The 57671-nt window shown below is 45.4% G+C and carries 45 protein-coding genes (1 of these 45 running past the window's edge); 38 read left to right on the forward strand and 7 right to left on the reverse strand.

Going from position 1 to position 57671, the window contains the following annotated elements:
• Window positions 1-412 precede the first annotated feature (412 nt).
• Genes EV211_RS04040 through gltA form a run of 4 tightly spaced genes read left to right on the forward strand, consistent with a single transcriptional unit; the run spans window position 413 to window position 7495 of the window.
• The gene (locus EV211_RS04040; protein WP_133528154.1) at window positions 413-1711 is read left to right on the forward strand and encodes a 4Fe-4S dicluster domain-containing protein; all 1299 of its coding nucleotides are present in this window, start codon (window positions 413-415) and stop codon (window positions 1709-1711) included.
• 23 nt (window positions 1712-1734) lie between these two features.
• Complete coding sequence (gene nifJ / locus EV211_RS04045; protein ID WP_133528192.1) at window positions 1735-5241, forward strand: pyruvate:ferredoxin (flavodoxin) oxidoreductase; 3507 nt, start codon at window positions 1735-1737, stop codon at window positions 5239-5241.
• Between the two features lie 18 nt (window positions 5242-5259).
• Window positions 5260-6114, forward strand: coding sequence for a sulfide/dihydroorotate dehydrogenase-like FAD/NAD-binding protein (locus EV211_RS04050; RefSeq protein ID WP_133528155.1), 855 nt, complete (start codon window positions 5260-5262; stop codon window positions 6112-6114).
• Window positions 6107-7495, forward strand: coding sequence for an NADPH-dependent glutamate synthase (gene gltA, locus EV211_RS04055; protein WP_133528156.1), 1389 nt, complete (start codon window positions 6107-6109; stop codon window positions 7493-7495). The genes EV211_RS04050 and gltA overlap by 8 nt, the downstream gene beginning before the upstream one ends.
• Window positions 7496-7587: 92 nt before the next feature.
• Here gltA and EV211_RS04060 read toward each other — a convergent pair whose 3' ends face one another.
• The gene (locus EV211_RS04060) at window positions 7588-8358 is read right to left on the reverse strand and encodes an EFR1 family ferrodoxin (protein ID WP_166635367.1); all 771 of its coding nucleotides are present in this window, start codon (window positions 8356-8358) and stop codon (window positions 7588-7590) included.
• 164 nt (window positions 8359-8522) lie between these two features.
• On the opposite strand from EV211_RS04060, the gene EV211_RS04065 reads away from it, so the two are divergent.
• From EV211_RS04065 to phoU, 5 genes are read left to right on the forward strand one after another with little or no spacing between them, the layout of a single operon-like run.
• Complete coding sequence (locus EV211_RS04065) at window positions 8523-9431, forward strand: substrate-binding domain-containing protein (protein ID WP_133528158.1); 909 nt, start codon at window positions 8523-8525, stop codon at window positions 9429-9431.
• Window positions 9432-9433: 2 nt separating this feature from the next.
• Window positions 9434-10294, forward strand: coding sequence for a phosphate ABC transporter permease subunit PstC (gene pstC / locus EV211_RS04070; protein WP_133528159.1), 861 nt, complete (start codon window positions 9434-9436; stop codon window positions 10292-10294).
• A complete protein-coding gene (gene pstA / locus EV211_RS04075) occupies window positions 10287-11132 on the forward strand; it encodes a phosphate ABC transporter permease PstA (RefSeq protein ID WP_133528160.1) in 846 nt (281 codons plus the stop codon). The genes pstC and pstA overlap by 8 nt, the downstream gene beginning before the upstream one ends.
• A gap of 14 nt (window positions 11133-11146) precedes the next feature.
• Window positions 11147-11899 (forward strand): phosphate ABC transporter ATP-binding protein PstB, encoded by a 753-nt coding sequence (pstB, locus tag EV211_RS04080; RefSeq protein WP_133528193.1) that lies wholly within the window; start codon window positions 11147-11149, stop codon window positions 11897-11899.
• Window positions 11899-12561 carry a phosphate signaling complex protein PhoU gene (gene phoU, locus EV211_RS04085; RefSeq protein WP_133528161.1) on the forward strand — a complete coding sequence of 221 codons (663 nt, stop codon included), beginning with the start codon at window positions 11899-11901 and terminating at the stop codon, window positions 12559-12561. The genes pstB and phoU overlap by 1 nt, the downstream gene beginning before the upstream one ends.
• A gap of 760 nt (window positions 12562-13321) precedes the next feature.
• Here phoU and EV211_RS04090 read toward each other — a convergent pair.
• Window positions 13322-14866 (reverse strand): Na+/H+ antiporter NhaC family protein, encoded by a 1545-nt coding sequence (locus tag EV211_RS04090; RefSeq protein WP_133528162.1) that lies wholly within the window; start codon window positions 14864-14866, stop codon window positions 13322-13324.
• A 275-nt stretch (window positions 14867-15141) separates the two neighbouring features.
• Here EV211_RS04090 and EV211_RS10875 point away from each other — a divergent pair, with 275 nt between their 5' ends.
• The gene (locus EV211_RS10875; protein ID WP_133528163.1) at window positions 15142-17223 is read left to right on the forward strand and encodes a sigma-54 interaction domain-containing protein; all 2082 of its coding nucleotides are present in this window, start codon (window positions 15142-15144) and stop codon (window positions 17221-17223) included.
• 902 nt (window positions 17224-18125) lie between these two features.
• On the opposite strand, the gene EV211_RS04100 is transcribed toward EV211_RS10875, so the two are convergent.
• The gene (locus EV211_RS04100; protein ID WP_133528164.1) at window positions 18126-19631 is read right to left on the reverse strand and encodes an amino acid permease; all 1506 of its coding nucleotides are present in this window, start codon (window positions 19629-19631) and stop codon (window positions 18126-18128) included.
• A 356-nt stretch (window positions 19632-19987) separates the two neighbouring features.
• On the opposite strand from EV211_RS04100, the gene EV211_RS04105 reads away from it, so the two are divergent.
• The 5 genes from EV211_RS04105 to EV211_RS04125 all read left to right on the forward strand — a co-directional run bounded on the left by EV211_RS04105 (window position 19988) and on the right by EV211_RS04125 (window position 30340).
• Complete coding sequence (locus EV211_RS04105; protein WP_133528165.1) at window positions 19988-22069, forward strand: sigma-54 interaction domain-containing protein; 2082 nt, start codon at window positions 19988-19990, stop codon at window positions 22067-22069.
• Between the two features lie 15 nt (window positions 22070-22084).
• The gene (locus tag EV211_RS04110) at window positions 22085-26899 is read left to right on the forward strand and encodes a nucleotidyl transferase family protein (protein WP_207667984.1); all 4815 of its coding nucleotides are present in this window, start codon (window positions 22085-22087) and stop codon (window positions 26897-26899) included.
• Complete coding sequence (locus tag EV211_RS04115; RefSeq protein WP_133528166.1) at window positions 26881-27861, forward strand: lactate/malate family dehydrogenase; 981 nt, start codon at window positions 26881-26883, stop codon at window positions 27859-27861. Before EV211_RS04110 ends, EV211_RS04115 begins: the two co-directional genes overlap by 19 nt.
• A 13-nt stretch (window positions 27862-27874) precedes the next feature.
• A complete protein-coding gene (locus tag EV211_RS04120; protein WP_133528167.1) occupies window positions 27875-28933 on the forward strand; it encodes a flavodoxin family protein in 1059 nt (352 codons plus the stop codon).
• Between the two features lie 102 nt (window positions 28934-29035).
• Window positions 29036-30340 carry a D-serine ammonia-lyase gene (locus tag EV211_RS04125; RefSeq protein WP_133528168.1) on the forward strand — a complete coding sequence of 435 codons (1305 nt, stop codon included), beginning with the start codon at window positions 29036-29038 and terminating at the stop codon, window positions 30338-30340.
• Here the strand turns inward: EV211_RS04125 and EV211_RS04130 are convergent, their stop codons facing one another.
• Both EV211_RS04130 and EV211_RS04135 read right to left on the reverse strand, forming a co-directional pair.
• Window positions 30341-30913 (reverse strand): metallophosphoesterase family protein, encoded by a 573-nt coding sequence (locus tag EV211_RS04130; protein WP_133528169.1) that lies wholly within the window; start codon window positions 30911-30913, stop codon window positions 30341-30343.
• A gap of 470 nt (window positions 30914-31383) precedes the next feature.
• Window positions 31384-31617 carry a hypothetical protein gene (locus EV211_RS04135; protein WP_133528170.1) on the reverse strand — a complete coding sequence of 78 codons (234 nt, stop codon included), beginning with the start codon at window positions 31615-31617 and terminating at the stop codon, window positions 31384-31386.
• Window positions 31618-31869: 252 nt separating this feature from the next.
• On the opposite strand from EV211_RS04135, the gene EV211_RS04140 reads away from it, so the two are divergent.
• The 23 genes from EV211_RS04140 (at window position 31870) to EV211_RS04245 (ending at window position 56436) form a co-directional block, all read left to right on the forward strand.
• Window positions 31870-33108: an AI-2E family transporter gene (locus tag EV211_RS04140; RefSeq protein ID WP_133528171.1), complete on the forward strand. Its 1239-nt coding sequence runs from the start codon at window positions 31870-31872 to the stop codon at window positions 33106-33108.
• Window positions 33105-33971 carry a UDP-N-acetylmuramate dehydrogenase gene (murB, locus tag EV211_RS04145; RefSeq protein ID WP_133528172.1) on the forward strand — a complete coding sequence of 289 codons (867 nt, stop codon included), beginning with the start codon at window positions 33105-33107 and terminating at the stop codon, window positions 33969-33971. Before EV211_RS04140 ends, murB begins: the two co-directional genes overlap by 4 nt.
• The gene (locus EV211_RS04150) at window positions 33961-34725 is read left to right on the forward strand and encodes a PHP domain-containing protein (RefSeq protein ID WP_133528173.1); all 765 of its coding nucleotides are present in this window, start codon (window positions 33961-33963) and stop codon (window positions 34723-34725) included. The genes murB and EV211_RS04150 overlap by 11 nt, the downstream gene beginning before the upstream one ends.
• Before the next feature lie 17 nt (window positions 34726-34742).
• A complete protein-coding gene (gene rapZ, locus EV211_RS04155; protein WP_133528174.1) occupies window positions 34743-35597 on the forward strand; it encodes an RNase adapter RapZ in 855 nt (284 codons plus the stop codon).
• A 102-nt stretch (window positions 35598-35699) separates the two neighbouring features.
• A complete protein-coding gene (gene kce, locus EV211_RS04160) occupies window positions 35700-36530 on the forward strand; it encodes a 3-keto-5-aminohexanoate cleavage enzyme (protein ID WP_133528175.1) in 831 nt (276 codons plus the stop codon).
• Window positions 36531-36594: 64 nt separating this feature from the next.
• Window positions 36595-37536: a DNA-binding protein WhiA gene (gene whiA, locus EV211_RS04165; RefSeq protein WP_133528176.1), complete on the forward strand. Its 942-nt coding sequence runs from the start codon at window positions 36595-36597 to the stop codon at window positions 37534-37536.
• Window positions 37537-37699: 163 nt separating this feature from the next.
• Window positions 37700-39805, forward strand: a complete 2106-nt coding sequence (locus EV211_RS04170; protein WP_133528177.1) for an efflux RND transporter permease subunit — start codon at window positions 37700-37702, stop codon at window positions 39803-39805.
• Window positions 39802-41652: a hypothetical protein gene (locus tag EV211_RS04175; protein ID WP_133528178.1), complete on the forward strand. Its 1851-nt coding sequence runs from the start codon at window positions 39802-39804 to the stop codon at window positions 41650-41652. Before EV211_RS04170 ends, EV211_RS04175 begins: the two co-directional genes overlap by 4 nt.
• A 310-nt stretch (window positions 41653-41962) precedes the next feature.
• Window positions 41963-43477, forward strand: coding sequence for a D-alanine--poly(phosphoribitol) ligase subunit DltA (gene dltA / locus EV211_RS04180; protein ID WP_133528179.1), 1515 nt, complete (start codon window positions 41963-41965; stop codon window positions 43475-43477).
• The gene (gene dltB, locus EV211_RS04185) at window positions 43477-44643 is read left to right on the forward strand and encodes a D-alanyl-lipoteichoic acid biosynthesis protein DltB (protein ID WP_133528180.1); all 1167 of its coding nucleotides are present in this window, start codon (window positions 43477-43479) and stop codon (window positions 44641-44643) included. Before dltA ends, dltB begins: the two co-directional genes overlap by 1 nt.
• Before the next feature lie 20 nt (window positions 44644-44663).
• Complete coding sequence (gene dltC, locus EV211_RS04190; protein WP_133528181.1) at window positions 44664-44894, forward strand: D-alanine--poly(phosphoribitol) ligase subunit 2; 231 nt, start codon at window positions 44664-44666, stop codon at window positions 44892-44894.
• 12 nt (window positions 44895-44906) lie between these two features.
• The gene (dltD, locus tag EV211_RS04195; protein ID WP_133528182.1) at window positions 44907-46082 is read left to right on the forward strand and encodes a D-alanyl-lipoteichoic acid biosynthesis protein DltD; all 1176 of its coding nucleotides are present in this window, start codon (window positions 44907-44909) and stop codon (window positions 46080-46082) included.
• A complete protein-coding gene (locus EV211_RS10800; RefSeq protein ID WP_207667985.1) occupies window positions 46048-46209 on the forward strand; it encodes a hypothetical protein in 162 nt (53 codons plus the stop codon). The genes dltD and EV211_RS10800 overlap by 35 nt, the downstream gene beginning before the upstream one ends.
• 205 nt (window positions 46210-46414) lie before the next feature.
• Window positions 46415-48049, forward strand: coding sequence for a DEAD/DEAH box helicase (locus EV211_RS04200; protein ID WP_133528183.1), 1635 nt, complete (start codon window positions 46415-46417; stop codon window positions 48047-48049).
• Window positions 47982-49502, forward strand: coding sequence for a 23S rRNA (uracil(1939)-C(5))-methyltransferase RlmD (gene rlmD / locus EV211_RS04205; protein ID WP_166635368.1), 1521 nt, complete (start codon window positions 47982-47984; stop codon window positions 49500-49502). The genes EV211_RS04200 and rlmD overlap by 68 nt, the downstream gene beginning before the upstream one ends.
• Before the next feature lie 262 nt (window positions 49503-49764).
• A complete protein-coding gene (locus EV211_RS04210; RefSeq protein ID WP_128705602.1) occupies window positions 49765-49980 on the forward strand; it encodes a helix-turn-helix domain-containing protein in 216 nt (71 codons plus the stop codon).
• Window positions 49981-51132 (forward strand): helicase-related protein, encoded by a 1152-nt coding sequence (locus EV211_RS04215; protein WP_133528185.1) that lies wholly within the window; start codon window positions 49981-49983, stop codon window positions 51130-51132.
• Between the two features lie 349 nt (window positions 51133-51481).
• A complete protein-coding gene (gene istA, locus EV211_RS04220) occupies window positions 51482-52954 on the forward strand; it encodes an IS21 family transposase (RefSeq protein WP_133528186.1) in 1473 nt (490 codons plus the stop codon).
• Window positions 52947-53633, forward strand: a complete 687-nt coding sequence (locus EV211_RS04225) for an ATP-binding protein (RefSeq protein ID WP_133528187.1) — start codon at window positions 52947-52949, stop codon at window positions 53631-53633. The genes istA and EV211_RS04225 overlap by 8 nt, the downstream gene beginning before the upstream one ends.
• A 199-nt stretch (window positions 53634-53832) precedes the next feature.
• Window positions 53833-54411, forward strand: a complete 579-nt coding sequence (locus EV211_RS04230; RefSeq protein ID WP_330564552.1) for a zinc ribbon domain-containing protein — start codon at window positions 53833-53835, stop codon at window positions 54409-54411.
• 140 nt (window positions 54412-54551) lie between these two features.
• Window positions 54552-54791 carry a single-stranded DNA-binding protein gene (locus EV211_RS04235; protein ID WP_056975877.1) on the forward strand — a complete coding sequence of 80 codons (240 nt, stop codon included), beginning with the start codon at window positions 54552-54554 and terminating at the stop codon, window positions 54789-54791.
• 29 nt (window positions 54792-54820) lie between these two features.
• Window positions 54821-55579 (forward strand): hypothetical protein, encoded by a 759-nt coding sequence (locus EV211_RS04240; RefSeq protein ID WP_044036489.1) that lies wholly within the window; start codon window positions 54821-54823, stop codon window positions 55577-55579.
• A complete protein-coding gene (locus EV211_RS04245; RefSeq protein ID WP_133528188.1) occupies window positions 55576-56436 on the forward strand; it encodes a hypothetical protein in 861 nt (286 codons plus the stop codon). The genes EV211_RS04240 and EV211_RS04245 overlap by 4 nt, the downstream gene beginning before the upstream one ends.
• An 83-nt stretch (window positions 56437-56519) precedes the next feature.
• Here EV211_RS04245 and EV211_RS04250 read toward each other — a convergent pair whose 3' ends face one another.
• Both EV211_RS04250 and EV211_RS04255 read right to left on the reverse strand, forming a co-directional pair.
• Window positions 56520-57545, reverse strand: coding sequence for a sensor histidine kinase (locus EV211_RS04250; RefSeq protein WP_133528189.1), 1026 nt, complete (start codon window positions 57543-57545; stop codon window positions 56520-56522).
• A protein-coding gene (locus EV211_RS04255; RefSeq protein ID WP_133528190.1) for a response regulator transcription factor crosses the window boundary here: on the reverse strand, window positions 57542-57671 show its end. It continues 542 nt past the right edge of the window; 130 of the gene's 672 nt are visible here — the last part of the coding sequence; its start codon lies off the right edge, out of view; it ends in the stop codon at window positions 57542-57544. The genes EV211_RS04250 and EV211_RS04255 overlap by 4 nt, the downstream gene beginning before the upstream one ends.

Consider the following 57671-nt stretch of genomic DNA (forward strand, 5'->3'; position numbering starts at 1 on the left):
TCAATTAACAATGAAAGAGTACATAGACCCGTTCACCGGTAAGAAAAACAGATAACCCTTTAGGGTTTGTAGAGAAAGTGGTGCGGTTGGTGGACCTTTCAATACATCTTAAGATGTGGCAGGTAACAGGCCCTTCTAGGGCCAAAACAAACCACCGGCTGAGCCGGTGGTCATGATTGTTGAAATAAGAGGGATGAGAGTATCACGAAGGATTTGTTCATCAAAAAATACATTGAAATATCAACAAAAACTGCCCACATTTTATTGACTTTGACCAAGTGAAAGAGTACACTAAAAGTAACTTTGTATACATAATATTAGTCAGATAATTTGTGTTTACTTATGTTAAACATAATGCTTAACTAGCATAGTTTGATAGATATTCTATCGGGAAAAGGAGGAGTTAGTAGTTATGAGTACTAATCATGGTACGCCTGCCGATGTTATCAAGAAGATCCTTGATAAATTGCCGGGTGGAGACTGCAAAGGCTTCGGTGGCTGCGGAAAAGCAACTTGTAAAGAGTGTGCTGAGGCTATCGCTGCCGGCGAAAGTGTTGCTCTATGTCCTGCAGCTAAGCAGAGCAAGGTCAATGCTATCGCTAAGATCATGGGAGTTCCTGCTGTAGAGGTGACTGAGAAGATTGCCTTTGTTGCATGTAGCGGAGACGCCGCAGGCAAAGAGAGATTCGCCGGATGCAAATCCTGCGCGGACGCAGTAGACATGGGATTCCAGAGGGGCGAGTGCAAGAGCGGTTGTGTAGGAGTTGGATCCTGCATGGATGCTTGCGAATTCGGTGCAATGAAGCTGGTTGATGGCAATATAGTCATCGATCCGAAGAAATGTAACGGATGCGGAGCTTGTGCCAACGCACAGGTCTGCCCACAGCACGTAGTTCTGATGATACCGGCCGATGCAACCAACTTTATCCCATGTTCTTCCAAGGAAGAAGACGAGGACAAGGTTAGAGAAATCTGCGGATACGGATGTATCGGATGCGGCGATTGCGAGAGGGCATGTCCTGAAGGAGCAATCGAGATCATCGACAATCACGCTGTCATTGATTATGACAAATGCGTAGGCTGTGTAGCATGCACAGTTAAGTGCAAGAAGAAGATCATCGTAGATTCACTGCATGATCTGACTGTACTTAAAGAGAAGGTTGCATTTGTAAGATGCAGCGGTGGATTCAAGCCTAACCAGAAATATGCAGAATTAGGTTATGACGACTGTCAGGCTATAGTAGATAACGTAAATCCTAAGGATTACGATCTCTGCACGACAGGTTGCACAGGAATGGGCAACTGCACCAAGGTGTGCCGTTACGACGCTATTCATGTTGAAGACGGAACAGCAATCGTAGATCCTGAGAAGTGCGTAGGATGCAGAGACTGCACATACGCATGTCCTAAGAATCTGATAACCATCGTTCCTTATAAGGGAATGAAAGTGGTTCCATGTTCATCAACAGATGATTATGAAGAAAAGGCCAAAGTATGTGATTCAGGATGTATCGCTTGCGAAGACTGCAAGAGCAACTGCCCTAACGGAGCAATCTATATGGACGGAAAGCATGCAGTTGTAGATCCTGAGATCTGTGAAGACTGTGAAGTCTGCCAGTACATGTGTCCTAGACACCTCATTCAGAAGCAGGAAGTTCCAGAAGCGAACTATCTGCAGAGGGCAGCACTTGGCTTAACGGAAGGAGAGTGATTAAGGTGAGAAAATTAAAAACAATGGACGGAAACACAGCGGCCGCTCACGTAGCTTATGCATTCTCTGAAGTTGCAGCGATCTACCCGATCACACCATCTTCACCGATGGCAGAGAGCATGGACGAATGGGTTTCCCAGGACAGAGATAATATCTTTGGAGAAAAAGTTAAAATCGTAGAGATGGAATCAGAAGCCGGAGCAGCAGGTGCTGTTCATGGAGCTGTTACAGCTGGATCATATACATCCACATTCACAGCTTCACAGGGATTGCTTCTTATGGTTCCAAATATGTTTAAGATCGCAGCAGAGCAGACTCCTACAGTATTTCATGTAGCAGCCAGAGCCGTATCGACTCACGCTTTGTCAATATTCGGCGATCATTCAGACGTTATGGCATGTCGTCAGACAGGTTTCGCTATGCTGGCATCCAACAGTGTACAGCAGGTAATGGACCTGGCAGCAGTTGCACATCTTGCAACTATCGACGGACATCTGCCTATGCTTCATTTCTTCGATGGTTTCAGAACATCACATGAAAACCAGAAAATCGAGATATGGGACTATGACGAGCTGAAGGATATGGTAAACTGGGATGCAGTCAAGGCATTCAGAGATCACGCTTTGAATCCTAACCATCCTCATTCATTAGGTTCTGCTGAGCAGCCGGAAGCTTTCTTCCAGCACAGAGAATCATGTAATACCGCTTATAACGAGACTCCTGACATCGTTAACGAATACATGCAGAAGATCAACGCTAAGATCGGTACCGACTACAAACCGTTCAACTATTATGGAGATCCTAAGGCAACAGATATCATCGTAGCTATGGGTTCCGTATGCGACGCAGCTGAAGAGCTGATCGACGCAATGATGAAGAAGGGCAAGAAAGTCGGAATCCTGGAAGTACATCTTTACAGACCGTTCTCAGTTAAATACATGCTGGACGTTATGCCTGATACAGTTAAGAACATCGCAGTTCTTGACAGGACTAAAGAGCCGGGCAGCTTGGGCGAGCCACTTTATCTGGACGTAGTTGCAGCTCTCAAGGGCACCAAGTTCGAGACAGCAAATGTTATGAGAGGCCGTTATGGTCTTGGTTCCAAGGACGTACAGCCGGGAGATATCCTTGCAGTATACGAGAATATGGAAAGCAAATCACCTAAGAGCGAATTTACTCTTTCCATCAACGATGATGTTACGCATCTGTCGATCGCTCCTAGCGAGTATCCGGACACAGCACCTGAAGGAACAGTTGCATGTAAGTTCTGGGGACTTGGCGCAGACGGTACAGTCGGAGCTAATAAGAACAGTGTAAAGATCATCGGTGACCACACTGATAAGAAAGTACAGGCTTACTTCCAGTACGACTCCAAGAAATCAGGCGGAGTTACCATTTCCCACCTGCGTTTCGGAGATAAGCCTATCAAATCAACGTATTATGTAATGCAGGCTGACTTCGTAGCATGCCACAACTCTGCATATCTGCAGAAGTACGACATGGTACAGGATGTTAAACCGGGTGGATACTTCCTGCTGAACTGCGTATGGAGCGATGATGAACTTGATGAGCATCTGCCATCAGCTGTTAAACAGTACATCGCTAAGAACGATGTAAAGTTCTACACATGCGACGCAGTATCAATAGCTAAGGACATAGGACTTGGCGCCAGAAGAACTAACTCAGTACTGCAGGCAGCTTTCTTCAAATTAGCTAACATCATTCCTATCGATGAAGCTGAAGGCTACATGAAGGACGCTATCAAGAAGACATACGGCAAGAAGGGCAAGAAGATCGTAGACATGAACATTGCAGCTGTCGACGCCGGTATCAATAACGTACATAAGGTAGACGTTCCTAAGGAATGGGCTAAATGTGCCGATGATGCTGAAGGAGAGAAGCTGGTTGGTCGTGACGATCAGATGACTAAGTTCCTGAACGACGTACTGGTACCTATGGGAACAATGAGAGGCGACAGCATTCCGGTTTCCGCTTATATGGATACTCAGGACGGAGCAGTTCCGGCAGGTACAGCTCAGTTCGAGAAGAGAGGCATCGCTACAGACGTTCCTAAGTGGAATAAGGCTAACTGCATGCAGTGCAACTGGTGCTCATATGTCTGCCCACACGGCGTAATCAGACCTTTCGTTATGACAGAAGACGAGACTGCTCCTGTTAACGGCGATTATCTGAAGATGAAGGGCACTAAGGACAAGTTCTTTACTATGGGAATTTCCGCTCTTGACTGTTCAGGATGCGGATCCTGCGTAGAGGTTTGCCCTGCTAGAAATAAAGCTCTGGAGATGGAGCCTGCTGAGGACGAGATCGTTCAGGCAAATCAGGCTAAGTATGATTATCTCTTCAATAACGTTGAGGAGAAGGAAGTTCCGTTCAAGCCGGATACAGTTAAGGGCTCACAGTTCTTACGTCCGTTGCTTGAGTTCTCAGGCGCTTGCCCGGGATGCGGAGAGTCACCATACGCTAAGCTGATCACACAGCTCTTCGGAGACAGGATGTTCATTGCTAATGCAACAGGTTGTACATCGATCTGGGGCAACAGCGCACCGAGCACACCTTACACAGTAAACAAAGAGGGCAAAGGACCTGCTTGGGCAAATTCTTTGTTCGAGGATAATGCAGAGTTCGGACTTGGTATGACAATGTCAGTACTGTCACGTCGTAACGAGTTGAAGTCAGCAGCAGAAAGACTTGTAGATAAAGTCGGCGTTCCTGCTAAGGCATGGTTAGCAAGCATGGAGGATGCTGAGGCATCCAAGGAAACAGGAGAGATCCTGGCTGAAGCATGTGAGAAACTTGCAGGCAAGAACAAAGATGCTAAGTGGATCGTAGACAATAAGGATCTGCTGAATAAGCCATCAATGTGGATATTCGGTGGTGACGGATGGGCTTACGATATCGGCTACGGCGGATTAGACCACGTTATCGCTTCCGGTTACAATGTAAACGTAATGGTATTCGATACTGAGGTTTACTCAAACACTGGCGGACAGTCATCCAAGTCAACTCCTATGGGAGCTGTTGCCAAGTTTGCAGCATCCGGAAAAGATGTTAAGAAAAAGGATATGGCTCAGATAGCTATGGCTTACGGATATGTATACGTAGCTAAGATCGCTATGGGAGCTAACCCTGAACAGACATTGAAGGCTATCCGCGAGGCAGAGGCATATGATGGACCATCACTGATCATCGCATATGCACCATGCATCAACCACGGAGTTAAGGCTGGAATGAATAAGTCAATGCTTGAGATGAAGAACGCAGTTCGCAGCGGATACTGGAACCTGATGAGATACAATCCGGATCTGGCAGAAGCAGGCGAGAATCCACTGTTCATCGATAGCGCTAAGCCAACTGAGAGTTACAGAGACTTCATCATGGGCGAAGTTCGTTACAACTCACTGAAACTGAAATTCCCTGAGAGAGCAGAAAAACTGTTCAACAAGGCAGAAGAGCAGTCTAAGGAGAGATACGATCACCTCGTTAATGAGAAGAAAAGTCTGGACAACTAGGAAAGGAGGGTTTTGAAAATGAAAAGGTTTGAAATTTTAAGTAAGAGAATGTTGAATGACAACATCACGTGGCTGGTTATCAGCGCACCGTTAGTAGCACGTAAAGCTAAACCAGGTCAGTTCATAATCCTTCGTACTGACGAGTATGGTGAGAGAATTCCTCTTACCATGGCCGGACATGATTCGAAGAAGGGTACTATAGACCTGATATACGCAGCAGTAGGCAGAACTACTATGCTTATGGATCAGCTGGAAGTAGGAGACTGCTTCGCTGATATCGTTGGACCTCTGGGAAAACCGACCGAAATGGAAGGTCTGAAGAAGGTTTGCGTAGTTGGAGGCGGAACAGGAAACGCTCTGGCATATCCTCTTGCAAAAGGTATGCATGACGCAGGAATCGAAGTTGACATGATCACAGGATTCAAAAACAAGGATCTGGTTATCCTTCAGGATGAGTTCAAGGCAGGAACAGACAACCTTTATCTGGTAACAGATGACGGAACTGCCGGTGAGAAGATGTTCACTACGGTTAAACTGGAAGAACTGATCGCAGCAGGAAATGATTATGACGAGATCGTAGCAGTAGGACCTCCGATCATGATGAAGTTTACCTGTGAGATCGCTCAGAAGCATGGAATCAAATCCATCGCTTCCCTGACAGCTTACATGATCGACGGAACAGGAATGTGCGGCGGCTGCCGTTGCAACATCGGCGGAGAAGACAAATTCGTCTGCGTTGATGGACCTGATTTCGACGGTTCACTGGTTGATTGGGATGAGCTTATCCAGAGAAGTGCATATTACTCAGATCAGGAAAAGTATGACAGAGAGCATGTATGCCGCCTGACAGGAGGTGTTCGTTACAATGATTAATTTACAGAGAGAAAAGAATCCAATGCCTGAACAGGCACCTGACGTTCGTAATAAGAACTTTCTGGAAGTAACCCTTGGATATACAGAGGAACAGGCAATCAATGAAGCGCTGAGATGCGTTAAATGCCGCAAAAAGCCTTGTATGGATGGTTGCCCGGTAATGGTAAAGATTCCTGAGTTCGTAGCTAAGGTAGCAGAGGGAGAATTTGAAGAGGCTTATCAGATCATAAGCGAGACAAGTTCACTTCCTGCAATCTGTGGACGTGTATGCCCGCAGGAAAACCAGTGCGAGGGCGTTTGCGCTCGCGGCGTCAAAGGTATGCCTGTAGCAATCGGCCGTTTGGAGAGATTTGTTGCTGACTGGCACGCTGCCAACTATGGTGACGAAGAAATCAAGCCTGCAAAAGGCAACGGTCATAAGGTAGCTATCGTAGGAGCAGGCCCTGCAGGACTTGCTTGTGCCGGCGACCTGATCAATAAAGGTTATGAAGTTACAGTCTTCGAAAGTCTGCATAAGACCGGCGGAGTACTGGTATACGGCATCCCGCAGTTCCGTCTTCCTAAGGAGATCGTAGCTGCTGAGGTTGCTAAGCTTGAAGCAAAGGGCGTTAAGTTTGAAACTGATGCCATTGTCGGAAGAGCTATTACAGTTGATGAGCTGATCAAAGAAGAAAAGTTCGAGTCCGTATTTATCGGAACCGGAGCTGGACTTCCATCGTTCATGAACATCCCGGGAGAGAACCTTCTGGGCGTTGTATCGGCCAATGAGTACCTGACCAGGATCAACCTGATGAAGGCTTATAAGGACGAATATGACACACCAATCATGCATCCTAAGAGGATCGCAGTAGTTGGAGGCGGAAACGTTGCTATGGATGCTGCCAGATGCGCTAAGCGTATGGGAGCTGAAGCAGTATATGTTATCTATCGTCGTTCAGCTGAAGAGATCCCTGCAAGAGCAGAAGAACTTCATCATGCAATAGAGGAAGGCATCATCTTCCATTATCTGACCAACCCTGTACAGGTTCTTGGCGATGATAAGGGAAATGTTACCGGAATCGAATGTGTAAAGATGGAACTTGGTGCTCCTGATGCATCAGGAAGAAGAAGGCCAATAGAGATCGAAGGATCAAACTTTGTTGAGGACGTTGACTATGTGATTATGTCCATAGGAACCAAACTTAACAAGCTGATTCTGGATACTACTGACAATCTGAAAGCTAATGAAAGAGGCGGAATCGGCACAGACGATAAGGCTGAGACCAACCGTCCTGAGATCTTTGCAGGCGGCGACGCTGTAACAGGCGCAGCTACTGTAATCAAGGCTATGGGAGCAGGCAAAACTGCTGCCGCAGGAATCGATGAATTCCTGAGCAAATAAGGCCAATTAATATCATTAGTATAAATCACCAAAGAGAGCGCGGAGCCAATGGCTCCGCGCTCTTGCTAATATATAGTATGTGATCCTGTCCACTATATAAACACTTCCGGATCTCTGCGATCCGCTGCCAGTTTTCCTATCTTCTTGGCGACGCTGCCGTATATCAGGCCTGAGAATCCTCGGGCGCCTGTCGGGCAGTGGGCCACACAGGCACAGCAGCCGATACATTTGGTCTCGTCGACCTTCTTAGGCTTTTCTCTGGATATGGCGTGGACAGGGCAAATTTCAACGCAGGTCCTGCATTTGGTGCATTTGTTCGATGCGGCCGGCACCAGAGTGCGCTTGCTGTACTCCGGGAAAGGTCTTTCACCCGGGACTTCCAGCAGCTGGTACGCATTATGATCATACTTGGCCAGCTTTTTGTTACACTTGGAAGCAAAATCCTTGGCTGCATGCAGATCCTTTTCATCAGGGCGATCTTTTGCGATTTCCGGGAAAAGTGAATGCCTGGCAATGAAAGCGCCGGCAGCGACTACGTCCAGGCCCTGAGATGAAAGCAGGTCTTCCATTTCCAGCAAAGCGCTGCCGTAATCGCGGTTGCCATAGACGGCCACTATGATCGCAGGCCTGCCGTTGCCGTGGATGTGCTTGACTGAGTTCACACAGTATTCCGGTATCCTGTTGGAATAAACCGGCATCACAAGCAGGAGCGCCTCGTCTGGGGCTATAGTCAGCTTTTTCTCCAGGCGCCTGTCCATGAGACTGTGATATTCTTTGACTCCATCTAAACCGCCGGCAATGCTGGTGGTTATTCTTTTGGTCCCACCTGCAGGGCTAAAATACACGACTTTGATAGTTTTCATTTCCATACCTCCGAGTAAGTTGAATTTAATTACATTATAGCACAATATATTAATTTACATAGATTTTACTTAAATGAGATTACACTTTTTACATTCCTTGAGTATTATAGCATTGTAAACAGAAAGACAGAAATTATATGAATGATTCAAGGAGGATCACAAGAATGGAAAAGAACAGGTTATTAAAGAATTTAAAGAAGACTCTGGCGGTGGGAGCTATCATCGTAATGGCAGCATCGCTGTTCACAGCCTGCGGGAACAAATCGGACAGCAGCAGCGACAGCAGCGGCATGACCGGCGAGATCAGCGTAGTATCCAGAGAAGACGGATCGGGCACCAGAGGAGCTTTCATCGAACTATTCGGCATAGAGGTCAAGAAAGATAACGGCGATAAGGTAGACAAGACAATCAAGTCGGCGGAAGTCACCAACAGTACGGCAGTAATGCTGCAGACGATAAAGGGCAACGAGAAAGCCATCGGATATGTTTCCCTGGGATCAATGAGCGATTCAGTCAAGGCTCTGAAGGTCGACGGAGAAACCGCTTCGGTAGAAAACGTCAAGAGCGGTGACTATAAGGTGTCCAGGCCATTCAATATAGTAACAGGCAAGAAGACAAACGCAGCAGCCAAAGACTTCATAAGTTACATTAACAGCAAAGAAGGACAGGCTATAGTAGATAAGGAAGGCTATGTCAGCGAAGACGCTACCGATTCCTACGCCAAAAGCGATGCGTCAGGAAAAATCGTCGTAGCAGGTTCATCATCGGTAACGCCGCTGATGGAGAAACTGGCTGAAGCATATAAGAAAGTCAACTCAGATGTAAAAGTCGAGGTACAGCAGTCAGATTCGACTACGGGAGTTACCTCAACTATCCAGGGAGTATGCAACATAGGAATGGCTTCAAGAGAACTGGAAGACTCTGAGAAAGCCAAGGGAGTCAAATCCCAGGAAATCGCCAGAGACGGCATCGCAGTCATAGTCAACAGAAGTAACGGACTGTCAGATATCACATCTGATCAGGTAAAACAAATCTACACAGGTAAAATAACTGATTGGTCGGAGATCAAATAATCATGAACAATAGTTTTAAAGAAAAAGCCATGCAGCTGGTATTCTTACTGGCCGCATGTGCTTCCATAATCGCAGTTATACTCATCTGCGTCTTCATGTTCGGTAACGGAATACCGGCCATGTCGAAAATAGGAATAGTGAACTTCCTGACGGGGACCCTCTGGGAACCTTTTGCGGATGTTTACGGCATCCTGCCAATGATCGTAGGCAGCATATATGTAACAGTCGGCGCCATTATCATAGGCGTACCTGTGGGCATATTCTGCGCGGCCTACATGGCCAGGTTCTGCGGCCCGCTCCAGTACAAAGTACTCAAACCGGCTATTGACCTGCTGGCAGGCATACCGTCCATAGTCTACGGATTTTTCGGTCTGGTTGTCATAGTGCCGATCATGAAGGACATTTTCGGAACCAGCGGCAAAGGAATACTTACAGCATCGATAATGCTGGGCATAATGATCCTGCCGACTATAATAACTGTCTCGGAATCGGCTATAAGGGCCGTGCCGGAAAGCTATTATGAAGGCTCTCTGGCTCTGGGCGCGACACACGAACGCAGCGTATTCGCCACACTGATACCGGCGGCAAAGTCAGGCATCACGGCGGCTGTGATCCTGGGCGTAGGCAGAGCCATAGGAGAGACCCTGGCTGTGTCTATGATCATAGGAAACCAGGCCATAATGCCGGATAGCATCCTAAGCGGCGCCAGGACCATGACCACAAACATCGTCTTGGAAATGGGATACGCCACAGGCATACACAGGCAGGCCCTCATCGCCACCGGCGTGGTACTCTTCGCATTCATACTCATAATCAACCTTTTGTTCACACTGATCAAGGAAAGGAGCGCTCGAAATGAATAAACTGTCAGCATACAAAGGCAGACCAGGCTCCCTTGCCCTGAGGATCATGGTTGACCTGTCGGCTGCCCTGACCGTGCTGGTACTGGTAGCCCTGGTAGGTTACATTTTGTACAAAGGTATACCTAACCTGCATCTCGATCTTTTCCAGTGGACATACACGACGGATAACGTGTCCATGATGCCGGCCATAATAAACACATTGACCATTACATTTTGTTCGCTGCTGGTGGCAGTACCTTTCGGGGTGTTTTCGGCGGTTTACCTGGTGGAATACGCCGGCAGGGGGAACAAGCTGGTCAAGGTGATCAGGCTGACGACGGAGACTCTGTCGGGGATACCGTCAATCATATACGGCCTTTTCGGATTTCTGTTCTTCGTAGTAGCTCTGGGATGGAGCTATTCGATACTGGCAGGAATTATGACCCTGGCCATAATGATACTTCCTCTGATAATGAGAACCACGGAGGAAGCCCTGAAGGCCGTGCCGGACACATACCGCGAGGGCAGCTTCGGCCTTGGAGCAGGAAAGCTCAGAACCGTTTTCAAAGTGGTGCTCCCATCTGCAGTACCGGGCATTCTGGCGGGTGTCATACTGGGAGTGGGCAGGATCGTCGGCGAGACGGCGGCTTTAATATACACGGCAGGAACCGTGACCGGTGTCGCATCAAGTCTCCTTTCATCGGGAAGGACCCTTTCAGTGCACATGTACGCACTCCTCTCCGAGGGACTCTACATGGATCAGGCTTATGCGACGGCCGTGGTACTGCTGATAATGGTAATAATAATCAACGCCATCTCAAGTCTGGTGGCGAAAAAGGTGGCCGGTAAGGCTGCATGATAGAAAGGAATGTAATGGATAAATTTACGATAAATGATCTGAATCTGTACTACGGCGATTTCCATGCCCTGAAGTCGGTGAATCTGCATCTTCCGGCCAAGGAAATCACGGCTTTCATAGGTCCCAGCGGCTGTGGCAAGTCTACTCTGCTGAAGACACTGAACCGTATGAACGATCTGGTAGAGGGCTGTAAGATCACGGGACAGGTAATGCTGGACGGAGGGGATATCTACGCGCCGAAAACCGACGTTAACCTGCTTCGCCGTAATGTGGGCATGGTTTTCCAGAAACCTAATCCCTTTCCTATGAGTATTTTCGATAATGTGGCTTACGGGCCGCGGACTCATGGAATAAGGTCCAAGCTGGAACTTGAGGAGATAGTTGAAAAATCTCTGAGGGATGCGGCTATCTGGGATGAGCTTAAGGACAGATTGAAGAAAAGTGCCCTGGGGCTTTCAGGTGGTCAGCAGCAAAGGCTATGCATAGCCAGGGCTCTGGCTGTGGATCCTGAGGTGCTACTCATGGACGAGGCTACAAGTGCTCTGGATCCGATTTCTACAAGTAAGATAGAAGATCTGGTCCTGGAGCTGAAGGAAAAGTACACTATAATAATGGTGACTCATAATATGCAGCAGGCTCTTAGGATTTCTGATAATACGGCCTTCTTCCTGCTGGGTGAGGTCATCGAATACGATAAAACTGATAAACTCTTCTCTGTTCCTTCTAACAAGAAGACAGAGGATTATATTACAGGGAGGTTTGGCTGATGAGAAACAGATTCGACGCAGAACTGGCTCAATTGAATGTAGAACTGATAAAAATGGGGAGCCTGTGCGAGCTGGCTATAACGGACGCTATGAGCGGGCTTCTGGAGGATAAGGATGAGCTCCTGAAGTTGGTTAAGGAAACGGATAATGAAATCGATGAGAAGGAAAGAGAAATAGAGAATATGTGCTTCAAACTCATGCTTCAGCAGCAGCCTGTGGCACGTGATATGAGGACGATTTCCGCGGCTCTTAAGATGATAACGGATATGGAGCGAATAGGAGATCAGGCTTCTGATATTGCCGAGATAGCCGAGTACATTGAGGGCGATGATTCCAAGCATCATACGCACCTGAAGTCTATGGCTGAGTCTTCGGCGGCTATGGTGAGGGCGGCTATCAAGTCTTTCGTGGACAAGGATCTTGACCTGGCATATAAGGTGATGAAGGATGACGACATAGTCGATGGACATTTCGAGGAAATGCGTAAGGATCTTATCGAACTGATCAGGGGCGAGGAGACGAGTCCTGAGTTGTGTGTGGATCTGCTTATGATCGCCAAGTACTGCGAGCGTATCGGAGATCACGCTGTGAATATCGCTGAGTGGGTGGAGTTCTCTATTACGGGGGTGCACCTGAGCGAGGAACTGCGCGATCCCATCTGATCCGCCCGCTGGGAGACCTAACCCGACGAAGTATGAGTCGTTGGTAGGTCCCCTGTCAGGACCGCAGTGCTTTAGCACGTGGCGGTCTACGGCTCTCTTCGTGCGCATGCCACCATTTGTTTCGCCGTCAAACAGCGTAACGTGTTTAGCTGCCTTTCCCGCTCGTCTGCGGCTATGGCTGCTATTGCTCCTGCGGAATCGCGGGCGGATCAGATGGCTCGCGCACCTTATATTATTGATTTGGTCGTATACGTGCGTGCCCGCACGTATAGCCCTGTATTTAGGGATGGAGGTGCGTTCTAGAGATTCTTAAATTGATTTACGCACTTATCAGTGATTCTCAGAGGATGGAGGTGCGCGTATTGGAATTCCAATGATTTGCCGCGCACGTATAGGCTGTTTTAGAGACCTGGAAGTGCGTTTTCTGTCTGATATGGTTCCATATAATCCCAATCAAGGAAGTTATAACCAGTAACGCGCACCTCGACCCCTTTGAATGGGTCAATAAGTGCGATTTTGGTTTACAATAACAAAAAATCCGCACTATCGTTCTGGGTATCAGCCTAATACGTGCGCGGTACAATCACATAGTCTTTTCAGACTGATTCTTGCGGGGCTGGAAACATCAACGACCATCTTCAATCTCTTGCAATCGCAAGGTATCAATAAAAGAGGAGCAGATATGATATAATATCATATCTGCTCCAAGGGAATTTGGGTTTGTAATTTTTATTGTCGATTAGTAAACTAATTTTCAAGCTTATGCGTCTTTTTCGTCTTCTGCATTCTGAGCAGTTTCCTTAACTTTTTCAGCATTTACCTGCTTCTTAAGTCTTACATTTGGCTCTGATGGAAGTCTGAACAGAGGTATGAACCTGTCAAGACCGGTCAGGGTCAGTATAAGCAGTGAAGCTACGGCAATCATAGCCATGAAGTTGAACTTGATAAAGTCCGTATTTACAAAGTGATATAGCGGATATACGTTGGCTGCTATACCTACATAGAAACCAAGATATACGTGCCATGGAATAAGCTGTGATCCGAATACGCCCATAGCGTCTCCGAAGGTAGCATTCCTGAGTTTGAGCTTGTACATATCCTCTTCGCTTGCTTCAACGTTCTTGTCGGTGATGTCCTTGATGATAGGTCCGATAGTTACGATCTGAGCCATTTCATCAGACAGAACGGCATTTCCGCCGATACAGAGAAGACCGTTGCAGAACATCAGCTGTCTTACATTCTTGGAGATGTACACTATACCCCTGGCGAGAGGCTCGAAGGCATTCATTTTGCCCATGATTCCGCCGAAGGCAGCAACCCACATCATCATTACGACAACCCATGAACCTGCGCTTGCGAATCCGTCCATGCACTGGTCGAGATAGCTCTGAAGTCCACCCTTGAAGAAGGTCGTAGTTCCTGCAGGAAGTCCCAGCAGATATGCGGACAGGATGCCTGAACCGATGCAGGCAAATGTATTTACTCCGGCAACGGCAAGGCCGATAACCAGAAGTAGAGGAACGATCATGTAATAAGGAACGCTTCCGCCTACCTGACCGAGAAGGTCAAGAGCTTCAGGTCTCTTAGTTGAGAGATAATCGAGAGCACTCTGTGGAATGCTGTCCATAACTCCGCTCGGATCTACATCAGTGGTTGGAAGTCCCATTACTGTACCTGCTACGAAGAAGCAGATAACTGCCAGTATCAGACAGATAATGGACCATACTCCCTGAGTTCTGATTCTGTCAACTACCTCAACGCCCTGGATTCCGGAAGATACGATAGTCGTATCGGAGATCAGGCCGATGTTGTCGCCGAAGCATGCTCCGCCGGCAATAGCACATGTTGTCAGAAGCAGACAGCCGTCATTGATGCAGTTAGGGTCTACTATATGGCACAGCCACAGGAAGATCGGAGCGCACGCTGCGAATGTTCCCCATGAAGTACCTGTTGCAACAGACAGGATAGCTGTAACGGCGATTCCGACTACGGCTACTGTTCTTGCTGTGATTCCCATTGAAAGGGCAATGTTGATTACTGTGGCTCCAACGCCCGTTGACATGAAGGCACTTGCCATAGCATAGGCAAACATCAGGATGAAGAGGGCAACGATGATATTGCCTACACTCTTGATGGATGCGTCGATGCAGTCCTTGAATGTCAGTTTTTCTGTGATCCTTGCAACTATTACCGCTACGATGGTGGCAATAGGGGCAGCGATGAGGGCGTCCTCACCGACAACGGCCATCAGATAGGCCAACACTATGACCGGCAGAAATTTTGCGATTCCTTTTACTACTTTCATTTAAAATAACTCCTTTAATAATAATTAACAACGTCTTTACATGTAAAGCAAGCACTGTGCCAAGATTGAAAAAGATTTAACAAAGGGGTACATGTGTTTGATTTGCAGGGATGCAAGGGATAGGCGAAGGTTGTATATAACAAAGGGCAGCCTGGGGTTTGTCTCAAATGTGAGACAAAAGGCTTATTTTTTGTATCAAAATTGGGCCAAAAGTATTGACTTCAACTATGATATATGGTGAAATGTAAGGACTTGCTATTTACAGGAGATTTACAATGAAAAAAGAGTGCGGACTCGGACGAGTCCTGGAACCTAAGGAAACAGTGCCGGCCAGTGCATGGAAGGTAGACAACAGCAGAGACTTGCGAAAGGGTGAAGCCCGGATCGCCATTAAACTCATAAATATAGAATGGGACAGCTTTCAGCAGATATGCAGTAGCTGCGGTTACGATGACGAGAAAATCAAGGCGAAAATTTTATATATAATCGAACGCCGCGGCAAGCTCCACAACCCCTTCACCAGCACCGGCGGAGTTTTGCTCGGCGTGGCCGAGGAGGCTTACGACGGACAATTCCCGGGGAAAGATGTTGCCGGCGGTGATATGGTGTACTGCACGTCATCAATGACAGGCATACCTTTGTACATAGATGAAATCACAGGCATAGATTATAACTACGGGCAGATCAGCTGCGCAGGCTACGCCATTGTCTTCGAGACATCGCGCCTGGTAAAAGCCAGGAAAGACCTTCGCAATAATTATACCCTGGCGGCTCTTGACGAGGCGGGGAATCTTTACGGCGCCCATCAGATGGCCGTAGACGACGGAGCCAGATACATAGCCATAATAGGAAAAAACACATTCACTACGGCTGTATTCGGAGCAGCTCTGCGGAAAGCCATGGGACCGGAATGCAGGATCGTAGCAATCATGGACAAGTATTTAAGGGGAAGCCTCAGCGAGGCAGAGGTCAATCAGACCCTGAGGCCCTTGATACGTGAGACATATTTCCTGGATCTGACTGAGCCGATTGCGGCGTACAGGGAGATGAAGAAGAAGGAAACTATCGCAGGGTCATTTGATCTGGTTATAATAACTGAAGATATTTTCGGGGCCGAGGCTCTGGCTGTCATGCTGGCGAAAACAAAGGGAGGCCTGTATTTCACGTCTATTGCCAATCATTACGGTTCGGCGCAGCTGGCAGCGGAGAATCTTGGCAAGGTGGTGAATATGTACGCCTTCGACCAGTTCGTGGAAAACTATCATAAATTCACTCTGGACCTGATAGAGTTCACGCAGTTTAAACTGGAAGAAATCAATAATTTATATGAAAAGAAGAAAAAGATAAGCCGGCTTACGAAGAGCCGCAGCAAGGAAATCAGTATCAATAAGGCTGGCCGGGATGATGACTTCATTTACAGCAGCGAGGTCACCAGAAATCTTATGGATGAGGTGCTGAATATAGCCAGATTTGACTGCAACGTCATAATACAGGGAGAGACCGGAGTCGGTAAAGAGAAGGTCCTTTCTCTGATACATCAGAACAGTGAGCGCAGGAACAATCCTTGTATCAAAATCAACTGCGCGACTATACAGGAAAGTCTCGGTGAGTCGGACTTCTTCGGCTATGAAGAGGGCGCATTTACGGGAGCCAGATCATCGGGCAAAGCGGGATATTTCCAGTTGGCCAACAACGGCATCCTGTTTCTGGATGAGATAGGGACACTGTCTCTTAACCTTCAGACTAAGCTTCTGCGTGTGCTCCAAGAGAATCAGTTCTATAAGGTCGGAGGCACTGTTCAGCAGGATGTCAATGTCCGCGTGATCTGCGCTAACAATATTCCTTTGAAGGGCCTTGTGGACGAGGGACGGTTCAGGGAGGACCTTTACTACAGATTGAATATATGCACTATCGATGTGCCGCCGCTACGGGAGCGCCGGGCTGACATACTGGTTCTGGCCGAGGGCTTCGTTAAAAAATGGAACAAAAAGTATGGCGTGGACAGGGTCTTGTCGCCGGAGGCGTTGAATGGTCTATACAATTATTACTGGCCGGGCAATGTCAGGGAGTTGGAGAATGTGGTGCACAGGCTTATAATCGGGAGTACGGGTGTTGTGATAAACGGAAATGCTGTTGATGATATTCTCAATGAGGATGCTTACGGGGATATGATGATGAATGTGAAGCAGCGTGTGGAACGGACTTCTGAGTTGAATTTCGATGAGCTGATGGCGCAGCAGGAGAGGCGGATAATAGAGTATGCTCTCCGCAAGGAGGGGACGACCAGGGGCGCGGCGAAGTTGCTGGGTATGTCGCATTCGACGTTCTCCCGCAAGAAGATCAAGTGCGGATTATAGGGCCGGCCGCCACTTCCGCTTCACTAGTCCTCGTGCGTGAACAGCCCCTAGCGACTTATAAAACCAAGAATAGAGCACTATGCAAACTCGTTGAATCGAGAGAGCCTTTTCAAGGCTCCAAAGGGTGACCCTTGAGGAGATCATACGAGTACGACCTCCTCTTCGTATTCACCCTTTGCTTCAACTTCAAACAGTGCATAGTGCTTACTATTCTTGTCGTTTTATTTCGTCGGGGGCTGTATCTACTCCTGCGGGATCGTTCAGCGGAAGGACGGCCGGCTGGTTGAAAGTGACTTGGATTTTAGCTTTAATTGTAATTTGCTTCCGCATTCTAATTTTGCGTGTCATTTTCGCTTCGCTTTGAGACCTAATTCGACGGAAGACCCAAGGAGTTGCCTATTGACAACTCCTTTAAATTGCAATTACTCAGGTGAAATCATGCAAGTATGTTTCACCATCGCATTGCAATTTGTTCCGTCTTCAGACAGCGCGGCACATTAGGCTGCTCTTCTTGCTCGTCTGCGACTATGGCTGTATCTACTCCTGCGGGATCGTTCAGCGGAAGGGCGGCCGGCTGGTTGAAAGTGACTTGGATTTTAGCTTTAATTGTAATTTGCTTTTGCATTCTAATTTTGCGTGTCATTTTCTTTCCACTTTGAGACCTAACCCGACGGAATACCCAAGGAGTTGCCTATTGACAACTCCGGGTGAAACTGCTCCAGACCCGCAAGAATCACTAATTCTTGCGTGCGGTGTATATGGTAATTTAAAACATATTGCGCGTAGTGGGCACCGCCAAATAATGTTGTTGATGAGAGTGATCGCTGGCGCGGAAGGGCATGAAAAGGGCCGCTGCTTGGCATGGCAACGGCCCTTTCCTTGGGGTAGACAATTATATCGGATTACTTTCTTTCTTTGTCTATCTCTGAAACTATGTCATCCATTCCTGTGATATTATCTGTTGAGAAATCACAGTCTTTAAGAGGGACGATCTTTGTTTTCTTTATTACCTTATACGGAATAAAGAATGCTAGGAATACGAAGATTCCAAGGTACATACCAAATGCGGACATCCAGTTCCCTGCCAGTATATCCTGGTAATCCTGGAAGAGGATAACTATAGCGCACAGTAGAAATGCGAAGATAGGGCCAAATGGATACAGCGCTGCATGATACTTGAATTCGTGAGGGCTGTGACCCTGAGCTACCCAGGCTTTTCTGAATCTGTAATGACTTATAGCGATTCCCAGCCAAGCAATGAAGCCGGCCATTCCGGAACCATTTACCAGCCATAGATATACGCCGTTTTCTCCGCCTGTCAGATAAAGTACGAAGCAGAGAAGAGCAAAACCAGCTGTAAAGTACAGGCAGTTTATAGGAACGCCTCTGCTGCTCAGCTTGCTGAGGAAGGAAGGCGCCTTGCCCTCTTTAGACAGAGCGTATAACATTCTGGATGATGTGTATAATCCTGAGTTACCACAGGACAATACGGATGTAAGTATTACTGCGTTCATTACTGAAGCAGCTGCTGCAAATCCTGTTCTTCTGAGAACCAGTACGAATGGACTCATTGCGATGTTGTCAGTAGCGCCTGACAGCAGGTTAGGATCTGTGTAGGGCAGGATAAATCCGATTACTGTAAGAGCTCCTATATAGAAGATCAGAATACGCCAGAATACAGTTTTAATAGCTTTAGGTACGGCTACGCCAGGATTTTCGGTTTCGCCTGCTGCAACGCCGACGATCTCGGTTCCCTGGAAGGAGTAGCCTGCTGCCATGGTGATTCCGAATATTGCAAGGAATCCGCCGTGGAATGGAGCGTCTCCGTTGACCCAGTTATCAAATAGATGACCGCCTTCAGGACCGCCCTTCATGATACCTAGTATCATCAGTACGCCTATGATCAGGAATACTACTATGGTGACTACTTTGATGCCGGCAAACCAGAACTCTGCTTCGCCGTAACCGCGGGCACCGAGGATATTCAGTCCGAACAGCAGAGCCAGGAACAGTATGCTCCAAATGGCACCGTGGATGTTCGGGAACCAGTATCCCATTACGATAGCTCCTGCTACCATTTCACTGGCAACTGTGATCGCCCAGTTATACCAGTAGTTCCAGCCAAGGGCAAAGCCCAGGGTAGGATCGACGAATCTCGTCGCGTAAGTTTCAAATGAACCTGAGACCGGCATATATGTGGCCATTTCTCCAAGACTTGTCATCAGGAAAAATACCATAGTGCCGATAACAGCGTACGCAAGAAGCGCACCGCCTGGGCCAGCTCCGGAAATAGAACTGCCTGAGGCTACGAACAGGCCGGTGCCTATAGCACCGCCTATGGCGATCATGTTAAGATGTCTTGGCTTCAAGGCACGGTTAAGATGTTCACCGTCGTTTCCTTTACTCATAAATAATTCCCCCATTCTTTTCAGAATTTTATTTAGTAAAATAAAAAATGCATGTCTGTCAGATAACGCACATTATTTGACTTCACAAGTATAGACCTTAACGCATAAACTTACAATAATATTTCGGTCATTCTATTTATAGCAGTATTTTATAAAATGAGGCGTAACAATAGCAATTACATAGATATATAAGCAAATTGGTATTTGACATCATGTAATTACTTGATTTTGTATATAAGTAAATGATGAATAAATATACACTATTACTAAGGGAAAACATAAGAAACCTTAAGGTGTAACACGTGACCCATTTGTGGTATAATGAATCTATAATAACTTAGATATAAGGAGAGCCCATGGATAAAGTATTCGGACTTGAGAGAGTCCTGGAGCCGACAGGAGTATTTCCTCCTGTGGCCTGGAAAATAGATAACGGCAGAGAACTCAGAGAGGGTGAAGCACGGGTAGCCCTGGAACAGGTCCATCTGGAGTGGGATAATTTTCAGCAGATATGCAACAGCTGCGGTTTTGAGGAAGATAAGATCAAGGCCAAGATCATGGACATAGTGGATAAACGAGGCAAACTGCAGAATCCATTCACTGGATCCGGCGGGGTTTTCATGGGGAGAATTGAGGAAATATCAGACGACTTCGGACCTGATGCCGATCTAACCGTAGGAGAGCGCATATGCTGCATTACATCTCTTGGAGGCATCCCCATAAATATTGAAGAGATATTTGACATCGACTACGACTACGGTCAGTTCAAATGCAGGGGATACGCCATAATTTTCGAGGCTTCGCCTGTATTTAAAGTTGATCCGACACTGGAAGCCAACTACACTCTGGCGGCTATTGATGAAGCCGGCAGTATAGCCGGGTCATTTGATATAGCCACAGATCATCAATGTAAGAATGTAGCTATCATAGGCAGAAATGTACATACCTGTCTTCTATACGCGGCAACTCTTCGCGAGGCTATTGGACCGGAATACAATGTAATTGCCGTTATGGACAAGTATTATACTCAGGACATTCCAAAGGAAGAATTGGAACAGGTCATGAGACCACTCATTAAGGAGACGTTTTTCGTAGATCTCAGCGAACCGGTCAGGTCTTATGAGGAAATTGTCAGCAAGATCAGCAATTTCAAGCAGCTGGATCTGGTAATAATCACAGAAGATATTTCCGGATCAGAGAGCATTGGTATGCTCCTTGTCAAACCTTTCGGCTGTGCATATTTCACATCCTTCGCTAACAACTATAGTAAGGCTGTGCTTTGCGCGGAGTCTATGGGGAAAGTGGTGCTTACCTATGCCTTCGACCAGTTCGTTCAGGATTATCCGAAGTTTACCATGCAGATAGTCCACGCCCTGAAGCCTAAACTTGAAGAAATCAACAGAATGTACAGGTCATATAAGGGCATCAACAGGATCACCAAGAGCCGTGCCAGGAGCCAGGAAATCAAGAACGCCGGCAAGGAAGATGACTTTGTTTACCAGGACATAGTAACCAGCAGCATGATCAAGGAAGTAATGAATATTGCCAAGTATGACTGCAATGTCATCATTCAAGGTGAGACCGGCGTCGGCAAAGAAAAGGTTTTGTCACTAATCCATCAGAACAGTTCCAGACGGTCCAAGCCCTGCATTAAAATAAACTGTGCTACAGTTCAGGAAACTCTGGCTGAGTCAGAGTTCTTCGGCTATGAGGCAGGCGCATTTACGGGAGCTCAGGCCAAGGGCAAGGAAGGATATTTCGAGCTGGCCAATGAAGGAATACTGTTCCTGGATGAAATCGGGACACTGTCTATGAATATGCAGTCAAAGCTTCTGCGAGTCCTGCAGGAAAGCCAGTTCTACAGAGTCGGAGGTACCAAGCAGATCTCTGTCAACGTGCGGGTCGTCTGCGCTAACAACGTGCCCCTGCGCAAACTGGTAGACGAGGGGAAATTCCGTGAGGACCTCTATTACAGGCTGAATATCTGCACGATAGACGTGCCGCCCCTGAGAGAAAGGCGGGCTGATATTTTGATCCTGGCGGAGACTTTCGTAAAAGGCTGGAACAAAAAGTACGGTATGGAAAAGGAACTGTCGCCGGACGCTCTCAACAGTCTGTACAATTACTACTGGCCGGGGAATGTCAGAGAACTGGAGAATATTATCCACAGGCTGGTCATCAGCAGTGAAAACATAGTTATAACCGAAGAAGAAGTGGATGCTATCTTAAACGAGAATGCCTACGGTGATCTGGTGAACAGTGTGAAGAAGAGTTACAATATGGATGAACACCTGAACTTCCATCAGATGATGGATCAGCAGGAGAAGCAGATAATAGAATATGCCCTCAGGAAAGAGGGAACTACGCGGAAGGCAGCGAAAATGCTGGGATTGCCACAGACCACCTTCGCGCGGAAGAAACTCAAGTATGACCTGTGAGAAAAGAGTTAAACTATGATGAGAGAAGAAGCAATTTATATCATTCTGCGGAAGACATTGACGGACAGAGGCTTTCTTAAGGAAGTAGGATATAACAAAAAGCAGATGGAGAGTTATCTGGCTAAGGTGGATCTGAAGTCCATGGCTGAAGACATGTCCAGCATGGTCGATGAAAAGGGCAGATATCACATAGAAGATGTGTGCTCTATAGCCACCGCCTACTTTGAATGCCTGGAGAATATACCAGAAGAGGGTTGGCCGCAGCACTGCTACAGTTACGTTTTGTCTCAGCTGTTCCCGGAAAAGGGTGAGCCGGAAAATGCGGAAACTCATGGTCAAGGCAGGCTGTTCCTCATGCAGACTCTGCGGGGAATGTATGAATGCGAAGATGAAAGTCTGGCCTTCGATCCGACGAAGACCATGAGCCTCCTCAGTGATTCTGAGATAGAGGAGGGCGGATTCACCAGGGAATATATCAAACTACACAGGCTTATCAAGAGCAAGTATATATATGAATTTATGAGGATAGGCGTGGATATTACGCCGTTCAATACTTTGGGGCACATAGGCGGAGTCCATTATGTGGCCATGTTCGTTGCGCGTCAGCTTTATGAGGCAGGTGTGCCTATAGATCTGGGCCTCATCTCCGGAGCAGCGGCTGGACACGACATAGGAAAGTACGGATGTAGAAAGAGCGAGGAAAAGCGCATACCTTACCTGCATTATTACTATACTGACCTTTGTTACGAGCGGTTTGCCATGCCTACTATCGGCCATATAGCGGCTAATCATTCTACCTGGGATCTGGAACTGGAGAATCTGTCTGTAGAATCTCTGGTTTTGATATACGCAGATTTCAGAGTCAAGAGCAGCAGGGACAGTGAAGGCAACGAAGTTGTCAACTTCTATTCACTGGCAGACGTTTTCGATGTGATACTGAATAAACTGGACAACGTGGACGCGGCCAAGGAGCAACGCTATCGGAAGGTCTACGCCAAACTCTCTGACTTCGAGGAATATATGAAGGAGCACGGGGTTCGAACTGAGATCCCTGAAGATTTCAAAGTGTGCCCGGATGGAAGACCTAAGCCGGTCAAGAGGGAAATGGTGCTTCTGGAAGGTGAAGACGTAGTAAACCAGCTGAAATTCAAGGCAATAGATCACAACATCAGACTTATGAGTACTTTTCATGTTGACAGCGAATTCGGCAATCTCATAGAGGCGGCCAGGAGCGAGAGGAACTGGAAGGATATAAGAACATATATCAGCATTTTCGGTGAGTATTGTACATATATGACAGAGAAGCAGAAACTCATGACTATAAAATTCCTGTATGAGCAGCTGGCTCATAAGGAAGGGGACATCAGGACCCAGTCAGCTACCCTTATGGGCAGGATAATCGGGACCTTCAACGAAGAGTATAAGAAGGAACTGCCCGAGGGCGTCTCCCTGCCGGACAAGAGCGTGACAAATATTACTTTGTTCAGGCAATACCTGGCCATGATAATAGAGCCTGACTATAAACTGACTGAGCAGCATAAGAAATGGATAGAAAACAGCCTTAACAGCTTCGTCAGCGCTGCCTTGGAAAACTGCCGGGAAAGCAGCAGGCTTGAGTATATGGAGGAGCTGATAAGATATTTCGCCAGGACAGATTACCATGAGGATATCTATATTATTCTGTTGAAAGTAATTATGGATATCAAGGCGGAGTACTGTACAGAGGATTTCATGGAGAAGCTCCATGAATTTACGGCGGCTGCACGCGAGCAGGATTCACTGAGTATGAAAATAGCCGCGATCCATGCGGGACGGCATCTGTTTGCGGAATATGAAGACGAGAATTACACCAGAGATCTCCGAGAGGTCATGGACATACCGACGGATCCGGACAAGTATGCAGACAGGCTGGCTAACATGTTTCTGGACGATCTTAAGGTTGGCACGCCCTGGGTGGTCAAGGTAGCCAACATAGAGGTCATGATACACACTATCGAGGCCAAGGGAGACAAAGGAAACATCCTCCATGTGGGCACCCATCTGGCCAATCTGGTCAAGGTCAGCGAAACGGTCACCGTAAGGAAGGCTGCCGGCGAGGGCCTGCTGTCTATAGTGGACAAAATGCCCCTGGAGCAGCGGAACGAGCTGGCGGTGGAGTTGTTCAACGGTCTGGAGATCGGCGATTATCAATATTCCAAGTATATCCCCGATTATCTCGGCGTCATTATGCTGAGGCTTCCGCCTAAGGAGCTGGACGAGTCCATAGATATGATCAGAAGGATAATCGAGTCGGGCAATAACAAGGCGGCATCATCTGCTATCGACACTATCGGAGTCATGGTGGAAAACTACTACGATTACCGGGGGCGTTTCATGGAGTCCACCGATCAGTATGAAAAGAGAAAAAACAGGCTTTTGTATATGATAATCAAAGGTTATGCTTACTATGATAAACAGCTGAGCAAGGAGTCTTTCTGGGTCATGGCCCAGAGAGTATTCGGCAGTCAGGCCATGAGTCTGGCCCAAAAGGACGACATCTTCGGCCATTGTTATAAAAAGCTCCTGGCCCTGCTTCACGACAAGACTGAGGACACGCTGGAATTCTACAATAACGCCGCGGTGCTGAATCATCTTTACAGATATATATGCCAGCATCAGGCCGATGTAGGAGATTTCGATTTTCCTGAACCGCGTAAGGTGGCATTTTATCCGGGGACTTTCGATCCGTTCAGTCTGGGCCATAAGGCTGTAGCCAAGACTATCAGGGACAAAGGTTTCGACGTGTATCTTGCTCTGGACGAGTTCTCCTGGTCCAAGCATACTCAGCCTCGGCTGCAGCGCCGGAAGATAATGAATATGTCCGTGGCTGATGAAGAGGGCATATACGCCTTCCCGGACGATATGTCTGTGAACATAGCAAACAACAGCGATGTGAAGAGGCTGAAGGACGCTTTCAAAGGCAGAGATCTGTATATTGCCGTAGGCAGCGACGTGATCAAGAATGCTTCCTGCTATAGAAATCCGCCGACTGAGGATTCCATCCATACGGTGAACCATGTGGTTTTCGCCCGTGAATCCAATGATCCTTCCGACAAGGGAGATAAGAAGAAACAGAGTTATCCGGTAACGGGCAAAGTAGTTAACCTTACTCTGAAGAAATACTATGAGGACATAAGTTCAACCAGGATCAGAGAAAATATAGACTTGAACAGAGATATTTCCAACCTTATCGATCCGGCTGTGCAGAATTATATATATGAAAAAAATCTGTACCTGCGCGAGCCCGCTTACAAGCATGTGCTCCAGGCCAAGGAAATAGGCATAAGTACCTATGAACACAGGAACGGCGACAGCCTGGCCCCGATGGAAAAGGAACTGCTGGTTGCAGGATACGATATGGATAAAGTAAAAGCCCGCATAGAAAACCCCCAGGCCCGCACTTTGTACATTGAGAGTGCCGGCAGCAGAAAGAAGATGCTTGCATACGGATCTGCCTGCCGCATGGAGACCAATCAGCTTCTGGAGGAACTGGGAGACCCGGCAACGGCAGCTCACGTGAGAGAGGCCGCCGCAGGAGGCATCGCATCCATCGGTTTCCTGTATTTCGGCAAGTCCAGAGCCATATCCAATGTGGGACAGATAGTCATCACCGAGATACTGACGGAACTAATTGCAAGAGATTTCGCTTACGCCATATATAATCCCGTGGATGATGAAGGGTTGAACCCGAGAATAGTCGATGCGCTGAGAAAGCAGGGATTCGTGAACATAGCCGAGGGAAGAGGTGCGAGACCTGTCTATGCTGTGGATATGAAATCTCCAATAATAATATTCAGAGATGTGGAGACTGTCATCAAGAGTCCCCTGAACAAGAACAGCGAAGTTCTCAAGGCTATAGACAATGCTCACGGAAATCTGCTGAAGGTAATGACGGACATATATCCGGGGCAGCTGGTCCTGTCTTTCAATACCAGTGCCGTTCATAATAAGATAATCAGCAAGGTCGCTGAGATCAACGGGGTTTCGCCGGTCAACGACAAGAGCGGCGTCAGGGGGCCTTATATGTCAGTGCCTTTTGGCAAGGCTTTGGCTGATGTGCTGGTGCCGAACACCGTGACCAAGTCCCTCCACACGGAGAAATACTTCGACCGTGATCTGAAGGGCTTCACCATCGGCGAGTCCAGACATTATTCGACTCTGGATAATCAGGCTCGGACTATCAGATCCTTTGACAGGCCGGTGATACTTATAGACGACCTTTTGCATAAAGGTTACCGAATGAGCATAATAGATCCGATCCTGAAGAAGAACAAGGTGGATGTCAAGGAAATAGTCGTAGGAGTAATGACTGGCAATGCCAAGGATTCCATGACTGCGCGCCACAGGAAGGCCGAGTGCGCATACTTCATACCGACACTGAAGATATGGCTCAACGAGCGGGATTGCTATCCTTTCGTAGGCGGCGACAGCATCAAGACATCAGGCAGTGGAAACGACACTAAGAACGCTTCTGTTAACCTGATCATGCCCTACACGACGCCGGCATTTATTTCCGGAGGCGATTCCGATGAGATCTACAGATATTCCATGACCTGTCTGGAAAATGCCAGGAACATCTGGCAGACTCTGGAGAAAGAGTACCAGGCAGCTTTCGAACGGAAACTGACACTTAAGAGAATAGGTGAAGTCATTACCTATCCGAGGATACCTGATATTGGCACCGGAGTTGAATTCGATGAGAATCTGGCCCCATCGGTGTTTATAGATAACGCTATCGAACGACTTGTAAGAATGAAATGGGGGCACGCCAAATGGCCGAAAAAGTTATAAGAGATCTTTACGATGAAGTGGGCATAGTGAAGCCGAAACTGCTGGAACACTGCCCGTTAAAGCTTAGGGAAAAGAGCAGAGTGAACATATTTGCTTTAGGCGATGTGGGGACTACAGTGCTTATAGGCCTGCGCCTTATGGGCGGCGATGTCATATCATCCATAGGCATATATGACATAAACAATGCCAATCTTCAGCGACTTGAAATGGAAATGAACCAGATCAGAGTGCCCTTCGAGGGCGATGAGAACTCCATGCCTCAGGTCAGCGTTATTGCTGAGGAGGAACTCTTCGACTGCGATGTCCTGGTATTTTGCGCCAGCAAAGGCGTGCCGGGCATCGGTGTTGAAGGCGACGTGCGCATGGCTCAGCTGGAAGCTAACAAAGAAATCATTTCTAACTGCGGCGATCTGGCAAAAGCCGCGGGCTTCCAAGGCATGGTCTGCGTAGTGTCAGACCCGGTGGACCCTTTGTGCAAAGCGCTGCTCCAGTCTTCTGGGCTGGATCCGGCCCAGATACAGGGTTACGGTCTGGGAGTCATGAACGCGCGGGCCCTCTATTACGCCGGACATGACAACAGGTTCGTAGCCTATGCAACAAAGGGCAGGGCCTTCGGCCCTCATGGCCATGATCTGGTTATCGCAGATAATGTAGAGAATTACGATGACAGCCTGTCCCGGGAACTTACGGCTCTGGCTATAGACGCCAATATGAAGGTCAGGGACTTGGGATACAAGCCGTACATAGCGCCGGCTCTGTCGTCAGCAGCCATATCCATACTCATGACCATGAGAGGTCAGTGGCATTACAGTTCCCTGTATTTCGGCGACGGCACCAGCGGTGCCTTTCTGGGGATGAAGAATATCATGACTCAGACGGGGCCGGAATACGAGAATATTAAACTGGATGAGAAGCTTTTCAAACGTATAAGGAAAGCCTACATAAATCTATGCGTACTTTAAGGGAGATGATACAGTGTTAACGCTGGTAAAATTAGGTTGGAACAACAGGACCGACACGGAGAGAATCGACAGGATACTTGCAAAGGCCCTGGTGGATACGAAATATAAGGTGATCAAAGGGGCTTCGGGCTTCAGTTATGCTATGGAGTCAGGGGAGATGTCAGACCGGATCGTTTTCGTCATGGCAATGCCTGAAAACGGATTCTGTCCGGAAAGCCAGGAACTTATGGGATTCCTAATGGATCATCCTAACTGCCTAGAGGGAGTCATCGGCGGCGTCATAATCGACGGCCACAGCGAGCTATTCACCAAGAGCATCGCGCGGAAATTGATTTTTTCCGCAAACGGCGCCGGTTGCACTTTCCCGGGAAGACCTCTGGTGGAAGCCACGGGATCCCTGTATAATTTCAATGTCATAAGCAAAGTCCGCGGCATAAGCAATCTGGAAGCCTATGAGAGCGGCGTAGGGGATCTCATCAGTAAGGTCATGGAATTCAGCCCTGTTGCAGTGACTGATCCGGACATACTGGTTCTTCATGCAAGCAGCAGGAGCGCATCTAACAGTCTGCTCCTCTGGGAAATGATTAATAAAACCATAGGAGATAGAGCCAGGGTCACGGAAATATCTCTGAGGAACGGCACCGTGGTCGACTGCAGAGGCTGCAGTTACGAGACCTGCAGCTACTTTGGCGAGAAGGGCGACTGCATCTACGGCGGCGTCATGGTGGACAAAGTTTATCCGGCCATTATCAAATGCAATGTGCTGGTGCTGGTATGCCCTAATTATAACGATGCGGTCAGCGCCAACATAACGGCATTCTTCAACAGGCTGACAGCGCTGTTCCGGACTAACGATTTTTCTGCGAAGAAGGTCTACGCCTTGGTAGTGTCCGGGTACAGCGGATGCGACATTGTGGCAGAGCAGATAATCGGAGCCATGAACTGCAACAAAAATTTCATCTTGCCGCCGCGGTTCGCGTTGTTGGAAACGGCCAACGATCCAGAGAGTATACTGCAGTGCGAGAACATAGGAAGGCGAGCAGAAGGAATGGCGGAAAGAATATTGAAGTGAAAGATAGTGTAAAATAGCTGCTTTATTTTTCACGGTGAATATAGTATAATTACATGACTGCATTGAGAATGAGTTAGGTCTTAATTGAGGAGGGAGAACAAGATGGATATAGATAAACTAGTAGTTGAACATCCTATAATAAAGAATATGATGGAGGATAAGGAGGTCTTCTGGCTCAACGACAGAGCCGGGGAGAAGGCAGCCATGCCCTTTGGAATGAAGGATATAGACGATGCGGAGCTGCGCTTGTTACGTTTTGCTCCTTACATCAAGACGGCTTTTCCGGAGACGGAAGCCAGAGGCGGCATAATAGAGTCGCCTTTGACAGAAATCAGTAAAATGAAAACTGTATTGGAAGAAGACTGCGGCCACGAAATACCTGGCCGTCTGTTTCTGAAGTGTGACAGTCACCTGGCCATATCAGGATCCGTAAAAGCCAGAGGCGGCATATATGAAGTCCTGAAGTTCGCCGAGAAAGTTGCCATGGATCACGGAATGCTTAAGGAGACCGATGATTATTCGATCCTTGCTGATGACAAGTTCCGCGAGCTTTTCAGTCAGTACAGCGTAGCCGTTGGTTCTACCGGAAACCTAGGACTTTCCATAGGCATCATGAGCGCCAGACTGGGATTCAAGGTAACTGTACATATGTCTGCCGATGCAAGGCAGTGGAAGAAAGACATGCTCAGGTCCAAAGGCGTCACAGTAGTTGAATATCCTGACGATTATCAGAAGGCAGTAGCAGAAGGAAGAAAAGAAGCAGAGAACGATCCGACCTGTCATTTCGTTGATGACGAGGGTTCTGCAGATCTGTTCCTGGGTTATGCTGTTGCGGCCAAAAGGCTGGTGGAGCAGTTTAAGAGACTTCAGATCAAAGTAGATAAAAACCACCCTGCATTTGTTTACATTCCCTGCGGCGTAGGCGGAGCTCCCGGGGGAGTCACTTTCGGACTCAAGCAGATGTTCGGAAATAATGTACATTGTTTCTTCGCAGAACCTACTCATGCTCCGTGCATGACACTGGGCCTGCTGACAGGACTTAATGACGGAATTTCTGTCGGAGACATAGGAATAGACGGAAAAACAGCAGCCGACGGCCTGGCTGTCGGCAGACCATCGAGACTGGTAGGCTCCATAATGGAGACTCTGCTGGATGGCTGTTATACAATTAAAGATGAAAAACTGTATCCGTTCCTGGCTCAACTTGCCGACAATGAGGATATCTTCATCGAACCGTCGGCCTGCGCATCCTTCGAAGGACCTGCTATGGTATCCTCGGCAGAAGCGTATCTGATCAAGAACAACCTGAAGGATAAAATGGAAAATGCCACGCACATCCTCTGGGCTACCGGTGGAAACATGGTGCCGAAAGAAGAAATGCAGGCATATTACAATATGGGCAAATAATTAAAAACGATCGCTGTAATTTATCATCCCGCGGAGAAATCCTCCGTGGGACTTTTTCTTTTCATCTTTGTCGAAGAAATTTGAATAGTAGTATATGGCTACCTGCAGTTGATCTTCTGTAGCGGTGATCAGGGCGCAGGATCCGGATGTTCCGTCTCTTGGGGATGTAAGGCTGCCCGGGTTGATCAGTGTCAGTCCATGGTAATCTTCATATACTGGAATGTGGGTATGACCGAAGCATACTGCCTTGCACTGGTTTTCTTCGGCAAGGTAGGACAGTCTGTCGTAGTCAAGGTCTACTATTTCTACATGACCGTGGGTAACGAGTATGTTTCCCCAAGGTGTCTCTACTACTTTAAAGTCTCTGTCGCGCTGGCCGTCGCAGTTGCCTTTGACTGAGATGACTGGCGTGGCCAGGTATCCTTCTATGGATCCGGCGTCGCGCTGGTAGTCTCCGCAGTGGATTATGGTGTCTATTTTCTCACCGTCGGCTGTGAGCTGGCTGACTTTCTCGAACATGTCGTAGGTCTTTTCCAGGTGGCCGTGGGTGTCGCTTGTTACAAATATATTCATGTTTACCTCCGAGGGTATTATACAGCAAGAAGGTCAGTCTGTCCATTCTGCGCCTGCTGGTCCTCGTGTGCAGGCAGCCCGCACGGCTCACTCGCCAAGAGCAGAACACCATGCAAACTCGTTGAAGCCTCGGAACCTTTGCAAGGTTCTAAAGGACGCCTCTTACGGTAAAATGTGTAAACGCATTTTACCTATTCCTCGTCCTTTGCTTCAACTTCAGACAGTGCATGGTGTTTAGCTGCTCTTGTTGCTCCTTTCGCCTCGGGCTGCTCTTGCTCCTGCGGAATCGCTGGCGCGGAATGGCAGACTAGATGTGTTGAAAGTGACCTTGGTTTTGGTGAAGTGGCTTTAAGTTTTGATTTCTTCGCCGTCAGGCAGGGTAACGTGCAGTCTTTGCAGGCACGAAAAAAACTGTTGTCATGGCAACAGTTTTTTTCGATTAATGCTAAATTGTGATATGCAGATCGGTGCTAAATAGCGGTTACAGCGCCATTGAACAGTTTCAATGTGATGGAACCATTGATCTGCTGGAGATTATGTACTTTATTTATTACATCTGTTTTGGTTACATTCTCGCCTTCGCAGACATATTCTATCATTTTCTCTACGCCAGTCTTGTTGAATTCCTTACCATTTACTGATGATACCTGTCCGTCTTTCAGTCCCAGCTCCAAATATGCTGGATAATCTACTGTGTTTTTCATTTTCTGCTCCTCCGATTAATATAAATGCTTCAATTATTAGTGCGAATAAAAATTTATCTATTAATATAATTATACAAATCTTGCATACAAAGTCAAGAGGAAACTAATAAAAATCAAAAAGTATTTATTTTTATACACTTTTTGAATCACCACGTAAATGATACTTATTTGTAGTCAAATTCTGAACTTTGTGGTAGTATATAGATGAAATGTTAAAGGTTGATTTGATTTGATTAATGAGAGGTCAAAAGAGTGAGAGAACATTTTGAGGAGAAATATTTCAAGCTGGGCTTGTGTATTTTTGCCGCTGGTGCAGGTATTATCCTGTTCTTCTTTATTGTGAAGGATATTGATGTTATAGGCAAGGCGATAGCTGACTTTAACAGCATATTGACGCCGTTTATCATAGGATTGGTAATGGCTTACCTTTTGTGCCCGCTGTACAATTGGGTAACGCGTAACGTGTACCATCTTACATGCGAACAGGTGAAACCGCGGCACGCATTTATCTTTGCCAAGGTCATTGCAAGCATAGTGTCAATGATATTTTTGCTGGCAATAATGGCCGGAATTTGCGCACTGCTTTTACCGCAGATAATCAAGAGCATAATTGCCATCATAGAGATCCTGCCGGGCAGGATGAACGACCTGACGGCCTGGCTGACAGATACTCTGGGCAATTCCAGATACCCAAAGCTGGCCGATAATGTGGACAGCGCTATACAGAGCATATACGATTACCTGATGAAGTGGATAAATGCTCACATTCTTCCGGGAGTGGGCTCATATATTGCCAAGATATCAGAAGGCGTCATACTGACGCTGAAGACTTTCCTCAACATAATCATCGGTATAGTTGTCTGTGTTTACTTCCTTAACAGTAAAGAGAAGTTCAAGGCAGAAACCAAGAAGACGGTAATTGCCACTTTCAGAAAGGACAAGGCAGATGCCATATTTGATTTCGGCAATTTTATTAATCGTACATTTGGCGGATTCATCAACGGTAAGATCATAGATTCCATAATAATAGGGTTCATTTGCTACTTCTTCATGATGCTGTTCAACTGGCCGTATCCGGCACTGATATCAACGATCATAGGCGTGACCAATATCATACCTTTCTTCGGACCTTTTATCGGAGCCATACCTACGTCCATAATAATCTGCGTCATCAATCCGATCACTGCCGGCGAGTTCATAATATTCGTATTCTGCCTGCAGCAGTTCGATGGAAATATACTGGGGCCTAAGATCCTTGGCGGAACTACAGGCCTTGCAAGCTTTTGGGTAATGTTCGCCATCATTCTGGGAGGCGGCATGTTCGGCTTCATCGGTATGATACTTGGAGTGCCGGTCTTCGCCATTATCTACCACTATTTCAAACTGCTTGTGGAGAAAAGGCTGGAGAAGAAAGGATGCCCTTACGAGACGGCGGATTATGAAGAATTCAATAAATACGATATAAACAGGAAGGATATCCGTAAGAAATGAAAATAATGAAAAATGTAGACATGAGCAGGTATACTACTTTCAGGGCCGGAGGCAAGGCTGATGAAATGGTCATTCCGGAAACCGCGGAAGAACTCGTGGAAGCACTCAATGAAATAGAAGAAAAGAAAGTACCGTATATCATGCTGGGAAACGGCTCAAACACGCTGGTCAGGGATGGCGGATTTCACGGCACGGTGATAAAGCTGGGCGAGAGATTTAACAAAATTCAGATTGACGGATCTGCTGTCTTATGCGGCAGCGGGGCTCTTATGTCCTCTGTTGCAAAAGCAGCCCTGGCGGCTGATCTTGCGGGATTTGAGTTTGCCAGCGGCATACCGGGCAGCATAGGCGGCGCAGTATTTATGAATGCCGGTGCTTACGGTGGAGAAATGAAAGATATCATAGTAAGCGCTACGGTAATAGACGGACAGGGCGGCGGAATCAAAGAGATATCTGCGGCGGACATGGATCTGTCGTACAGGCACAGCGCCTTCCAGGGCTCAGGCGACATAATCACACAGGTCAACCTTTGTTTAGCCAAGGGCGACCACGCTGATATAGCTGAGCGCATGAGAGAGCTGGCAGAAAAACGCAACACCAAACAGCCCGTTCAGTATCCCAGTGCAGGCAGTTTTTTCAAACGGCCGGAGGGCTACTTCGCCGGGAAACTTGTTCAGGATGCAGGCCTTAAGGGACTGACAGTAGGCGGCGCACAGGTCTCAGAACTCCACAGCGGGTTCATTATCAACAGAGGCGGTGCCACAGCTACGGACATAATCCAGTTGATGCATCTGGTGCAGAATGCAGTTTACGATAAGTTCGGGGTGAAACTCGAACCGGAGGTACGAATAATTGGAGATTGATTGCAGCAAATACAGAATGAAATATGATCTGCATACTCATACGACCTATTCCCACGGATTCATCAAGCCACACGGAAAAGGCACAATGGAGGAAAATGTACGGGCGGCCATAGCAGCCGGCCTCGACGGCATAGCCATATCGGATCATGGGCCGGGGCATATTTTCTACGGGCTGAAAAGGCAGCTTTTGCCTGAAATGCATGAGGAAATAAAGAGGCTGAGACGGGCTTATCCGCAGATCGATATATATTTCAGCGTTGAAGCCAATCTTATGGAAAGCGAAAATAATCTGGATGTCAGCCACGAGGAGATTGGTGATTACGATTTCATTCTTGCAGGCTACCATTACGGAGTCTTTCATGGCCACTGTATGGCCAATTTCATGAATAATAAGAAACTATCGGGAAAATCAGTGAGGGACAAACTCCTTGAGCTGAATACGGAAATGGCCGTGGGAGCCATCCGCAAGAACCAAATCAAAGTCCTGACCCACCCGGGCGACAAGGGACCTTTTGATATACATGAAATAGCTAAAGCCTGCGCAGACACAGGAACACTGATGGAAATCAGCACCTGGCACAGTCACCTGACCGTAGAAGAAATAAAGATAGCAATGAAGGAAGATGTAGGATTTATAATAGACAGCGATGCCCACACGCCGGACAGAGTGGGCAGCTTCGCCGGCGGACTATCCCGTGCGGCAGAGGCGGGACTTGATCTGGACAGGATAGTAAATGTAGAGGAGATCAGATAATGGGCGGTGCCGAGAAAATGAAGATAGTGCTTATAACGGGACTTTCCGGAGCAGGGAAGACTCATGCGGCCGACTGGTTCGAGGACCAGGGGTATTACTGCATCGACAATATGCCTCAGTCACTTATCAAGAACTTCCTGGAACTTTCAGCAATGACGACTAAGGAAATCGACAAGGCTGCCTTTGTTGTAGACATCAGGAGCGACGAATTCTTCAAGGGCATGAAAGACACCTTGGACTACCTTGACAGTCTGGAAAAGGTGGACTTCAAGGTTTTGTTCATAGAAGCCTCAGACAGCACTTTGCTCAAACGCTTCAACGAGACACGGCGTAACCACCCACTGGCCGAAGGCCTGACTAACCGCAGCGTCATAGAGAAGGAAAGGGAGATGCTGTCGGCCTTGCGAGACAGGTCTGACTATATAATCGATACGACTAATCTCAAGGTGGCAGAATTCAATACCCAGATGGACAATCTATTCGCTGAACAGGGAGACGGTAAAGGCAAGCTGGCCTTGAACCTGGTTTCCTTCGGATATAAGTACGGCATCCCTCAGGAGATGGATATGGTCTTCGATATGAGGTTCCTGCCTAATCCATATTACGTGGCCAGTCTCAAGCATCTGACGGGAAATAATAAGAAGGTGTCACAGTATGTCCTTAAGCATGACATAGCCAAGACATTCATTGACCAGTTGGACAAGCTGGTGAACACCGTTGCGCCTTACTACAAGAAGGAAGGCAAGTACCATCTGAACATAGCCTTCGGATGCACGGGAGGCCAGCATCGTTCGGTTACTATGGCCAATGAAATGGCCCGGATTTTTAAGAATGAAGGTTATCGCGTAACTCTTGAACACAAGGAAATTTAGTGATATAATCAGTTTGTGTCCTGCAGAGGGCACATGCGTGTATCATCACGCGATTTGAGTAGTTTAATTGATCAAAATATTTATTCAAAGGAGATTTTTACCATGGAAAAACTAATTATCAGTGCTTGCATATGCGGCGCAGAGGTTACTAAGGAGCAGAATCCTAACGTTCCTTACACAGTTGAAGAAGTAGTAAGGGAAGCCAAATCAGCTTATGATGCTGGAGCAGCTTTGATCCATCTTCACGTAAGGTGGGACGACGGAACTCCTACACAGAGCAAGGAAAGATTCCAGGAGTGCGTTGACGCTATCAGAAAAGAATGTCCAGATGCAATCATCCAGCCTTCGACAGGCGGAGCAGTTGGCATGACAGACCTTGAGAGACTTGAGTCAACAGACATCACACCGACACCTGAAATGGCTACATTAGACTGTGGAACATGCAACTTCGGCGGCGACGATATATTCGTAAACACAGACGACACTATTGTTAACTTTGCTAAAATCATGCAGGAGAAGGGCATCAAGCCTGAACTTGAAGTATTCGACAAGGGCATGATCGATACAGCTCTGAAAGTTGCAGACAGAAAAGGTCTGCTGAATCACCCTATGCACTGGGACTTCGTTTTGGGCGTACAGATGACAGCAACAGTAAGAGACCTGGTTTACATGGCTGAGTCAGTTCCAGCAGGTTCAACATGGACCGCTACAGGAATCGGCAAAACCGCATGGGATATTGCAGCAGCAACTATCGCTATGGGCGGACATGTAAGAGTTGGTTTCGAGGACAACCTGTATCTGTCAAAGGGCGTACTCGCAAAGAGCAATGGAGAAATGGTTGCTAAGGCAGTTGAGATAGCTAAGCTTCTCGGCAGACCAGTAGCTACACCGGCAGAAGCAAGAGAGATCTTGGGTCTGGCTCCACTGAAATAGGTAGAGTGTGTACACGGATGGCCTTCGGGTCATCCGTTTTTTTAGAACAAAGGGGAACTTGTGTATGTCTTTCTCAACTGAAACAAAAAATGAACTTTCCAGGGTCGAGCCGGAGAAGAAATGCTGTCAGCTGGCAGAGATTGCCGGCTTTGTTCGCGTTGCAGGGAGTATACGCCTGGTGGGCGGCGGCAAGTTCAAGATAGTCATCACCACGGACAATCCTGCTGTGGCCAGGCATTATAAGAAACTAATCAAAGAGTATTTCCAGGTTGACACTGAGCTGGAGATCGGAGCGGCAGCCGCCCTGAAGAAGGGCCATACGTATATGCTGACCATAGATCCGGAAATGCGCAGTGAATCTATACTCAGAGAGACGGGTATACTTCTGGTCAGGGAAGGAAACAACTATATCAGCGATGGCATATATGACGATATAGTCAAGACCAAGTGCTGCAGGAAATCCTATGTAAGAGGAATATTCATGGGAACGGGAACTGTCAACGACCCGGAGAAAAGCTACCATCTGGAGGTGGTATGCTCCAGCGAGAAGCTGGCCAGAGATCTTAAGCGGCTAATAAACACCTTTGAAGACCTGTCGGCTAAGATCGTAGAGAGAAAAGGCAAGTACGTAGTCTACATGAAAAATTCTCAGTATATCAGCGATACCCTTGCTATTATGGGAGCTCATTCTCAGGTATTGAAGTTCGAGGACACCAAGATCAGGAAAGAACTTGTCAATGAAACTGTAAGGATAACCAACTGCGATAACGCCAATACGGACAGAGCACTGGATGCTTCTCAGCGCCAGATAGAGGCCATACATAAGATCGAGGATAAAGTTGGTCTGGGCAGGCTGCCGCAGAAGCTTGCTGAGCTTGCCGAACTTCGCATGAACAACCCGGAAGCCAGTCTTACTCAGCTTGGTGAGATGATGGATCCTAAGCTGAAGAAGTCCGGCGTAAACAGCAGAATGAAGAGGATAATAGATACTGCAGATAAATTATAGTCTGACTATTTATACACATTCGGAAATCTGACAAAAAAATATGCAATTTTTCAATGTTGCCTAAAGTTTAGGCAACATTCTTTTTTTGATTATTTAGTATAGCTGCCTTCGGGAATATAATTGAACCATAGTTAGTATGTTATGAAGGGAGAGACGGAAAAGAATGGAAAAATTTGCAAAAGGAGTAGTTAAGCATAGAAAGATAATCATAATTGTCTATCTGGTGCTGATGATACCTGCCGTTATTGGTATGGTCAACACCCGGATCAATTATGATATGCTATCTTATCTACCAAAGAATCTCGACTCTGTAAAGGGGCAGCAGATCATGCTGGATAATTTCGGCAAGGGCGCTTTCTCCTATATGCTGGTCGAGGATAAAACTCCCGCTGAATGCGCAGAGCTTCAGACTAAGATCGAGGCTCTGGATCATGTAGACTCAGTACTCTGGTACAATACCTTACTGAGCACGGATGTTCCTATGAGTATACTTCCAAACAGTCTGTACAACAGATTCAATAAGGATGGAAGCACACTTATGGCAATTTTCTATGATGAAGGCACATCGGCGGATTCTACCATAGCGACTATTGGTCAGGTGAGAAAGATCGCCGGCAGTCATGCGTACCTTAACGGCATGTCAGCCCTGGTTAAGGATCTGAAAGACCTGTGCGAACAGGAGGAAGCTAAGTATGTAGCTATAGCAGTCATTTGTTCCATAGTCATCATGATGTTGTTAGTAGATTCCTTTGTGGTACCGTTCATATTCCTGTTCAGTATAGGTATGGCAATACTATTGAATATGGGTACCAATATATTCCTTGGGAATATATCATTTATCACCCAAGCCCTGGCCGCGGTGCTACAGTTGGCGGTCACCATGGACTTCTCTATATTCCTGTGGCATGCCTACGAGGAGGAACAAGACAATTACGAAGACAAGAAGGTGGCAATGGAAAAGGCCATTGTCAATACACTTACGGCTATTGTCGGAAGTTCCCTTACTATGATAGCGGGCTTCCTGGCCCTTTGCTTCATGACTTACACTCTGGGCGCAGATCTTGGTATCGTAATGGCGAAGGGTGCTGTCTTCGGAGTCATAGGTTCGGTAACATCATTGCCGGCATTACTGTTGGTTCTGAATCCTATCATTGAAAAAGCAAGGCACAGATCCCTTATTCCGGATGCCACCAAGTTAGCCGGATTCATAGTGAAGAAGAGCTGGATATTCATAATAATATTCTGCGTTGTAGTCGGACCGGCATATTACGGTTACACCCATACCAAACTTTACTATAACATGGGAGCTACGTTGCCTAAGAGCATAAACTTCATGGTATCCAATGAAAAGGTAATGAATGACTATGACATAGGTACGACTCATATAGTATTGGCCAAGAGTAATCTGAGCGCTGCCGCCGGTCGGTCTATGGCCGATGATATCCAGAATGTCAAGGGAGTCAAGGATATAGTAAGTTATGATTATCTTCTTGGAAATCAGATACCGCAGGAGGCTTTGCCAAGTTCTATAGCTAATATTTTCAAGTCTGGCAAGTATCAGATAATGCTCATAAATACCACCAAGGATTATGGTGTTGCAACGAGTAATGTCAACAAGCAGTTGACTAAACTCAACAGTATAGTCAGAAGTTATGACAAGAAGGCAACAGTTATCGGCGAAGCCGCCGGTACCAAGGATCTGATGAGTACCACCAGCCACGACTTCAAAGTCGTAGACTTCGCATCACTGATAATGATACTGGTGATTTTGTTCGTAGTACTGCGATCCTGGACATTGCCGATAATCCTGGAGGTATCCATATACTTCGCTATTTTGATAAACCTGGGCATACCGTTTTATACGGGTACGACCATAGTATTCATAGCGCCGATCGTGCTCAGCACCATTCAGCTGGGCTCGACAATAAACTATGCGATACTGCTCACGACCAGGTACAAGCGAGAACGGCTGGATGGCAACAGCTCCGATGATTCTCTGATAACATCCATATCCACGTCGCTGCCGTCTATAGTGACAAGCGCCGTCGGATTCTTCGGATCTACTTTCGGAGTATCACTATACTCGAATATAGACATAATCAGTTCTCTTTGTGCACTGATGGCAAGAGGAGCCATAGTCAGCATGTTCGCAGTAATATTCGTACTGCCGGCATTCCTGAAACTCTTCGATAAACTCATCATCAAGTCAACTAAGAGTCTGAGACTTAAATATGGAAAGACAAATAAGAAGGAGGTCGCAACAGCATGAGAAAGTTGTTTAATAATAGTAAAAGATTAAAAGCGCTGGTGATAACATTGATAATCACCACCATATCGCTCTTCGGCGTAAGTTATTCGGTATTCGCCAAGACCACAAGCGGAAGCGTCAATGATGGAGCCACGACTACATCGTCAACGCCGACGGATGCGGAAAATGTATATGTAATGACTAAGGCCAACGGTAATGAGTACCAGCGCATAGTAAGCGCTGACGGCACCCTCCATTACAAAGGCTACGACAGCTATACCCTGCCGGTGTCCATGAAAATAAGTTACACTTTGGATGGCAAATCTATAACCCCTAAGGAGCTGGCAGGCAAAAGCGGTCATGTGGTGATCCACATCAGTTACGCGAATAATATCAGATCAGGCGGAGTCAATGTGCCGTTCCTGGTTCTGACAGGTCTTGCTATGGATGATGAGCATTTCTCAAATATTTCCGTTGACAATGGCAAGACCATGGATGATGGTTCAAGAAATATCGTAGTTGGATTCGCGCTTCCGGGTATGCAGAGCAGCTTAGGCGTAAGCTCCGGCGACTTGGATATCCCTGAAAGCGTGACAATCAGCTGCGATACGGATAAATACAGCGTAGATACTATGTACACTGTGGCCACCAGCCAGGTGTTCAAAGACATAGATATGAGCGATGTCAGCAGCCTGGGGGATATCAAGTCCCAGCTGTCTAAACTGACCAGCGGCATCGATCAGCTGGTTTCAGGCATCGACCAGATAAACAGCGGAGCTTCACAGCTTTCTAACGGAGTCAAATCTCTGGATACTCAGTTGAAGACGCCTCTTACTGCAGCGGCCGGAAAGTCACTTAAGGCACAGGCCAAGGCTTCAGTTGTAGCCCAGTTCGGCAGCAAGACCGATTCCAAGAGCTATTACAATCAGATAAAGAATCAGGCAGCAACGACATTCTATGATACTCTGACAAACCAGAGCAATATTACGGCAGCTCAGAAACAGGTTTTGGCCAATCTGAATGCCAGTGCCATAGCGTCAAGCGCAGCCAGCGCCGCAGCATCTTCGGCCCAGGCACAGGTCGACAGCAACGCAATGTTTAAGACTGGAACTGGTGATTTGTGGAAGTCAGTTTATGCAGCAGCGACACAGCAGTATATTAAAGCATATTTGAGTGATACCACAGTTAATGAACAAATGGCATCACATATTACTGCATTAACTGAGCAATTAAAGATTAAGAACGTAGACCCGACGGATGCAGAAAATTATGCTAAAGCCTATATCACATCACAATACACAGAAAATGCTAAAACTGCGGCAGCAAATGACACATCGACCAATGGACCAGCCTATATAGCTACATCATCGATGAACACCATCAAGTCAAGCATCGTCGGCGCGGCATCAAGTGCTGCCAGCGGAACGGCATCATCTGTTTCACAGCAGGTAGCATCCAAGGTAACTGAAAGCGTCATCAAGAGTGTCGCCTACAGTGCTAAGGACACAGTAGGAACCAGCCTCGCTGATTCAGTAGAACAGGCAGCTATTTCGGCAGCCCAGTCAGCAACGACTACAACTGTAGCAAGCACCAAGCTTACTATAGCCAAGAATATAGAGTATCAGGGATTAGTATCCGGAGCCAGTGAATTAGCAGCAGGAACCAATACCTTGAAGACCAGTGTTGACAGTATGGTCGATCAGGTCATGGGTAAACTCTCCAAACTCTCCAAGAGCGATTTAACTTCAATTATAAAGAACGCGGAGTCAATATCCAGCGCTGCTAAGAGCTACAATAGCTTTGGCGGCAATGGGTCTTATAACTCAGTTACTTTCATCTACAAAGTAGATGAAGTTTCTCCCAAATAATACTAACTAAAGAAGAGACCGCAGGTGCTTATAGCATCGGCGGTCTTTTCGATTTCTTAACGGTACTAAGATAGTACTGATGGAGCCATACCCTACGGGTGATATATGTTAACTCAAGTGAGTTTACACACAAATATGGACTTGACCAAGTAAACATATTCACAAAATATTGCATTTCTTACGTAGCATTTAATTTCTTACGGCTGTCTTAACTTACTCTTAAGAAAGGCGTACATGTATAGATTTTGCAATTTTGGATGATATAATAGTCAAATAAAGCGATATTGTAATATTTCAAAGGGGTGCAAAAATGAATATTTTGGGGAAAATCAAAGAGAGAGCTCTTGCTGATCCGGCAAGAGTGGCATTTCATTCACAAGCAGGTACAATTTCATACGGCAAACTCTGGGATAGTTCGGACAGGCTTGCAGCTTGGATAGATGACAGACTCGGAGACGACCGCAAACCTATCGTCGTATATGGACATAAGAGTCCGCTTATGCTGGTTTGCTTTCTGGCCTGTGCCAAATCCGGAAGGACCTATTGCCCTATAGACACATGCATGTCAGAGGGAAGAGTCATATCCATCGTAGAGACAGTTGACAATCCATTGATACTGGCTACAGAAGATCTGGAGATACCGGGCTATTTCGTTGCGGACAGTTCTGTTTTAAGCGGGGCTATAAACTACGACAGTAAAATCAGCGAGAAGAAATGGAATAAACCTGAAGATACATTCTATATCATATTTACGTCGGGAAGCACAGGAGCTCCTAAGGGAGTCCAGATCACCGATGAGAATCTGAGCAGATATGTGGATTGGTCACAGACTGTAGGTGACAGCGCAGACGATAAACAGGGAAGCACATTCCTCAATCAGGCGCCGTTTTCCTTCGACTTGTCCGTAATGGACACCTACACGGCCCTTGCCACAGGCTGCACTTTGTGGGGAGTTGACAGAATGCTCCAGAAGGATGTAGGCAAAATGCTGAGATTCATGAAGGAAGGCAACCTGAATTACTGGGTATCGACGCCATCCTTCGCAGATATGTGCCTGGCGGATCCACACTTCAACAGCACACTGCTGCCTGGCATGAGACAGTTTATGTTTTGCGGCGAGAAGCTGACCAAGGGCACAGCCGAGGAACTCATGGATAGATTCCCGGAAGCCAAAGTCATCAATACATACGGTCCGACAGAGTCCACCGTGGCAGTTACATCGGTAGAGATCACCAGAGAGATGATCGCAGCAGACAGATGCCTTCCGATAGGACAGCCTAAACCGGGCACAGAAATAAGACTCATCAGAGAAGACGGAACTGTCGCTGCTCACGGCGGTAAAGGCGAGATCCAGATACTTGGTGACACCGTCAGCCCGGGCTACTATATGAACGATATCAAGACCAGAGAGGTCTTCTCGATAATCGACTGTGAAGATGGAATGGAAAGAGCTTACAGGACCGGCGACGAAGGCTTCTTCGGCGAGGACGGAATGCTCTATTATGTAGGCAGAATCGATCTGCAGGTGAAATTCCACGGATACAGGATCGAGCTGGGCGACATAGAAAACAATCTTCTGAAGATCGACGGCGTTCAGGCTGCAGCTGTAGTGCCTAAGTGGAACGAGGACAAGATCAGATATCTGGCAGCTTTCGTTGCCAGCGATAATTCAGAGGGCGGTTTCGAGGACAGGAAGCGTATCAGAGAAACTCTGAAGACCATGATTCCTGAGTACATGGTGCCCAAGAAGGTATCATTTATCGACAGACTGCCAATGACAAGCAACGGCAAAGCTGACAGAAAGAGACTGGAGGAACTGGTTTAATGGAATTATTCACAGATTTAAGTTTCTTCGTCTGTGTTGCTGTCGCTGCCATCCCGGCATTTGTGCTGGGAATGAAAGAAAAACCTATCAAGTACTATGGATTTGTTGTCACCCTGGCCTTCGTATTTATGGCCATGTACAACAAACCCGTAGCCCTTGCGTACCTTGTGGGCTTCTGCGTATACGAGTACCTTTTGATACAGATATACCTGGGAGTCAGGGCGAAGTTCGGCCGCAACGCCGGCTGGTACTGGTGTTTCCTTTTGTTGTCACTGGCGCCGCTCATGGGCAATAAACTGCTGGCATTGACGGCCAACCCTTATCACATACTGGGATTCCTGGGGATATCCTACATGACATTCAAGGGCACGCAGATAGTCATAGAAATCTACGACGGCATCATAGAGAAAGTTTCGGCCTTCGAATTCTTCTACCTTTTGTTATACTTCCCGGCAATTACATCGGGCCCTATCGACAGGAGCAGGCGATTCAACGAAGATCTGAACAGAGTCATTCCGCGAGAGGAATATCTGGACATGGTCGGCACGGGCCTTTTCAAGATCTGCCTGGGAATGGTGTACAAAATGGTCATTGCCACGAGCTTCTATCAGGCGGTGTTGTGGCTGGGCACGGGCGACGGCATAAGGTCAGCGCTGATATATATGTACGCTTACGGTTTCTACCTGTTCTTTGACTTTGCCGGATACAGCCTCATGGCTATCGGCGTAAGTTATCTCTTCGGCATCAAGACGCCGGAGAATTTCAATAAGCCTTTCATAAGCAAAGACATCAAAGAGTTCTGGGATCGCTGGCATATCACACTTTCACATTGGTTCAGGGATTTCATATTCTCCAGACTGATGATGAGATTTATCAAGCACAAATGCTTCAAAAGCAAGCTGACTGGTGCCTCGGTAGGCTTCATTATCAATATGGGCATAATGGGACTCTGGCATGGGCTCACTGTATATTACATAATGTACGGCCTGTATCACGGAGTGTTGCTGGCAGTCACAGAAATATATCAGAAGAAGTCGAAGTTCTACAAGAAACATAAGAAAGAAAAATGGTTCATGTTTGTAGAATGGTTTATCACATTTAATTTAGTAATGTTTGGATTCTTTATTTTCTCGGGTAGGTTTACCCAGTTAATAGGGTTATCATAAATAAAAGGGAGGATTAGAGAATGGAAGAGAAATTATTAGACATCTTAGAGGATATCTGCGGAGACGAGATCGTTAAAGAGGATCATGACGTCAATCTGGTAGAAGAGGATCTTATGGACTCTCTTGATTACACGGAGTTGCTCATCGCAATCGAGGAGAATTTCGGCGTAGTTATAGCACCGTCGGAGGTAACAAGAGAACAGATGAATACGCCTAATAAGATCATCGGCGTTATCAAGTCGAAGATGTAGCAGGGGTAAGACATGAAAAAGATAGCAGCATTTTTTACTGCGCTGATTCTGTTTCTGGCGATAATCATCGCGTTTCATTTCGCTATGTCAGGCGGAAGTCTGAATGCGAATAATAAGAATTTCGGCACATGGAACAGCCCGTATAAGGACTTATCATGCGCCGCTATTTCTCAGAACATGCATAAGGATACCATGCTGGTGTTGGGATCATCTGAGTTCAGACATGGCAGAAAGACGCCTTTCCATCCGGTGAATGCTTTCAAAAAGAAGAATGTATCGTTAATGACTGTAGGCAATTCATATAACCAGTGCCTCAATCACGCCATCACACTTGGTGCGGTAGAAAACAAAATGCAGAAGAGAAAGGTGGTTCTGCTCATTTCAGCGCCTTGGTTCTACAAGCAGGGCGTCACAGGACCGAGATATTCTCTCAGGTTCTCGGAAACCAGTTACATGGCATTCATGGAGAATAAGTCCATACCGAGTTCTATCAAGAAGTATGTTGCCAGACGAAATGAGACATTGATGAAAGATAACGGAGCCATGGAAAACAGAGTCAGACGCATAGACAGGATTTACGTTTACCACAATGGCACAGGCATAGATAAGGCTTTGTATAGAGCCAGAAAAGCTTACGCGAAGGATAAAGATTACATAACAGTAAAGACTATGATGAGGACTGGCAAGATCAAGACCCTGAGAAAGTACAACGGCAAGATCGCAGATGCCACGCCTTTAGACTGGCAGTCCATGTCTATGGAAGCCGGCAGGATAGATGGGTCAAAATCTCATAACAAAATGTACATCAGTGACAGGCTTTGGAAGAGCAAGTTTGCCCGCAAATATAAGAAGGCAGCAGGTCTGCATAGGAATGAAGATTTCAGCACATCGTCAGAATTTGGAGATTTGAAGTGCTTCCTGAAGTTGTGCAAGGCTGAGAATATAGAACCTATGCTGGTGGTGCTGCCGGTCAATGGCCGATGGTATGATCACACGGGTCTGAATTACAGTAAACGTGCCAAGTTCAGTAATAAAATCAAGAAGATAAGCGACAAGTATGGAGCTCAGGTTTCGGATCTTTCTAAATATGATTATGATCCGTACTTTGTGCAGGATACGTTGCATCCATGGGGAAAAGGTTGGGTGAAGATAGATGAAGCGATTTACAAGTTTTATAGGCAGAGTTAGACAGGCTGTGACGGGAGATTATGTCAAGTATACCTTGATATTCCTGTTTATGATGCTGCTAGTATATTTTTATCTGCTCTTTGCCGGGATGATCACGGCACCGAAGTTTACATATGCAGAATTCTAGGCTGCCCATTCTGCTACGGCAGTCCTCGTGCGCTAGCAGCCATATAGCCTCGCTCGCGAAGGACAGAATATGCCGCGAACTTGACGAAACCGGGAAATTCTCGACGAGTAATTGAAAAAGTCCGCTTCGACATTTGTGTTGGGGCGGACTTTGTGATATACTGATATGTACGCCTTAATTTGGAGGCGATAGAAAGAGAGAAATAATGAAATACAGTGAATCAGTTATCAGTAACGATATATTGAAGGGCCTGGAGGAGATGGGCTTTGTCGATATGACGCCAATACAGGAGCGAGCCATACCTGTAATGATGAAGGGCCGGGATATAGTCGGCCAGGCTCAGACGGGCACAGGTAAGACAGCGGCTTTCGGCATACCGATGATAGAAGCCATCAATCCATCTGACGATGGAGTCCAGGGGCTGGTAATATGCCCTACAAGAGAGTTAGCCATGCAGGGCGCAGAGGAACTGAAGAAAATGTCCAAATATGTAAAGGGTGTCAAAGTGGTGCCTATTTACGGCGGACAGGATATAAGCAGGCAGTTCAGAGCACTGAAAGGCAATGTTTCTATTGTAATAGGAACGCCGGGCAGGATCATGGACCACATGCGCAGAGGAACTTTGAAATTCGACCATCTGAAAATGCTGGTCCTGGATGAGGCCGACGAGATGCTGGATATGGGATTCCGTGAGGATATAGAGACCATTTGCAGCTCCATGCCTGACGACAGACAGTCAGCCTTGTTCTCGGCGACTATTCCTAAACCTATAATGGAACTTACAGAGCGTTATCTTAAGGACGCCGAGCATATAGAGGTGGAGGCCGAGGAACTGACGGTCAAAGCCATCAAGCAGAGTTATTACATGGTCAAGGGAAACCAGAAGGATGCCGCTATCTGCAGACTTATAGACTACATGTCGCCTAAGCGGGCCCTTATCTTTTGTAATACCAAGAGAAAAGTCGATCAGTTGACCATCATGCTTAAGAAGAAGGGATACTCCGCTGAAGCACTTCACGGAGATCTTTCACAGCATCAGCGTGACCGCGTCATGAATCTGTTCAGAAGCGGAAATCTGGAACTTTTGCTGGCTACAGATGTTGCAGCCAGAGGCATAGACGTGGACAACGTAGATGTGGTATTTAACTATGACTTGCCTCAGGAACAGGATTATTATGTTCATAGAATAGGCAGAACCGGCAGAGCAGGCAAGAAGGGTAAGGCAGTTTCGCTGATCAACACTAGGGAACGCCGCAAGATCGCTATGCTGGAGGATCATTGCCAGACAAAGATCAAGGAGAAGGTCATGCCGACAGCCGACGACGCTATGCAGGTCAAGGCCTACAGCAACGTGTCCAGGGCTATTGATTATTGCGAAGGCAAGGATCTGAAGCCGTACATGGAACTGATATACAAAAGGTGCATCGACGATGGCACGGAGCCTTTGGAAGTCGCAGCAGCATTTTTGCGCGAGGGTCTCGGCGATATAAACGATAACGTCAAAATCGAGCAGAAACCTCGCGGCGGCAAGGATGACAACAGGTCAGGCCGTGGCTACGAGAACAAAGACAAGGCAAGGCGCCGCAAGGATCGCAAGGGCAAGGGACATTATGACGACAGGTCCGGAAAGGGCGGAAAGTCAGACTATAAGTCAAAGTCAGACTACGCGCCTAAGAAGGATGCTAAGTCTAAGTCAGAAAATAAATCTAAGAAGGATAGAAAGCCGCGCACTGATGCAGGTGGTGGTTTCGAAGTATACAGAGGAAAACACAGTGGAAAAGGGACAAAAAATTCGGATAAAAATAGAAGACGTGACGGCGGAAGGTCAGGGCGTAGGTAAGACTGACGAGGGCATGACTGTCTTCGTCCGCGGCGCTTTGCCCGGAGATGTCGTTACGGCAGAACTGACAAAAGTCAAGAAAAGGTACGCCTTCGGCCGCCTTTTGTTCATGGAAGAGCCATCGATCGACAGGACCGATGGTTTTTGCACTTACGAAGACTGCGGCGGCTGCCCTTACGGAAAGCTGACCTACGAGAAACAGCTGGCGCTGAAAGAAAATCATGTGAGGGAGACTCTGGCGCGCCTTGGCGGCGTGGCGGAGCCCGAGGTCAGAGACATCGTCGGCATGGAGACACCCTATCATTACAGGAACAAAGCGTCCATGCCCGTTTCTACGGGCGGAATAATCACTCGCAAAGGCGGTGTCGTGGAGAACATAGGTGATCCGGCAGTGGGCTTTTATCGCGCAAAATCTCACGATGTCATTGACTGCGGGACCTGCGGGCTGCAATCTCCGGCGGCTATGATGGCGGCGGAGGCACTTCGCAGATTCATGGATGAGGACAACATCACAGGCTACGATCCTAAGTGGGATAAAGGTCTCATGAGGCATCTTGTAGTGCGTACGGCCTTTGGCACCGGCGAGGTAATGGTCATACTTGTCATCAACGGCAAGGGCATACCTAATGTTGCCAAACTCATAGAGTATCTGGATGATGCAGTCGCATCTGTACCGGAGTCTGAAGGCGGGCCATTCAGTTTGGAGAGCGTCTATATTAATGTCAACAGAGGAAAAACTTCTGAGATATACGGTGACCGAACTGAGAATATAGCGGGTAAACGTACCATAGATGAGTCTATCGGCAATATGCGATTCGAGATATCGCCTATGTCTTTTTATCAGGTGAATCCATGGCAGATGGAAGAACTTTATAGCAAGGCGGCTGAGTACGCAGGACTTAAGGGCGGCGAGACCGTGCTGGATATTTACTGCGGCGCCGGGACAATAGGTCTGTGGCTTCTGGAGGACCTGAAGAAAAAGGATGCCCTGGGAGATACGGAGGTCATCGGCATCGAATCTGTCAAGAGTGCCGTTCTGGATGCCAACAGAAACGCCGTGATCAATGACATGGTCAACGCCAGGTATGTCTGCGGCAGAGCCGAAGAAGAACTGACGAAACTTTTGTGCAAGGATGATAAGAGCGCAAAAGCCGGCCAGGAGAAGGAAGCCGGCCAGGATAGCGAGACTTCTGACGATGTCGGCCTGCATGTAGATCACGCCGACGTGGTGATACTGGATCCGCCGAGATCCGGCTGTGATGCCAGCGTGCTGGAAGCCGTTGCAAAGGCAAGACCTGAGCGTATCGTTTACGTTTCCTGCGACCCGGCGACCCTGGCAAGGGATGTGAAGATCCTGGGAGAGGCCGGATATGACTTCAAGGAGGCTACGCCAGTGGATATGTTCCCATGGACAGGCCATGTGGAGACGGTATGTTTAATGTCTAGAAAATAATGCTCGGGAAGTATTGAAAATACTGGGTTTCATAAAATGAAAGTAAATCTGTCTACTCGACTTAAGCCCTCGATATGTGTACGTGGAAACATATCGAGGGTATATTTTTGTGCAAAATTTGAGCTAGAATATGGGTAGGGTTGAGTTGACAGATTAGATATATCTATAGGGTTGAGGAGACAGTATAGATGTAAATAATTCAATTGATTATAGACTTTGCTATATAGACAATGCTATAATATTAATATAGGAGCGTGATAAAATGATAATTTCTGAAACGATTAAGGCTATAAGAAATGAGCTCAAGATGAGTCAAACAGATTTTGCTGAAGCAGTGCATGTTAGCTTTTCAACAGTTAATAGATGGGAAAATAATAAAGTTATACCTAATAGAATGGCGCGTGCTCTAATTATAGATTTTTGTGAAAAGAATGGTGTAAGTGAATTACTTATAAAAGCGTTAAAAGAATATAAATAGATGGATGGTGACAACGTGGAAAAATCAATTTTAGAGAGGTTTGGTTTTAAATATAATAAAAGGAGCGTCCATACAGGTCGGACTATAATGTTAGAAGAGTTATCAAATCTCCTTGAAGCTGTTCCAGATGCGATTGTATATGATGATTATATTAAAGCTATTATAGATCAAAATTGCCTTTTGAAGAGATCATCTTCTTCCCGGACAATAACAGCTAATTTTTTAACGGAATTATACTCGCTTGATCCTACAATATCGATTTTCAGGAATTTATTATTTTTCTGGAATCGTGATGAAGAAGGAAGACCACTACTAGCAATGCTTTGTGCATTTTGTAGAGACAGAGTTCTAAACTACTCTTTCAAAGCAATTAAATCATTAGAACATATGGAAACAGAACTATTAGAAAGGTATGTAAGAGCTCTTGAAACCAGTGAAGCAACAGACCCTAAGTATGATAAAACAGTGGAGCTACTCCGAGATGAAAATTGGATTGAAAGGGGTACAATTATATTTTCTCAATACTTTGATACTGCAAAATGGATAGCTGAGAATCTTTCAAAGGAGTTTGATGGAGAAACTATAGGCTTATATGCAGGAGGAGATAAGTCTGGTATTTTTATAGATGGAGTATTTAAGAGAAAAGATAAAGAAGAGCTAAAAGCAATGGTAAAAAGTAGAGACTTGAGGATACTTGTTGGAACAGATTCTGCAAGTGAAGGCTTAAACTTACAAACTCTTGGGTCATTAATTAACATTGACTTACCTTGGAATCCTACAAGATTAGAGCAAAGGAAAGGGAGAATACAAAGGATTGGACAAGTGCATGATACTATTTTTGTCTATAATATGAGATATAAAGATTCAGTAGAAGACAGGGTTCATAACTTATTATCTCAGAGATTAAGAAATATATATAATGTATTTGGACAATTGCCAGATGTTCTCGAAGATGTATGGATAAATGTAGCCATAGGAGAGCAAGAGAAGGCTCTTGAGATAATAGATAATGTACCCGAAAAACATCCATTTGAGAATAGGTACAATATGGGAGTTGAACATATAGATTGGGAAAGTTGTTCGGAGGTATTAGATAAAAAAGAGAAGAGAGAGTTTCTCAAGAAGGGCTGGATAAGGTGTATGAATGTATAATGATTTACTGTTCTGACCGTACACCATACAAGATTGTATATATGAGAGATAATTAGATATCTTCTAGACTGACTCAAGAGCTAATCTGTTGTATAAAAGTACAAATATTAAAGGAGAACAATATTTCAAAAAATTCGACTTATATGAACATACCAGATTTATTGTCTTACCAAATATATAAGCGCTATGTTAACATAATAATTTAATATTGAGTTATAAATAAGGCTTTTGAAGTCAGTAAATGACCCAAAAGCCTTATTTTAGTGAAAAAGCATCCGGGGAGGTGATGCCTATGTTTGCGTTGCTACATGTATTTTAGCTTTAATAACAAACTAAAGGAGGAAAACACATGATCGGTATCGAGCAATATCAAAAAATCCAGGAATACAAAGAACTCGGACTTGCCCAGACCAAGACTGCTAAAACGCTGGGGCTCACCTATACTTCTGTCAGTAAATACTGGAATATGAGCAAAGAGGATTATGCCAGGGAAGCTGAGCAGGAAAAGTACCATATGGATAACTATCGACAGTACATATTAGAGCAATTGAAATTGTGCCCACAGATTCGAGATACCAATATTTATCTCAAATTAATGGAAGCTTTTCCTGATTTACAAGTTAAACGAGCTACTTTCTATCGCTATATGAAAGCTCTAAGGGAACAGCATGGGTATCAGCATACCAGGAAGCGGAAAATCTCGCCACGTGAAGTCTCGCCACCAGGATATGAAGCTCAGGCTGATTTTGGTCAATACAAACTTAAAGATATGTATGGAAGAATTGTAAGGGTATATTTCTTTTGCATGGTTCTGAGTTATAGCAGAATGAAATTTGTTTGCTTTTCACCGGATCCCTTCACGACCGAAACAGCCATAAAAGCTCATAACTATGCATTTCAATATTTTGGAGGAAGACCACAGACAATTCTATATGATCTTGATCGGGTCTATGTGGTTAGCGAAAATCTAGGTAATATTATATTTGTACCGGCCTTTGAAGAATATGTTAAGCGTATTGGCTACAGTGTTTCATTATGCAGGCCAAGAGATCCTCAGAGTAAAGGTAAGGTAGAAGAGGTAATTGGATATGTCAAGCAAAGCTTTCTAGAGGGGAGGGTGTACACCGGAATTGACAGTCTTAATAGTGCAGCTCTTGCATGGTTGGATAGAGAAGGCAACGGGCGAGTTCATACTGTGACTAGAAAAGTGCCACGAGAAATGTTTATTGATGAACAAAAACAGCTTTTTCATGTTAAACCATATTCAGAGGTATCAAGTACTGTAGCATCCTTTGATTCCAATGGAGTGGTCAGCTATAAAGGGAATCGTTATCAGATTGATGTCGGTGTGATGGATGCACATCAACGTATACGTATTGAGGATGATGGTGAAATACTTCTATTTTATGATACTGATACTAATGAATTATTAGCTAAGTATCCAGCAACAGAAGATACTGGACAGATATTCAAACCTGAAGGAAATAATAACAGAAACAGGGTTTCTCATGCTCTTATAAAACAATATTTTGCAGAGCATGAAATCGCTCAGGAATTTATACAGCACATGGAACAGGAACAACCAAAATATTCTAATAGCCATTGCATTCGCTTAAATCGCATGACGAAGTTTTATTCGATGGAGCAAATGCTTGACGGGATAAGATACTGCATTGAGATTGAACGCTGCAATGCATATGAACTTTTGGCCTACATGATGTATAAGCATGGTGAGCACATAGCAAAGAAGTTCTTACCAAATCAACAGTATTTCAACCATCTGACACGTAGCAAGGAGATAAGGAGGGAAATCGATGGCTGATATAACTGAAATCCGCGAGTTGGCTAAGAAGCTAAATCTATGGAATATTGCCAGGGGATATATTGATTTGAATGATGAGAAACTGTCCAACCTAGATTATCTTCAGATGATATTACAAAAAGAACTAGAGATACGAGCCAGACAAAAACAGATCAAGCTAAGGAGGGCAAGCAAACTTCCCAACAAGGTATTTGAATTATCGAATTTAAACAAAGGTTTGGAATGGCAGATAAAACAATTATCCCATCTGACGTGGCTCAATGGAGAACAAAACATTATTCTACTTGGTAAATGCGGGACAGGCAAAACTAGTCTTGCTATTCATCTTGGAGAAACAGCGATCGACAAGGGACATAAAACTTATTATGCATCCATTGATACTTTTGTATCTATTGTAGAGAACAAAGATATAAACCCAAAAGCAGGAGCAGCCTTCTCCTATATGCGGGAGTGCGACTTGATCATTATTGATGATGTATTTTATCTAGAACCAACTAGGTCAGAGCTGCAGGCTTTTTATCGAGCAGTTACTTTTCTTAATGAAACAAGAAGTATCATTTTTATTACCAATCGTGAAATATCTGCATGGTTAGATGCAGTGGAAGACAAACATCTTTGTCAGACTCTGTTAGATAGAATAACAGCTAATTGTCAGATCATTCGCTTGACTGACAGATAAATTAAAACACTCACCTCTTTTCTAAAAAAGGGTTAATACTCAAATTTGAAAACTATGCCGATTAACGGTTTTATATAGATGCAAAAAATCTCACGAAAAATAAAGAATTACTTAACTTTTGAGATTTTCTACAGTTTCTGGGGTAGGGGGGTCTAAATCTCTACCACTTTTCGCCCCGGAAACGGGCGTGGGGTAACGCGTGAAAATTCGCGGTTTCAAACAGTGTGGCGAAATATACCGTAGAGTTCATTGGAATAACCGAGGTAAAAAATCGATTGTTTGGAGATGCGTCAGTAGACTTGAGAATACAGGGTTAACTTGTCATTCTCGAACCGTGCTGGAGGATATGATAGGCCTTGCTACGGTGGATGCAATTAATAAACTAATAGTGCAAAAGGATGGCTTTTTAACTATCTTAAAGGAAAATATAGAAACAGTGATAAGTGAAACGGGCAATAATGTTGTTTCCGAGATAGATAAAAAGCTAGAGGAATTACAAAAAGACCTTTTGAGACTGGCCAATTCCAAAGAGGATTATAATGACATTGCCGATGAGATTTATAGGCTCAGAGAAGAAAGGCATAAGGCTTTAGCAGAAGAAGCAGGCAAAAAAGGTTCCAAGCAAAGACTAGAAGATATGGAAAAGTTCCTAAATGAACAATCCACCCTCCTTGAGGAGTATGATGAGCAACTAGTAAGGAGACTTATAGAGAAAATAACGGTTTATGATGACAAACTAACTATTGAATTTAAATCTGGTGTAGAAGTAGATGTATAAACATAACCTTCATGAATGACCACCATTCAGGAGATATATTCTCTTGATTGGTGGTTTTCTTTCATTGACTGGAATTGGTAAAAGACATATAATCTTATTAACAATGTTGTTGATATTGTTATTGATAAGGAGATGACAACATGGGTGATGTTAATGAGTTACTAGAAGAAGCTATTAAGGAAACTGAAAACTTGAATGAAGGTGAAGTCTTTCTTGTTAAAGACCTGTTCAAGGGTTATGTATGGAATAGAATACCCAGAAAGGATCGACTTCTGCTTGGGACTTTATTTTTAAACTACGTAAATAAAATGGAAGGTAATATAAAGGCTATTGAAAAGACCTCATCTAACCAGCAGAGGTACGAAAAGGTTTGTAAATAATTTAACTATTCATGAAGGGGGGGATCGTTTTGTCATTAATATGTAGGCTGTTTGGTCACAAGTGGAAAGATGGAGTTTGTAATCGCTGTAATAAGAAGAAAGCTGAGTATGATGATAAAGTTCAAGCAGCAATAAGCGGGAATAAAGAAATCTTGCAGACAGGTAGGACTTCTGTAGATCAATTAGAGCATGATTTGAAAAAAGCTATAGCCGATGAGAAAAAAAGTATAAATCCAAAGTTCCACAGAACAGAAAAGGAAGAAGAGTTGTCATTTAATTTCTCACAAAAATGGGCATCGGCAATCCAGAAATATGAGGATGCCATATATTCTGAGACAGCTAAAGTAGGTACGCTGGATTCTATAGATAAGAATATTGAGCAATGTCATAAAGCTATAGATGCTTTCGAAGCTTTTAGGAATTACTGTTATAAAAAGAGTAAAGGCGGTCAAATCTATTTTGATGATATGTGGGAACACTGTCACAATTCTAAAGATCCTTGTTTTAGTTACATTCAAAGCACTAAGGATTACCTTATAGAGCTTACAGAAAATTATGATACATACAAAATTCGTTTTGAGAAAGAGAGTCGGCTTGATACGATTTTATTAGATATTATTAGTAACGATAATGGTATTTCTCAACGGAAACTTTACCCGTTAATTCCCGAGGTACCACAAGCCACTATACGTAAGGCGGTAGATGGGCTTGCTAAAGATGGAAAGATTATTAAAGAAAAGAAAGGCAGTAGTTATACTTTAAGACTTGCTGAGGGTGAGAAAAATTGAAGAATAGAATCAGCAATTCACATATAGAAGCACTAAGGAAGCAGTTCAAGAAATATTTAAATGATAACTATAAACATCTGAAAGATAAAAGTGTAATTTATAGTGATTCCTTTTATCCTTATCGCCATGACATTGGCATGGATTTTTGGGATATATTTATTGACGATAATTCTTTAAGAAAAGCACGTGAACTATTAGAAATTAAGTTCAGCAATGAGAAATCCCACAAGAACCCTAGAATGAATTCTTATGGCTATATGCGTACATTCAAAATATTTAAGGAATTTATCGATAATACCTATGGAAGTGTGGATGGCTACATAGAATTTGCTAAGACAAATCAGCCTCCCAAGATTGAAAAAATGGTTATTGAAAAAGTTCCTAGAACCAAAAAATCAAAAGACGCAAGACCTGATGTATTGCGGCCAAGTTGTGAGGAAGTGGATAGGTATTTATTAGCTTGGGAGCAATTAGAAACTTATGCATTACAGGAAAGTGCTTTAAACAAACTCTTTTACCAGACTTACCCTGACAATAAAGATATAGATGATGTTCTTGTAAAAGTATCGGTCTTAAGTGACTTTTACAGTACAAATATATTCTCACCATTTAAAGTAGCAAAGCACATCATCGATTTAGATATTTATGAAAGACTGGCGGCGGGTGATGTTACTTTAGTAAATGAAATAGCAAGAGTCGATATGGATAATGGTACGGTAAAAAATTTTTATTCCTTTGCAACAAAATACTGTAGCCATCATAAACCTTTGGACTACCCTATTTATGATAGTTATGTAGATAAGCTACTTTGCTATTTCAGAGATATTGATGTGGTACAATTACGCAGAAATAAATAAATATGCAAAACCAAAGAGAGTTCTGCATATTCGTCTATGGTAAAGAATAAAAATTCATTTAATTAAGGCTAACCATGAAAAAACTAGAGCAAATAATAGTTGTCAGCTTTAGGAAAGTGAATATTAACCATTGTGTATTTTCCTTCTTCAGATTGAATTGATATATTATGTCCCAGCTTTAAAACCATTTGTTTGGCAAGATAAAGCCCCATTCCGGTAGACTTGGAGTAATTTCTTCCAGTTGAGCCTGTAAACCCTTTCTCAAATACACGGTTGATGTCCTCAGGTTTGATACCAATTCCAGTGTCCTTAATTCGAAGTAGCTTTTCTTTACTATCCTCTTCAAATATAAAAGAGATAGAGCCGCCATCATTTGTATACTTTAAAGAATTTGATATAATCTGATCAATTATAAAGCTAAGCCATTTGCTATCACTTTGTACAAATTCCTCTTCATCCCATATTGTGAAGGTAATCCGTTTATATATAAACAACTTGGAATGCTTTTTTATACTTTCTCGAATGACCTTATTCAATGATATTTCTGTAATAAAATAGTCCTTTGAAAAGGAGTCGATACGAGAATAATACAATGCCTGTTCCACATAATTTTCTATTTTGTGTAATTCATCTTCAAACTTATCTACGAGATAATCTACTGTTTTATCAGCACTATTTCTCATAAGCATAAAGCTTGCCGTAATAGGAAGTTTCACCTCATGAATCCATGACATAATAAAGTCTTGATGTTCTTTTTTCTCATTATAAAGCTTTTCAATATCATCCATATAACTACTATGGACTTTTTTTAACAGTTCCATATATAGCTCCTGCTCATAGTTCTGTGGCTGAGGAACTGCTTCCAATATTTCTTTTTCATCACTATTAATCAATTCATTAAGCTGTTTATAAAAAGAGTTATGATAAAAATAACCTGTAATAATATAGATCGATGCTAGAAATATGCAACCTAAGTTTGTATATATAATATTGCCTACAAGTTGCTCTTTATTAGAACTGACCATCATCATAAGTGTTACAAAGGACATCATTATTATGAATAATATCAAAAAGTAACGTTTACCTTCTACATATTTTAAAAATTTCATCTTATTATATAGCCTTCTCCCTTCATAGTAGCGATATAGTTTTCTTTACCTAGTTCAGCTAGCTTCTTGCGTATACGAGTGATATTTACTGTCAGAGTATTATCATCTACAAAACTTTCATCTTCC

Origin of the sequence: Aminicella lysinilytica (genome assembly GCF_004362975.1) — a bacterium.
In the GTDB taxonomy this organism is placed as follows: domain Bacteria; phylum Bacillota; class Clostridia; order Peptostreptococcales; family Anaerovoracaceae; genus Aminicella; species Aminicella lysinilytica.

What these genes read in the sequence shown, in the direction of transcription:
- EV211_RS04130 (WP_133528169.1), bottom strand. Translation starts at nt 30,913, where the DNA reads ATGAATATATTTGTAACAAGCGACACCCACGGCCACCTGGAAAAGACC.
- phoU (WP_133528161.1), top strand. Translation starts at nt 11,899, where the DNA reads ATGAGAAACAGATTCGACGCAGAACTGGCTCAATTGAATGTAGAACTG.
- dltC (WP_133528181.1), top strand. Translation starts at nt 44,664, where the DNA reads ATGGAAGAGAAATTATTAGACATCTTAGAGGATATCTGCGGAGACGAG.
- EV211_RS04175 (WP_133528178.1), top strand. Translation starts at nt 39,802, where the DNA reads ATGAGAAAGTTGTTTAATAATAGTAAAAGATTAAAAGCGCTGGTGATA.
- kce (WP_133528175.1), top strand. Translation starts at nt 35,700, where the DNA reads ATGGAAAAACTAATTATCAGTGCTTGCATATGCGGCGCAGAGGTTACT.
- dltD (WP_133528182.1), top strand. Translation starts at nt 44,907, where the DNA reads ATGAAAAAGATAGCAGCATTTTTTACTGCGCTGATTCTGTTTCTGGCG.
- istA (WP_133528186.1), top strand. Translation starts at nt 51,482, where the DNA reads ATGATCGGTATCGAGCAATATCAAAAAATCCAGGAATACAAAGAACTC.
- EV211_RS10875 (WP_133528163.1), top strand. Translation starts at nt 15,142, where the DNA reads ATGAAAAAAGAGTGCGGACTCGGACGAGTCCTGGAACCTAAGGAAACA.
- EV211_RS04100 (WP_133528164.1), bottom strand. Translation starts at nt 19,631, where the DNA reads ATGAGTAAAGGAAACGACGGTGAACATCTTAACCGTGCCTTGAAGCCA.
- EV211_RS04170 (WP_133528177.1), top strand. Translation starts at nt 37,700, where the DNA reads ATGGAAAAATTTGCAAAAGGAGTAGTTAAGCATAGAAAGATAATCATA.
- whiA (WP_133528176.1), top strand. Translation starts at nt 36,595, where the DNA reads ATGTCTTTCTCAACTGAAACAAAAAATGAACTTTCCAGGGTCGAGCCG.
- rapZ (WP_133528174.1), top strand. Translation starts at nt 34,743, where the DNA reads ATGAAGATAGTGCTTATAACGGGACTTTCCGGAGCAGGGAAGACTCAT.
- EV211_RS04115 (WP_133528166.1), top strand. Translation starts at nt 26,881, where the DNA reads ATGGCCGAAAAAGTTATAAGAGATCTTTACGATGAAGTGGGCATAGTG.
- EV211_RS04090 (WP_133528162.1), bottom strand. Translation starts at nt 14,866, where the DNA reads ATGAAAGTAGTAAAAGGAATCGCAAAATTTCTGCCGGTCATAGTGTTG.
- EV211_RS04200 (WP_133528183.1), top strand. Translation starts at nt 46,415, where the DNA reads ATGAAATACAGTGAATCAGTTATCAGTAACGATATATTGAAGGGCCTG.
- EV211_RS04135 (WP_133528170.1), bottom strand. Translation starts at nt 31,617, where the DNA reads ATGAAAAACACAGTAGATTATCCAGCATATTTGGAGCTGGGACTGAAA.
- EV211_RS04040 (WP_133528154.1), top strand. Translation starts at nt 413, where the DNA reads ATGAGTACTAATCATGGTACGCCTGCCGATGTTATCAAGAAGATCCTT.
- pstB (WP_133528193.1), top strand. Translation starts at nt 11,147, where the DNA reads ATGGATAAATTTACGATAAATGATCTGAATCTGTACTACGGCGATTTC.
- EV211_RS04235 (WP_056975877.1), top strand. Translation starts at nt 54,552, where the DNA reads ATGGGTGATGTTAATGAGTTACTAGAAGAAGCTATTAAGGAAACTGAA.
- EV211_RS04110 (WP_207667984.1), top strand. Translation starts at nt 22,085, where the DNA reads ATGATGAGAGAAGAAGCAATTTATATCATTCTGCGGAAGACATTGACG.
- EV211_RS04060 (WP_166635367.1), bottom strand. Translation starts at nt 8,358, where the DNA reads ATGAAAACTATCAAAGTCGTGTATTTTAGCCCTGCAGGTGGGACCAAA.
- EV211_RS04215 (WP_133528185.1), top strand. Translation starts at nt 49,981, where the DNA reads ATGGATGGTGACAACGTGGAAAAATCAATTTTAGAGAGGTTTGGTTTT.
- EV211_RS04210 (WP_128705602.1), top strand. Translation starts at nt 49,765, where the DNA reads ATGATAATTTCTGAAACGATTAAGGCTATAAGAAATGAGCTCAAGATG.
- EV211_RS04125 (WP_133528168.1), top strand. Translation starts at nt 29,036, where the DNA reads ATGGATATAGATAAACTAGTAGTTGAACATCCTATAATAAAGAATATG.
- nifJ (WP_133528192.1), top strand. Translation starts at nt 1,735, where the DNA reads ATGGACGGAAACACAGCGGCCGCTCACGTAGCTTATGCATTCTCTGAA.
- dltB (WP_133528180.1), top strand. Translation starts at nt 43,477, where the DNA reads ATGGAATTATTCACAGATTTAAGTTTCTTCGTCTGTGTTGCTGTCGCT.
- EV211_RS04105 (WP_133528165.1), top strand. Translation starts at nt 19,988, where the DNA reads ATGGATAAAGTATTCGGACTTGAGAGAGTCCTGGAGCCGACAGGAGTA.
- EV211_RS04065 (WP_133528158.1), top strand. Translation starts at nt 8,523, where the DNA reads ATGGAAAAGAACAGGTTATTAAAGAATTTAAAGAAGACTCTGGCGGTG.
- EV211_RS04050 (WP_133528155.1), top strand. Translation starts at nt 5,260, where the DNA reads ATGAAAAGGTTTGAAATTTTAAGTAAGAGAATGTTGAATGACAACATC.
- EV211_RS10800 (WP_207667985.1), top strand. Translation starts at nt 46,048, where the DNA reads ATGAAGCGATTTACAAGTTTTATAGGCAGAGTTAGACAGGCTGTGACG.
- pstA (WP_133528160.1), top strand. Translation starts at nt 10,287, where the DNA reads ATGAATAAACTGTCAGCATACAAAGGCAGACCAGGCTCCCTTGCCCTG.
- EV211_RS04225 (WP_133528187.1), top strand. Translation starts at nt 52,947, where the DNA reads ATGGCTGATATAACTGAAATCCGCGAGTTGGCTAAGAAGCTAAATCTA.
- murB (WP_133528172.1), top strand. Translation starts at nt 33,105, where the DNA reads ATGAAAATAATGAAAAATGTAGACATGAGCAGGTATACTACTTTCAGG.
- gltA (WP_133528156.1), top strand. Translation starts at nt 6,107, where the DNA reads ATGATTAATTTACAGAGAGAAAAGAATCCAATGCCTGAACAGGCACCT.
- pstC (WP_133528159.1), top strand. Translation starts at nt 9,434, where the DNA reads ATGAACAATAGTTTTAAAGAAAAAGCCATGCAGCTGGTATTCTTACTG.
- dltA (WP_133528179.1), top strand. Translation starts at nt 41,963, where the DNA reads ATGAATATTTTGGGGAAAATCAAAGAGAGAGCTCTTGCTGATCCGGCA.
- EV211_RS04250 (WP_133528189.1), bottom strand. Translation starts at nt 57,545, where the DNA reads ATGAAATTTTTAAAATATGTAGAAGGTAAACGTTACTTTTTGATATTA.